Origin of the sequence: Flavobacterium sp. W22_SRS_FP1 (assembly GCF_052113685.1) — a bacterium.
GTDB lineage: Bacteria > Bacteroidota > Bacteroidia > Flavobacteriales > Flavobacteriaceae > Flavobacterium.
Genome location: NZ_JBGQOE010000002.1, coordinates 230,687 through 285,490, shown reverse-complemented (window position 1 = coordinate 285,490; position 54,804 = coordinate 230,687). Strand labels below are relative to the sequence as shown.

General features: G+C 36.1%; 40 protein-coding genes (1 of these 40 running past the window's edge). 19 read left to right on the top strand and 21 right to left on the bottom strand.

Annotated elements, in window-relative coordinates; all coding sequences use genetic code 11:
• Positions 1-12 precede the first annotated feature (12 nt).
• The 3 genes from ACEN2H_RS02595 to ACEN2H_RS02585 all read right to left on the bottom strand — a co-directional run bounded on the left by ACEN2H_RS02595 (position 13) and on the right by ACEN2H_RS02585 (position 2,932).
• Positions 13-1,035 carry an aldo/keto reductase gene (locus tag ACEN2H_RS02595; RefSeq protein WP_441730107.1) on the bottom strand — a complete coding sequence of 341 codons (1,023 nt, stop codon included), beginning with the start codon at positions 1,033-1,035 and terminating at the stop codon, positions 13-15.
• 152 nt (positions 1,036-1,187) lie between these two features.
• The gene (locus ACEN2H_RS02590; protein WP_441730105.1) at positions 1,188-2,129 is read right to left on the bottom strand and encodes an OmpA family protein; all 942 of its coding nucleotides are present in this window, start codon (positions 2,127-2,129) and stop codon (positions 1,188-1,190) included.
• 38 nt (positions 2,130-2,167) lie between these two features.
• Complete coding sequence (locus ACEN2H_RS02585) at positions 2,168-2,932, bottom strand: exodeoxyribonuclease III (RefSeq protein WP_441730103.1); 765 nt, start codon at positions 2,930-2,932, stop codon at positions 2,168-2,170.
• A gap of 136 nt (positions 2,933-3,068) precedes the next feature.
• Here ACEN2H_RS02585 and ACEN2H_RS02580 point away from each other — a divergent pair, with 136 nt between their 5' ends.
• Positions 3,069-4,871 carry a GNAT family N-acyltransferase gene (locus tag ACEN2H_RS02580; RefSeq protein WP_441730101.1) on the top strand — a complete coding sequence of 601 codons (1,803 nt, stop codon included), beginning with the start codon at positions 3,069-3,071 and terminating at the stop codon, positions 4,869-4,871.
• Positions 4,872-4,935: 64 nt separating this feature from the next.
• On the opposite strand, the gene ACEN2H_RS02575 is transcribed toward ACEN2H_RS02580, so the two are convergent.
• From ACEN2H_RS02575 to ACEN2H_RS02520, 12 genes are all read right to left on the bottom strand, one after another.
• A complete protein-coding gene (locus ACEN2H_RS02575) occupies positions 4,936-5,217 on the bottom strand; it encodes a TM2 domain-containing protein (protein ID WP_441730099.1) in 282 nt (93 codons plus the stop codon).
• Positions 5,218-5,512: 295 nt separating this feature from the next.
• Positions 5,513-6,493 carry a 2-hydroxyacid dehydrogenase gene (locus tag ACEN2H_RS02570; RefSeq protein ID WP_441730097.1) on the bottom strand — a complete coding sequence of 327 codons (981 nt, stop codon included), beginning with the start codon at positions 6,491-6,493 and terminating at the stop codon, positions 5,513-5,515.
• A 224-nt stretch (positions 6,494-6,717) separates the two neighbouring features.
• Positions 6,718-7,494 (bottom strand): pyrroline-5-carboxylate reductase, encoded by a 777-nt coding sequence (gene proC / locus ACEN2H_RS02565; protein ID WP_441730096.1) that lies wholly within the window; start codon positions 7,492-7,494, stop codon positions 6,718-6,720.
• Between the two features lie 98 nt (positions 7,495-7,592).
• A complete protein-coding gene (mgtE, locus tag ACEN2H_RS02560; protein WP_441730094.1) occupies positions 7,593-8,945 on the bottom strand; it encodes a magnesium transporter in 1,353 nt (450 codons plus the stop codon).
• Positions 8,935-9,714: a 16S rRNA (adenine(1518)-N(6)/adenine(1519)-N(6))-dimethyltransferase RsmA gene (gene rsmA, locus ACEN2H_RS02555; RefSeq protein ID WP_441730092.1), complete on the bottom strand. Its 780-nt coding sequence runs from the start codon at positions 9,712-9,714 to the stop codon at positions 8,935-8,937. The genes mgtE and rsmA overlap by 11 nt, the downstream gene beginning before the upstream one ends.
• Positions 9,715-9,873: 159 nt before the next feature.
• Complete coding sequence (locus tag ACEN2H_RS02550) at positions 9,874-10,185, bottom strand: DUF4286 family protein (RefSeq protein WP_441730090.1); 312 nt, start codon at positions 10,183-10,185, stop codon at positions 9,874-9,876.
• A gap of 64 nt (positions 10,186-10,249) precedes the next feature.
• Positions 10,250-12,028, bottom strand: coding sequence for a tetratricopeptide repeat protein (locus ACEN2H_RS02545; protein WP_441730088.1), 1,779 nt, complete (start codon positions 12,026-12,028; stop codon positions 10,250-10,252).
• A 117-nt stretch (positions 12,029-12,145) separates the two neighbouring features.
• Complete coding sequence (serS, locus tag ACEN2H_RS02540; protein WP_441730086.1) at positions 12,146-13,417, bottom strand: serine--tRNA ligase; 1,272 nt, start codon at positions 13,415-13,417, stop codon at positions 12,146-12,148.
• A 220-nt stretch (positions 13,418-13,637) separates the two neighbouring features.
• Positions 13,638-14,177 carry a DMP19 family protein gene (locus ACEN2H_RS02535; RefSeq protein WP_441730084.1) on the bottom strand — a complete coding sequence of 180 codons (540 nt, stop codon included), beginning with the start codon at positions 14,175-14,177 and terminating at the stop codon, positions 13,638-13,640.
• Positions 14,178-14,246: 69 nt separating this feature from the next.
• Positions 14,247-14,417, bottom strand: coding sequence for a hypothetical protein (locus ACEN2H_RS02530; protein ID WP_441730082.1), 171 nt, complete (start codon positions 14,415-14,417; stop codon positions 14,247-14,249).
• A 389-nt stretch (positions 14,418-14,806) separates the two neighbouring features.
• Positions 14,807-18,943 carry a hypothetical protein gene (locus ACEN2H_RS02525; protein ID WP_441730080.1) on the bottom strand — a complete coding sequence of 1,379 codons (4,137 nt, stop codon included), beginning with the start codon at positions 18,941-18,943 and terminating at the stop codon, positions 14,807-14,809.
• Positions 18,944-18,972: 29 nt separating this feature from the next.
• Complete coding sequence (locus tag ACEN2H_RS02520) at positions 18,973-19,596, bottom strand: T9SS type A sorting domain-containing protein (RefSeq protein WP_441730079.1); 624 nt, start codon at positions 19,594-19,596, stop codon at positions 18,973-18,975.
• 876 nt (positions 19,597-20,472) lie between these two features.
• On the opposite strand from ACEN2H_RS02520, the gene metG reads away from it, so the two are divergent.
• From metG to ACEN2H_RS02485, 7 genes are all read left to right on the top strand, one after another.
• Positions 20,473-22,530, top strand: coding sequence for a methionine--tRNA ligase (gene metG / locus ACEN2H_RS02515; protein ID WP_441730077.1), 2,058 nt, complete (start codon positions 20,473-20,475; stop codon positions 22,528-22,530).
• Between the two features lie 135 nt (positions 22,531-22,665).
• Positions 22,666-24,159 (top strand): hypothetical protein, encoded by a 1,494-nt coding sequence (locus ACEN2H_RS02510; RefSeq protein ID WP_441730076.1) that lies wholly within the window; start codon positions 22,666-22,668, stop codon positions 24,157-24,159.
• A gap of 3 nt (positions 24,160-24,162) precedes the next feature.
• Complete coding sequence (locus tag ACEN2H_RS02505) at positions 24,163-25,086, top strand: DMT family transporter (RefSeq protein WP_441730074.1); 924 nt, start codon at positions 24,163-24,165, stop codon at positions 25,084-25,086.
• Entirely contained in the window at positions 25,083-25,772 is a 690-nt protein-coding gene (locus ACEN2H_RS02500; RefSeq protein WP_441730072.1) for an HAD family hydrolase, read from the top strand. The genes ACEN2H_RS02505 and ACEN2H_RS02500 overlap by 4 nt, the downstream gene beginning before the upstream one ends.
• Before the next feature lie 289 nt (positions 25,773-26,061).
• On the top strand, positions 26,062-27,321 hold the full coding sequence (locus tag ACEN2H_RS02495; protein ID WP_441730070.1) for an OmpA family protein: 1,260 nt from the start codon (positions 26,062-26,064) through the stop codon (positions 27,319-27,321).
• Positions 27,322-27,497: 176 nt separating this feature from the next.
• Positions 27,498-28,127 carry a CatA-like O-acetyltransferase gene (locus tag ACEN2H_RS02490; protein ID WP_441730069.1) on the top strand — a complete coding sequence of 210 codons (630 nt, stop codon included), beginning with the start codon at positions 27,498-27,500 and terminating at the stop codon, positions 28,125-28,127.
• A gap of 95 nt (positions 28,128-28,222) precedes the next feature.
• On the top strand, positions 28,223-29,122 hold the full coding sequence (locus tag ACEN2H_RS02485) for a histone deacetylase family protein (protein ID WP_441730067.1): 900 nt from the start codon (positions 28,223-28,225) through the stop codon (positions 29,120-29,122).
• A 110-nt stretch (positions 29,123-29,232) separates the two neighbouring features.
• Here the strand turns inward: ACEN2H_RS02485 and ACEN2H_RS02480 are convergent, their stop codons facing one another.
• A complete protein-coding gene (locus ACEN2H_RS02480) occupies positions 29,233-29,565 on the bottom strand; it encodes a single-stranded DNA-binding protein (RefSeq protein ID WP_441730066.1) in 333 nt (110 codons plus the stop codon).
• 190 nt (positions 29,566-29,755) lie between these two features.
• On the opposite strand from ACEN2H_RS02480, the gene ACEN2H_RS02475 reads away from it, so the two are divergent.
• The 5 genes from ACEN2H_RS02475 (at position 29,756) to ACEN2H_RS02455 (ending at position 35,990) form a co-directional block, all read left to right on the top strand.
• Positions 29,756-31,279, top strand: a complete 1,524-nt coding sequence (locus ACEN2H_RS02475; protein ID WP_441730064.1) for a carbon-nitrogen hydrolase family protein — start codon at positions 29,756-29,758, stop codon at positions 31,277-31,279.
• A 2-nt stretch (positions 31,280-31,281) separates the two neighbouring features.
• On the top strand, positions 31,282-31,629 hold the full coding sequence (locus ACEN2H_RS02470) for a hypothetical protein (RefSeq protein ID WP_441730062.1): 348 nt from the start codon (positions 31,282-31,284) through the stop codon (positions 31,627-31,629).
• Positions 31,630-31,728: 99 nt separating this feature from the next.
• Complete coding sequence (locus ACEN2H_RS02465) at positions 31,729-34,050, top strand: M28 family peptidase (RefSeq protein ID WP_441730119.1); 2,322 nt, start codon at positions 31,729-31,731, stop codon at positions 34,048-34,050.
• A gap of 190 nt (positions 34,051-34,240) precedes the next feature.
• Positions 34,241-35,044, top strand: a complete 804-nt coding sequence (locus tag ACEN2H_RS02460) for an NAD-dependent epimerase/dehydratase family protein (protein WP_441730061.1) — start codon at positions 34,241-34,243, stop codon at positions 35,042-35,044.
• A 1-nt stretch (position 35,045) separates the two neighbouring features.
• Positions 35,046-35,990 (top strand): DMT family transporter, encoded by a 945-nt coding sequence (locus ACEN2H_RS02455; protein WP_441730059.1) that lies wholly within the window; start codon positions 35,046-35,048, stop codon positions 35,988-35,990.
• Between the two features lie 84 nt (positions 35,991-36,074).
• Here the strand turns inward: ACEN2H_RS02455 and ACEN2H_RS02450 are convergent, their stop codons facing one another.
• Complete coding sequence (locus tag ACEN2H_RS02450; RefSeq protein WP_441730057.1) at positions 36,075-38,138, bottom strand: M13 family metallopeptidase; 2,064 nt, start codon at positions 38,136-38,138, stop codon at positions 36,075-36,077.
• Between the two features lie 100 nt (positions 38,139-38,238).
• On the bottom strand, positions 38,239-40,302 hold the full coding sequence (locus tag ACEN2H_RS02445; protein WP_441730055.1) for a M13 family metallopeptidase: 2,064 nt from the start codon (positions 40,300-40,302) through the stop codon (positions 38,239-38,241).
• Between the two features lie 133 nt (positions 40,303-40,435).
• Between ACEN2H_RS02445 and ACEN2H_RS02440 the strand changes: the two genes are divergently transcribed.
• The 5 genes from ACEN2H_RS02440 to ACEN2H_RS02420 all read left to right on the top strand — a co-directional run bounded on the left by ACEN2H_RS02440 (position 40,436) and on the right by ACEN2H_RS02420 (position 49,388).
• A complete protein-coding gene (locus ACEN2H_RS02440) occupies positions 40,436-41,101 on the top strand; it encodes an SCO family protein (protein ID WP_441730053.1) in 666 nt (221 codons plus the stop codon).
• Between the two features lie 149 nt (positions 41,102-41,250).
• Entirely contained in the window at positions 41,251-41,490 is a 240-nt protein-coding gene (locus ACEN2H_RS02435; protein WP_441730051.1) for a FeoA family protein, read from the top strand.
• The gene (feoB, locus tag ACEN2H_RS02430) at positions 41,490-43,589 is read left to right on the top strand and encodes a ferrous iron transport protein B (RefSeq protein WP_441730049.1); all 2,100 of its coding nucleotides are present in this window, start codon (positions 41,490-41,492) and stop codon (positions 43,587-43,589) included. The genes ACEN2H_RS02435 and feoB overlap by 1 nt, the downstream gene beginning before the upstream one ends.
• Positions 43,590-43,712: 123 nt before the next feature.
• On the top strand, positions 43,713-45,941 hold the full coding sequence (locus tag ACEN2H_RS02425; RefSeq protein WP_441730047.1) for a TonB-dependent receptor family protein: 2,229 nt from the start codon (positions 43,713-43,715) through the stop codon (positions 45,939-45,941).
• 987 nt (positions 45,942-46,928) lie between these two features.
• Complete coding sequence (locus ACEN2H_RS02420) at positions 46,929-49,388, top strand: PAS domain S-box protein (protein WP_441730045.1); 2,460 nt, start codon at positions 46,929-46,931, stop codon at positions 49,386-49,388.
• 69 nt (positions 49,389-49,457) lie between these two features.
• On the opposite strand, the gene ACEN2H_RS02415 is transcribed toward ACEN2H_RS02420, so the two are convergent.
• The 3 genes from ACEN2H_RS02415 to ACEN2H_RS02405 all read right to left on the bottom strand — a co-directional run bounded on the left by ACEN2H_RS02415 (position 49,458) and on the right by ACEN2H_RS02405 (position 52,524).
• A complete protein-coding gene (locus ACEN2H_RS02415; protein ID WP_441730043.1) occupies positions 49,458-49,868 on the bottom strand; it encodes a hypothetical protein in 411 nt (136 codons plus the stop codon).
• 42 nt (positions 49,869-49,910) lie between these two features.
• Positions 49,911-50,564: a metal-dependent transcriptional regulator gene (locus ACEN2H_RS02410; RefSeq protein WP_441730041.1), complete on the bottom strand. Its 654-nt coding sequence runs from the start codon at positions 50,562-50,564 to the stop codon at positions 49,911-49,913.
• A gap of 88 nt (positions 50,565-50,652) precedes the next feature.
• Positions 50,653-52,524, bottom strand: coding sequence for an Nramp family divalent metal transporter (locus tag ACEN2H_RS02405; protein WP_441730040.1), 1,872 nt, complete (start codon positions 52,522-52,524; stop codon positions 50,653-50,655).
• 102 nt (positions 52,525-52,626) lie between these two features.
• Here ACEN2H_RS02405 and ACEN2H_RS02400 point away from each other — a divergent pair, with 102 nt between their 5' ends.
• Positions 52,627-54,804 carry the 5' portion of a TonB-dependent receptor gene (locus ACEN2H_RS02400; protein ID WP_441730038.1) on the top strand. The gene runs 75 nt beyond the window's last position, so the window shows 2,178 of its 2,253 coding nt (coding positions 1-2,178); its start codon is at positions 52,627-52,629; its stop codon lies off the right edge, out of view.

Genomic DNA, 54,804 nt, shown 5'->3' with positions numbered 1-54,804 from the left:
TTCTAAAATTGTTTAGCAAATGTTTAGCAAAAACCTTGTAAGCACCTTTAAACAGGTAATTAAAGTGACCACGATGGTATCTATATTTTCTTTTAATTGTTCCATGGTTGTGGCTCCAATTATCGTGCTAGTCAAGAATGCCTGTTGCTCGATAAATGCCAATGACAACTCCGTCAATGTTAATCCGTTTTTATGTGCAATTTCTTGATACAAGCGAGTTGCTTCCGCGCACTGCTCACTATTGTATCTGGCCATTTGCGGAAAAAGATTAAGGCGGGAATTGGGATGACTTTCACCCGATAAAAATTTACCCGACAAAATACCAAAAGCCATTGGAGAATAAGCCAATAGACCCACGTTTTCTCTCATACAAACCTCAGAAGAACCGTTTTCAAAAAGTCTGTTCAACAAAGAATATGGGTTTTGAACCGTCTTAATCCTAGGCAAATGGTTGTATTTACTTTCTTCCAGAAAACGCATCAGTCCCCAAGGCGTTTCATTAGAAAGTCCAATATGCTTGATCTTTCCCTCTCTTATAAAGCCTCCTAAAGTGTCTAAAACAGAATGAATGTTGTCTTCCCACGCGTCCTCTTGTATCTTAAATCCTCGTTGTCCAAAACAGTTAGTTTTACGCTCTGGCCAATGTAATTGATACAAATCGATATACTCCGTTTGTAAACGTTGCAAACTATTGTCTAAGGCATATTTAATACTAGCCGGTGAAAAATCATTTTTCTCCCGCATATAACTGAAGTTCGGGTTGGGTCCCGCAATTTTTGAAGCCAAAACCACTTCTTCCCTTTTTCCTGTTTTTTTAAACCAGGTTCCAATGATTTTTTCAGTGCTACCATAAGTCTCCTCCCGGGCAGGAACTGAATACATCTCGGCGGTATCAAAAAAATTAACGCCTTGTTCTAGCGCATAATCCATTTGTGCATGACCATCTGCTTCTGTGTTTTGTTGTCCAAAAGTCATTGTTCCAAGACAAATTTTGCTGACTTTTATATCGGTATTGGGTAAACTAGTATATTTCATTTATGTGTTTTTCTATAGATAAGTATACAAATGTAGATTTTATTAGTCGTGTCCGAGATCACATTAACAGATATTTTCGAAACGCTCCCGGTACTAAAAAAGGCTCAAAGTAAAAACTCTGAACCTTTCTCTCTTTCAGCCTAGACTTCTTTTTAATTTATCTCATTTAACATCTCAGCTATTTCGTCCAACCTTGGTGTAAGAATAATTTCGATTCTACGATTTTTAGCTTTCCCTTCTGGAGTAGCATTACTTGTCAAAGGAGAGAATTCTCCTCTACCTGCAGCGGTAAGATTTTGTTTGTTGATGGCAGCATTTTCACTCAAAATAGCAACAATTGCAGTGGCTCTTTTGGTTGATAAATCCCAGTTATTGGCAATTGGCCCTGAACTTGAAAAACCATCATCATCTGTATGTCCTTCAATCAAAACTGAAATGTCTGGATTATCACCTAAAACTTTTCCTAGTTCAACTACGGCTTTTTTTCCCTCATCACCTACTGAATAGCTACCAGAATTGAAAAGCAATTTGTTTTCCATAGACACGTATACTTTCCCGTTTTTTTGTTCTACTGTCAATCCTTTTCCTTCAAAACTATTTAAGGCTTTAGAAAGTGTTTCCTTTAACTTTTTCATTGTTGCTTCTTTGGCAGCAATCAAGGATTCCATTTCTTGCAATCTTTGAGCACTTTTGTTCAAGCGCTCTTGTTCAATCGCCAATGCTTTTCCTTTAGCATCTAATTGAGAAAGCAAATCACGGTTTTTGCTCATGTTAAGTTGCAAAGCCTCATTGCTGTTTTTCTCCAATGCTTTATAAGAATCATTAAGTACATCCATTTTGTTACTTAAAGCACCATAATCAGCAAGCCATTTGTCACGTTCCAGTTTCAAGTTAGCGAAATCATTTTTTAATACGTCCTGATCCAATTCTAATTGATTTTTGGCTTTCATAAGTTCCGAGTTTTCGTCGGCTAAACTTCTGTTTTCCTTTTTTAGATCAGTGTATTTGTTTTCTAAGTCAGTGTATATTTTCTTGGACACACAAGAAGTCGAAAGTACCATAATCAGTAATCCTAGAGCGATTTTCTTTATCATTTTTATAATTTAAGATTGGGTTATTATCTATTTTAACTTTATTCTACTTCTACTAAAACGGGACAATGGTCAGAATGTTTTGCTTCGGGCAATATAAGTGCTCTTTTTATCCGGTCTCTCAACGGTTCGCTGACTAAGCAATAGTCAATACGCCATCCTTTGTTGTTAGCTCTAGCGGTAGGGACGCGCATCGTCCACCAGCTGTAATTGTCTGGCTCCTTGTTCAAAAAACGAAAACTATCGATGAAGCCATTTTTTAGAAAATCATCAAGCCAAGCTCTTTCCTTAGGTAAAAACCCCGAGACATTTTTAGTCCGAATAGGATCATGTATATCAATCGCTTCGTGACAAATGTTATAATCTCCGCAGATTACTAAATTAGGAATCGTTGCTTTTAATTCCGTAATATAGTTCTGGAAATCATCCATAAACATGTATTTATGATCCAGTCTTTCGCTATTAGTACCCGAAGGTAAATAAAGACTCATAACCGACATCTCATCAAAATCCACACGGATATTCCGGCCTTCAAAATCCATATGAGGAATTCCTGTCCCAAAGACGACATCATTAGGTTTCCTTTTGGACAAAATGGCTACACCGCTGTATCCCTTTTTAGTTGCAGGAAACCAGTAGTGATATGGATATCCGGCCAATTCGAAATCTAATAATGGAAGTTGATCTGGAGAAGCTTTGATTTCTTGGAGGCAAATTACATCAGGGTCTGCTTGTTGCAACCAGTTGATGAATCCTTTTGAAATTGCAGAACGAATTCCGTTAACATTGTAAGAGATAATTCTCATTGTTGTACTTTTTTGGTCACCAAAAGTACTAAAAATTAAAAAGGATATACTGCAAAAGCAACAAAATCCGTAGGGCAATAGCCAGATAGTGGAGTTTTTTTCTATCTTTGATTTTCGTTCAATAAACAATAAGGAAATGGGTTTAGTTACCGCCAAAGAAGTTGCAAAAGCAATAAATGCTGAAAAATATGGGGTTTTCGGAACTTTCTCCGGTTGGCTTTTAATGAAGATTTTAAAAATATCTAAGCTCAATAAATTTTACGATAGCAATAAACATCTAGAAGACATTGAGTTCCTAAATGCAATATTAGACGATCTTGATATCAAATTTGAAATTCCGCAAGAAGATTTCAAACGCCTACCTAAAGATGGCGCCTATATCACCATCTCTAACCATCCGCTGGGAGGAATAGACGGTGTTTTATTGTTGAAGTTAATGCTGGAAAAAGAGCCTAACTTTAAAATAATCGCTAATTTTTTGTTGCATAGAATTAAACCTCTCCAGAAATACATTATGCCTGTAAATCCTTTTGAACATCTTAAGGAAGCTAAATCAAGCGTTATAGGAATCAAGGAAACCTTACGTCACTTGAGTGATGGAAAACCTCTTGGGATGTTTCCAGCAGGAGAAGTTTCCAGCTATAAAGACGGAAAACTGATGGTAGACAAACCCTGGGAAGAAGGCGCCATTAAAGTAATTAGAAAAGCACAGGTCCCTGTTATTCCCATTTATTTTCATGCTAAAAACAGTTGGCTGTTTTATTTTCTTTCTAAAATTAGCGGCACCTTCCGTACAGCAAAATTACCTTCGGAAGTTTTTAGCCAAAAACGTCGTGTAATAAAAGTACGTATCGGCAGACCCATTTCTGTAGCCGAACAAAATGAATATAAAACTATCGAAGCCTATTCGGAATTCCTGAGAAAAAAGACCTATATCCTGGCTAATCCATACAACAAAGAAAGTAAGTTACTGACGCCTCCAACTTTAAAAATCCCCAGAAGTCCAAAAGAAATAGCAAATCCGGCTAATGGCGAAAAAATGATTGCGGAAGTTGATAACTTAAGGAATACGGATTGCAGACTTTTGCAAAGCAAAAACTATGAGGTGTTTTTTGCTGAGGCTAATACAATTCCAAACATTCTCCATGAAATAGGTCGCTTGCGTGAAATTACATTTAGGGAAGTGGGAGAAGGAACTAATCAGTCTATTGATCTCGACAAATATGATCAATACTACCACCATCTTTTTTTATGGGATGAGAATGCAAAGCAAATCGCTGGAGCTTATCGAATGGGATTAGGTTCTGAAATTTTTCCTAAATATGGAATTGAAGGATTCTACTTGAATGAACTTTTTCGTTTTGAACCTGAATTAGACGACATGATGGACAAGTCCATTGAAATGGGTAGAGCATTTATCATCAAGGAGTACCAGCAAAAACCAATGCCACTTTTCTTACTTTGGAAAGGGATTATTCATACGACTTTACGTTTCCCAGAACACAAATTTCTTCTTGGCGGGGTAAGTATTAGCAATCAATTCTCAAATTTTTCGAAATCTTTGATGATTGAATTCATGAAATCAAATTATTACGATCCGTATATAGCACAGTACGTTCACCCCAAGAAAGCTTACAAAGTCAAGCTAAAGGATGCCGACAAAGATTTTATCTTTAATGAAACCGAGGCCGACTTAAATAAATTTGATAAAATTATAGACGAACTTGAACCTGGTGTTTTGCGTTTGCCGGTATTGATAAAAAAATACATCAAGCAAAATGCAAGGGTGGTTGCTTTTAATGTGGACCCCTTGTTCAATAATGCGGTGGACGGCTTGATGTACATTAGGATTGCAGATATTCCTGAAAGCACCATGAAACCGGTTATGGAAGAGTTTCAAGCAGAACTAGAGCGAAAATTAACAGAAAAAGAAGGTTAAATAAATAGCTGTTTTACAAAATATCACATAAAAAAGTCTCGACAATGTCGAGACTTTTTTATGTCTAAAACCATGCTTTTTTATTAGCCTGATAGGTTTGATAAAATTCCTCGTTCGATTTTGTAAGGTATATGATTCCTTCAATAAGTCCAAGTAAACCCGTGACAGTACCCCATGTGAAAAGACTGATCACTAACCATATTATGCCTTCTTTGGTATACCCCAAAAGGAATTTATGTACTCCAAAAGGCGCCAAAAGTATTGCCAACAGACCCGCTGCCCATTTTTTATTGTCTTCTTGAGGGGGTTGCGGGTTATTCCAGTGTTCGTATTTGGTGTTTTCCATCGTGTATTTATAATTTGAACGGTTTTCAATACTAAATTTACGAAAATTTATTTGAAAGCCGAATCTATAGCTACCAAAGTTCATTTTCATCACCTTCGAAATCTAAAGTTCAGAGCAGTCTCTTATGATTAAAATGGGGGGTTTTGAAGTTAGAGTTACTTCTTTACTTTTTAATCGATCCTGCAGCTTCTCTAAGTCATCAACCCTAATATTTCATTTGAAATGCCTTTCGCTGGGCAGGCAATTTTTGGGCTTCTTTAAATAAAAAAAACCCGCCCACATCAGCTATTCTGTCTTATAACTCCGCCTTAAGAGTTTGTCCAAAATACTTTAATTTTATCTTATCAACTATAACTTTCGCCAGTCGCTCATGACTCTCGAAAGTCCAACCGGCCACATGCGGAGTCAAAATTACATTTGGAGCTTCTAGTAAATACTGGAATGCTTCTGGGGTTTTATCTTCTTGAAAAAGGGTTTCAAAAGACAATTTCTCATATTCCAATACGTCTAGGCCAGCACCAAGAATTTTTCCAGACTGCATAGCGGCCACTAAATCTGTCGTTACTATGTTTTTCCCTCGAGAGGTATTGAAAATCCAAAAAGACTTGGCAAAACCATCTATAAATACCGCATCTACCATTTTATTGGTTTGGGGCGTCCACGGAATGTGCAAACTCAATACATCGGCTTTTAGTTGCAGTTCTTTTAGTGAAACCTGCTTTGCATTGGCATCCCCCACATTTTCCAGAATATCATAACACAAGACCTCAACATCAAAACCGCGCAGTTTCTTGGCAAAAGCTTTCCCCATATTTCCATATCCTATAATCCCAACCGTTTTACCTTCAAGTTCATGACCACGATTGCTTTCGCGATTCCAATGTCCCGAGCGAATTTCTTTATCTGCAGTATTCAGTTTATTAAAAAGCAACAAAATCATTCCTAGTGTATGCTCAGCAACTGCATTCCTGTTTCCTTCGGGCGCGGCTATCAATTCGACGTTTTTTGATATCGCATACTCACAGTCAATACTTTCCAGACCGGCTCCTACTCGTGCTATAAATTGCAAGTTAGTGGCTTTGTCCAAGAATGCCTTGTCGATTTTGAAGCGGCTACGGATTACGATTCCTTGATAGTCCTCGATTTTCGCCTCAATCTCTTCCTTGGAAGAAGTGAAATCTTCGTGGTTCGTAAAACCTAATGTTTGCAATCCTCCCCATAAAATAGGGTTATTACTATCGATATGAAGTATTTTAATGCTTTCTGGTTTCAACATTTTTTTCTTAATTTAATATTGCTCAAAGTTACAAATTTGATTTGGAAACAAGACTCCCCTTAATGATGAAAGCAATTCCTCAACCCATTGCGCGGTTGCAGCTGTTCGCGTAGTCGAAATCAATCTCCGCAATATAACAGAGAGCTCTCCGCCAATAAAAAAAGGGTCTTATCAACCTGATGCTGATAAGACCCTTTGTTAATGAAGGCAAGTCAAGATTTAGCTTACCCCTTAATTTGTTTCAATGAAGTTTTAATTCCGCGTATCAAAGACGAACTGAATCCGTGCATTTCCATTTCGTTCAATCCCGCAATCGTACAACCTTGTGGTGTGGTAACACGATCAATCAATTGTTCTGGATGTACCTGTTCTTCCATGATCATTTCGGCAGCTCCTTTTACAGTTTGTGCAGAAATTGCCAATGCTGTTTTCCAGTCAAAGCCTATTTCGATTCCTGCTTGCATCGAAGCGCGAATATAACGCAAGGCAAAAGCGGTTCCTGAGGCAGCAAGAACAGTAGCTGCATCCATCAATTTCTCGTCTATAATCGGCGCTGTTCCCAAATCTTCGAAAAGTGCGACTACATATTGCGCTTTCTCTTTGTCCTTTTCATGGAAAGCGATGCAGGTTGCCGATGCGCCAAATTGTGATGCGATATTAGGCATGATTCGAATGGCACTATTCGAAGCCCCTATCTTGTTTTGCAAATTCTCTATTGACAATCCACTCACGGCTGACGCTAAAACCTTGTTATTAATTTGTGGTAAAATTTCCGCCAAAACAATATCTACCTGATAAGGCTTTATGGTAAGGATAATGATATCTGCCTCCTGAATTCCGTCTGTATTATCAGAAGAAACAGTGACACCCAATTCCTCCAAATAAAGAATACTTGCCGTATTTCTTCTAGTAATTGTAATTTGATTTCCTTGCGAAAATTTTAATATCCCTTTTGCGATTGCAACGCCTAAGTTTCCCCCTCCGATTATATGTATTTTCATTATGGTTGTGGTTTTCCTTTCCTTGACCGGTTACAAATACGAAGTAAACGCTACGGAAAGTGTTAAGTGGTTATAGTTTTTTGGTTGTTTAGTTAGTCTTAAAATCCTAGAATCATTTTTGCTATAGAAAAATAAATTAAAATTCCGCAAATATCATTGCTTGTAGTTATAAACGGGCCGGTCGCCAATGCGGGATCAATGCCAAATTTATCAAGTAATAATGGTATAAATGTACCTATAAGAGAAGCGATAATAATTACTGAAACTAATGCGCTAGTGATAACAACCCCAATTATCGGTGGTTCATCCAAAAGGAAATAACTTCCCAAAAACAGAATGATTGCCAGAATACCACCGTTTAACAAACTCAAAGACACCTCTTTTACGAGGCGGTTAAACAAGGAGCCGCTCAATGTATTATTAGCTATACCCTGAACTATTATTGCCGATGACTGCACTCCTACATTTCCCGCCATAGCAGCGATTAAAGGAGTGAAAAAGAATAAATTTCCGTGTTCAGCCATAGCCCCTTCAAATAAACCCAATACGCGAACGGTAATAAAACCACCCAAAAGTGCTAAAACTAACCATGGTAAGCGTGCTTTGGACAATTCTAAAATACTATCATCTGCTTCTACATCATTTGAGATACCCGCAGCCAACTGATAATCTTTGTCCGCTTCATCCCTAATAACATCTATAATATCATCAATGGTGATACGACCTACTAATCGTCCCATAGCATCGACCACTGGAATAGCCTCTAGGTCATATTTTTGCATAATCCTAGCAACCTCAACATCTTCAGCATCAACATTAACCGAGGTCACTTTTTTAATATAAATTTCGGCAATCGGTGTTTTGGTCGACGTAGTCAGCAAGTCTTTAAGTGATAACCTCCCTTTTAACCTGTTTTCATCATCAACAACGTAAATGGAATGTACACGTGATACGTTTTCCGCCTGAGCACGCATTTCCTTTACACAAGTAAGCACACTCCAATTTTCATTAACTTTCACGAGTTCCTTTCCCATCAAACCACCGGCAGTATCCTCGTCATAACGCAAAAGATCAATAATATCCTTTGCATGCTCTAAATCGTCCAGCTCAGAGATTACCTCTTCTTTTTTGGACTGCGAAAGCTCCGCGATGATATCAGCGGCATCATCCGTGTTTAACTCATCCAGTTCTTCGGCAATCTCTTTGGCAGAAAGTCTTTTTAAGATATTCTCCCGTAAATCATCCTCCAGTTCCAGAAGGATTTCCGAAGTTTTTTCGGAATCTAATACTTTAAAAATATAGGTTGCCTCATCAAAATCAAGCTCGTCCAAAATCTCGGCGATATCAGCATGGTGCAAATCGCTAAGAAGGCGAGATAATTCCTGGTCTTTCTTATTAACAATGTGTTGCTCTAACTCGAGTATCAGGTCTTTGCTGATTTTAAATTCCATCGGCTTCTATTTTTTGAGTAAGTTCTATAAACTGTGCTACATCCAGCTGCTCTGGACGAAGGTCAAAGATAGGATCTTCTCTTAAACTATCTGACAGGTTTAATGTCTTTAAACTGTTACGCATAGTTTTTCTTCGTTGTTGAAATGCTGTTTTTACCACTGTGAAAAATAACTTTTCGCCGCAAGGCAAACTATAATCCGCTTTCCTGCGCAAACGTAAAACACCCGATTTTACCTTTGGTGGCGGAATAAAAACAGTTTCATCAACAGTGAACAAATATTCTGCATCATAAAATGCCTGCACTAAAACGGATAATATTCCGTAAGCTTTTGTTCCTTTTTTTTCACAGATTCGTTGCGCCACTTCTTTCTGAAACATCCCCGCAAATTCGGGAATCTGGTTGCGATATTCCAATGCTCTAAAAACGATCTGGGTCGAAATATTATAAGGAAAGTTCCCGATGATCGCAAATTGCTTTCCTTCGAAAGTTTCATTAATATCATACCTAAGGAAATCCTTAGATATAATTCTATCTTTTAACTTGGCATAATTCTCTTCCAGATACGTCACTGATTCTGTATCAATTTCAATAACATAAGTATTGACAGGTTTATCTAACAAATATTTTGTCAAAACACCCATTCCCGGACCTATCTCTAATAAATCTTCATATCCTTCCAGGTTCAGAGTATCCGCGATGTCCTTAGCGATACTTTCGTCCTTCAAGAAATGCTGCCCAAGATGTTTTTTGGCTTTTACTTTTTCCATTTTTTATGTTTAAAGTTTAAAGTTCCAAGTTTAAAGTTTACCAACTCAAAACTTATTCTCTCTAGACTATTTTTAAGTTAGATGAGGCCACTCACTTCTTCTATCTGTATCTTATAATTACCTATTTGATGTACTAAACTGAATACTGTTTACTTTCCGCTAATGGTCTGAAATCAATTCCAACTCAGTACTGAAAGCGAGCATTTTATCTCCAAACAAGCTTGCTCCTTCTTCTCTAAATCTGGGTGCGTCTTCCAGATAGTATTTTTCTAGAGTTTCTTTGCTGTCAGTCGTGTACTGTGCCGAGTAGGTTACGCCGCCCATTTCTTCCTCGATCAAAACCCGAACCAATCGAGCAGAAGAAAACTTTCCAGTCGCTAAAATTTCTGGAATGTGCTTGTGTTGCATCCAAATCATCCATTGATCATGAACGCTTTCATGTATGTTTGTGGTAACGTTGTATATTATCATTTTTTCAATTGGGTTAAATCGGTTAATTGTTTAAACAGTTATTCGATTAGTATATTAAGGTGTTTTATAAATTTGTATCTCCTCTTAATTTTCTAAAACTCTTTCTAGCTTCTACGAAATAAATACTATCCTGATGATCAAAAATTATCTTTTCGTATAGTGGTTTGGCTTTTTCAGCTGCTGCCAGTTTTTTATTAAAAATTTCTGCCGAAAAAAACAAAGCTTCATCAATATAAATTCCGGCACTGTGATGCTGTATTATTTCTTGATATTGGCTTAAAGCCAAATTATAATCTCCCGTTTTTTCATAAATTTTCCCAAGTCGCAATAATGTTACCGACTCTATCTCCTGTCCTTTATACTTCTCTAAAACAGATTGAAACTGCGTGATGGCTTCCTTGTTTCTATTTTGGTACAATAGGTAGTCTCCCTTGGCGAATTCCTTCAATGCCGTTTGTGTCGAATCGGCGACAGTATTGTCATTTATCAAAAGAAAGTACTCCAAAGCGTCGTTAGCAATCAATTGCGTATTGGCAGATTTCAATTCCTTGAACTGCTTCAGTGCCCAAACGAAATCGGTTTTAAAATAACTAGTTTTAGCCGCTTTCAAACTCGCTTCATGAGCGACCTCATCATTTTTCAAATTCGTCTCTATTTGAGAATAATAAAGCAATGCCTGATTAAATTTTTCTTCGAAAAGTAAAATATCCGCCAATTCCATTTTTGCCTGCGCTACTTGATAATCGTTCAGTTGTAGGTCGAGCGTTTTCTTTATAATTGCTTTTCCTTTTTCTGGATCCTTCAAATTAAACGCCACAAAATGTGCTTGAATTAATTGCAAAGGTAAGCTAAAAGGACTTATTTCATATTCCGTAAGTAAACTGGACAGTTCCGCATTTATAGCAACAAAATCTTTGTCTTGCGCCTTGTCTATTTTCATTTTGATCAAATAAGTCTGCGCTTGAATAAGCAGCCCTATATCCTTAGTGTTCTCTATCACAAATCCCAAAATTTCTTTGGCAATATCCTCATCTCCTTCCTCTATGGATAAGTTTGCTAGGTTCACAATATTAGAAAGTGATTCCGGGTTGCGCTTGTAAATGGCTTTTTCCTGAATAAAGGCCTTAGAAAACTCTTTTTGTTGAACGTAGAACCAACTTAAGTAATGGTTCCAGAAAAGATCTTGATTTTTTTGAACTCGGATAATTAATGCTTTTCGCATCGCCTCATTAAAATTAGCATCGCTATCTTCTGACATGAAACGGGACAATTGATTCTGGATCAGTATTGAGTTTTGGGGATTTGCGAAAGCTTCGTCAAGAAAAGTAGAAATCATCATATCCGGATTTCCTAATTGCCCGTAAAGCAGACCTTTTTGGAAATTAAAATTAAGATTAGGCTGTACATCTGTTGCAGTTTGATATGATCTCAATGCCCTTTCTAGCAATACTTTTTTCTCAAATGAAGCGGCTATTCCATAAACTTCATTCGGATTTTTTTTGATTCTTTCTATAGCCTTGTCGTAATAAATTAAGGCCTCATCCTCTTTTTTTTGCAATTGGAAGTTATACCCCAACTCGACCAAAACGTTCCCTTGATTGTATTTGTCTAAGCGAGACTGTATTGCTTTTTCGGCAACATCGTATTGTTCTAATTGCTGGTAACAATCTATCGTTCTCAGAAAATATTGCATGTTTTGAGGAACGCTTACTAGTAATTCCTCAAAACCAATTTTCGCTTTTTCAAAATCGCCTTTGTCATAATAATATTCCGCCAATTGCTCGTTTTGAGAAAAACAAACTAATGAAAAAAACAGAGTGATATTTAGAAAGAGTTTTTTCATTATTAATTGCCGTTTGTGTCTTCAAATATCTATTTATTGACCATATAAGTCATGTAAGCTTTAGCACAGCTTAATTTTAGGAACCTGCAAACTTACATGGCTTATATGTTTAATTTTTTAATCTATAATATCAAATCCGCAATATGGACGCAAAACTTCAGGTATTACGATTCCATCCGCAGTTTGGTAATTCTCAAGAATTCCTGCTAAAACCCTTGGCAAAGCCAAAGAACTTCCGTTCAAGGTGTGTGCCAATTGGTTTTTACCATCCTTGTCTTTGAAACGCAATTTCAACCGATTTGCTTGAAAGGTTTCGAAGTTTGAAACTGAAGATATCTCTAACCAACGGTCTTGTGCCGTAGAAAAAACTTCAAAATCATAGGTCAATGCCGATGTAAAGCCCATATCGCCTCCACAAAGACGCAATATTCTATAGGGCAACTTCAACTCGTTTAGAATTTCTTTTATATGTTCTACCATTGCGTCCAAAGCTTTATAAGAGTTGTCTGGGTGCTCCACACGCACAATTTCCACTTTGTCAAATTGGTGTAAACGGTTCAGTCCACGTACATGTGCACCGTAAGAACCTGCTTCACGTCGGAAACAGGGTGTGTAAGCAGTAGTTAAAACCGGCAATTCATTTTCGGAAAGGATTACGTCCCTGAACATATTGGTTACAGGAACCTCAGCCGTAGGGATTAAGTATAAATCATCCGCAGCATCATGATACATTTGGCCTTCTTTGTCCGGCAATTGTCCTGTTCCATAAGCAGACGCTTCATTTACTACATGGGGAACCTGAACTTCATTGTAACCAGCAGCTGTATTTTTATCTAAAAAATAGTTAATCAAAGCGCGTTGTAAACGTGCTCCTTTTCCTTTATAAACTGGAAATCCTGCACCCGCGATTTTTACTCCCAATTCGAAATCAATGATATCGTATTTTTTTACTAATTCCCAATGCGGTTGTGCACCTTCATGCAAAACGGGAATAGCACCTTCTTCAAACACATTTATGTTTTCCTCTGGAGTTTTTCCTTCTGGAACAATATCAGCTGGAAGATTGGGTAATGTATATAGTTTTTCTAAAAGTTCTTGAGCAATAACGTCCGCTATTTCAGCTAAACCTTTACTTTTCTCTTTTAATGAAACTGTTTTTTCTTTAAGTATCGCGGCTTTTGATTTCTCTCCGGCTTTCATCATTTCGCCAATATCTTTGGATAACTTATTAGATTCAGATAAAATACCGTCTAACTCGACTTGAGTAGCACGACGTCTTTCGTCCAGTTTTACAACCTCTTCAACAACACTGGTGGCATCCATATTCCTTTTTGCCAAAGCGTGGATTACTTTTTCCTGATTCTCTCTAATAAATGCGATTTGTAACATAGCTTGATTTTTATAACTCTACTTATATATTAATGGAAGCAAATTTAATGAAATGTTTGGTAGAAAAGGGACAAAAGTTCACCCAAAAGTCTAAAGTCAAAACTCATAAAGTCAAAGGCTCAGTGACAACTTAATTTTACCAGCACTTTAGTCAGGTTTAATGGATGCTGAAAAAACAATTGAATTCAGTGTGAAACAATTTTAAGACTTTTGACTTGGCCTATGCCCTTTTGATCTCGTGTCCAACAAACTCTTCCAAAACGGCAAACATATCGTCTACTGTAAGCACTTCAAAATCGGGATGTGATTTTAAAAAATTAGCATTCAAGACCACTAAATTTTCTTCGATTGAGGCAAAGGATTGTGCATTAAGGACATCTCTTGTTGGATTTACGCCTTCTAGCTTTCCTTTCAGGAATTTATTCAATTTTACGCTGCTCATCAAGCTGACTTTTTTGCATTGTTGTTGGAATAATTCCAAATGCTTTTCGGCACTAACCAAAGCCAAAGCTTCTTCCACTAATTCATTTAGTTCTTTATCCCAACGTGAATTGTATACAAATTGAGCGAAATTTCCCTCGGTACATTGCGCTGTATAATAATCCAAATAATAGCTCATTATTGCGTCTTCGTGAATTAAATCGTCATCAACTCCCTCCTCGCGCATCAAGTTAATTACCGAAATGTTAGAATGGATTACGTCCTGCGGATTGTCGCTATTCATTGCTGTTTCTGAAATGATTATTTTACCGAATTCCATTTGATTTTGTTTTAAAGAGTTTGCTGCAAATTTCAGTTAAATTAAAACAGAAACGAAACACAATATAATTTATCTATCACCAGATTCACTACTATTTCTTTTCGCATTCATTTTTGTAACTAGTACTTTCAAACGCAATGCTTTTTCTTTTTTTTCTTCTTGAAGCTTAGTCTTTTTCTGATTTAGCAATTTGATATGTAAAGCCTTATTTTTAGTGTTTTTTTCCGGTCCCTTTGCCATGATTTACGGTCTTAATTAAATCCGTTACAAATGTAAAAAAAGCCTCCCTAAAAAAGTAATGCTACGCTCAACATTTTAGCAATTACATCAAACTAACCTCAATGATAATTTGTGTTTTGTTTAAATAATCATACTGTTTAGCACGATTCTCTTGCACCGATTACTTCACTTAATTTCTATTTTTAGCGGAGTTCAGTGATTATAAATATATACGGCTTGATACGCCAATTCCTTCGATATCAGTCCCAAAAGAATTTACCTTGCGCAAAGGAAAATATTGGGAACCATACTGGAAAATTCAGATACAAAGTTGTAATAGCAATAATTTACTAAATTTAATACTGTTCTTTAAACGGAACTTATTAAAAAACAAGACAATAACATGTTTGTTACCAGGTTATTGTCTTTAAAACAGTATAAGGTATACTGCTACCCACATAACCAGTTTTACTTTGAACAGCACTATTCAATGCTGCAGCTGCACTTGTTCCAAATCCAATGGTAATAGCAGTTATATTACAATTCCAGCCAGACATAGGATAGACATATCGAATGACAGCAGCGTATCGAAGAAAGCTAGTTTTATAAGTGAAAGTTGCAGTTGATCCGTATTGGGTTTTTAGGGAATTTACGGCAAGTATTTGTTCGGCTGCCAGGTTTTTCGAGTAGATAACTTTTGTATAATACCCTTTTGACATACTTGTACAATCATTGGCTCCTTTAGCGTGAGCAACATAAGTAAGCAACATATCGCCTCCTCCCGCGTTCACGCTCTGCGTGATAAATGTAATTTGATTTCCGTAAGTTGTGCCGGAAGCAGATATGGCATAGGCACGGACGTAATACCTGGTGCCGGAAATTAAACCGGTAATATTTCCACTAAAATTACCCAATCCGGAGCCCAAAGTAACTTTGGAGTTATTCGTAGTAGGATTTTGGCTGGTAGAAATACAGACTCCTCGCACACTTACTGTTGATGAGCCAGATACAGTTCCTCCTAGGGAAGCCGTATTAGTGGTAATAGCGGTAGCGATATTGGTGGTAACGCTTAATGCTGGGTTTGGATTTGGATTCGAATCTTCAATGATAACCGGATTGGTTGGGTTAGTTACTGTGGGAGCATCATGTCCCCAGGAGCGTTCATTTCCGTAATAGGTAATTCCACTGCTACCAGTAACATAAGCCCGGAAATAATAATGAATCCCATATTCTATAGGTCTTGCAATACTCTCGATTGTCCCAGTTGCTGTTCCATCCATCGTGTGGCAATCAGTAATTGTTGGACTATGAGTCGTTTTCCAGCAAACACCCCGCGCTACGATGGTTTCTGAACCGAGTTTGGTTACAATGCAGCTTAGACCATATATGTTATTTCCGCTGACTCCCGAATTTCCTGTATTGATCCAAAAAGGTGGCGCTGCAGGAGTGGTAAACGTAATCTGGTTGCTATAGATAATTTCACCCGTTTTTATCGTAATAAATGACCTTAAATAATAGACCGATGAATACGCTAAACTTTGCGGAGTATCGATTGATGAAACCGGGATCCTAATAGGAAAAGATCTAAAAATATTTACATTTGACCAAGACGAAACAGGTATACTTACATTACTGTTGTTCGCAATTGTAGGATTGGGTGTTTTACTCCAACAATAACCATAAGTACTTAAACCGTCTACAAGTGGTGTAGCTGAGCCGTCTATCATCCCTCCAGAAACAACATCATAATTATTTGCTCCATAGAGAGTTGTAAAAGTAGGCTCAAGTGTTTTTATTGAATACTCGGTAATTTCGTTCGGCAAGGTAGTGAACGACATTTCATTACCATAAATCGGGTCCCCATAATCATATTCGCTTCCAGGTATAGCATAGGCTCGGACATAATACTTAGTACCAGGCTTTAATCCCTTAAAAGTTATCATATAGTCAAAATCACCTTTGCTATTTATGATATCTGCTACAATCCCACTAATATCTGGGTTTTGTGTCGTATTTATACAAACGCCGAGTTTTGCAAAAGATAGATTGGTAGCTTTTGCACCCACAAAGACTGATGTACTATTTATTTTATCCACAAATGTTGTTATTACGACAGGAGTTTCGGGAATCACTTTTTTTACTGTAGTAAAATAAACCTGGTTGCCATAATTGGTTGATCCAGTTGTAGCAGTGGCATAGGCCCGAACATAATAGGTAGTAAAAGCATCCAAACCTGTTAAGTCACCCTGTATATTCGGTAGCCCCCCAGCATAGGAAACTGTTTTACTGTCGGCAATGGTTGGATTTGGTGCTTTACTCCAGCAAAGACCACTTTTGCTGATAGGAGTCGTGCCAGTTACAGTAGCTCTACAAAAGCCTAAATAATCTGTAATCAAGGAAACCTTTTCTGTGATAAGTATAAGGTCTGACGGGGGGGGCTGAGAAGTAGTAAAAGAAACCTCGTTACCATAAATAGTAATACCTGTATTGGTTATACAATATGCACGCACATAATAAATTGTACTGCCATTTAAACTTGTTAGGGAACTAATAAATGAACCTACACCCGTTCCATCCGTAGTTTTATTGTTAGCAATAGTTGGGTTCGGTAAATTACTCCAACAAACTCCCCTTGAAGTAACCGAAGTCCCAACGGTTAAAATTGCAATATTACCACCCGTACTTGCTGAAACTGCCGTAGGTGCAGACATAGCGGTAGTAGTAATCGTTAAAGGACTGGGTGGGATGAATGATATCTGGTTTCCGTAAACGGTGGCAGCTGAATCTGTGATGGCATAGACACGCATATAATAGGTGCTCCCAGGGTTTAATCCCGTTATCGTGCTAGTAAATAAGCCAATCCCACTACCATCCATTGTTTTGTAATCGGAAACGGTTGGATTTTGACTCGTACTCCAGCACAAGCCGCGTTCAGTAATAGAACCAAAGCCCGTTGTAGTAATATTGCCGCTGGCACTTGTACTGGTAGCAGTAAGATTTGCCACATTATTTGTAGTAATAACTACATTTAAAGGCTGAGCAGTGGTGAAATTATTTTCATTACCGTAAATGGTTTTTCCTGAAGCAATCGTAGCATAAGCACGTACATAATATTTTGTAACCGCATTCAAACCGGTTAAAGCGGTGGTAAAAATACCCATCCCGTTGCCATCGGTGGATTTACTATTGGCTATTGTAGGATTTGGATTGATACTCCAGCAGACTCCCCGTGAATTAACCACCATCGTTCCACCAGTCAGGTCAGCGATCGTTCCACCTGAAATAGCAGAAGAGGTGGTAATTGCAGAAATCGCAGTGGATGTAACTGTTACACCTTCTAATGAAGTAAAACTAAGTACATTTCCATATGAAGTTTTACCAGTACCTGAAGTGGCATAAGCCCTTACAAAATAAGTAGTCCCAGCAATTAGACCCGATAAAGAACTGACGAAATTTCCGATACCCGTACCATTCGAGGTTTTACTATCTGTGATCGTTGGTAAGGGAGCAGTACTCCAGCAAATTCCGCGCGCTGCAACTGTTCCGGTTCCGGTTATATGTATGTTTCCGCCCGAATTTGCAGTAGTAACTGAAACCGCTGAAACTGTAGTAGTTTGAATACTGAATGTATAACTAGGAGAAGTTTCAAAAGTAGTTTGTTCGCCATAATAGGTGATACCATTGCTAGCTGTAACATATGCTTTCAGGTAATATATTTTTTCTGATATTAAATTGGCTAAAGAACTCGAATAAGTTCCAGCCCCGATACCATCTGTAGTTTTACTATCGGCTATGGTTGGATTCTGGCTGGTATTCCAGCAAACTCCTTTAGCAAGAACTGTTTCTGTTCCATTCAGTGTAATATTACCACCTGCTGTAGCTGTAAAAGCCGTAATATTAGATGCATTAACTGTTGATATTGTTACTGATGGTAGAGTTGTTACTGTTATTTCATTGCTATATATTACTATTCCACCATCGGTAATGGTATAGGAACGTATATAATAAGTTGTGTTTTCTGTAAGCCCTGAAATGATGCTATTAAACGTGCTTATACCAATACCATCTGATGTTTTGCTATCATTAATTTTCGGATTATTTGATTTACTCCAGCACATACCTCTTGCAGCAACTTTTGCATCCCCTCCTAATCTACTTATTTGCCCATCCAAATTAACAACGGAAGCATTAAATGAACTAACAACAGGTGTATTAACTACAAGTCCTGTATCCGTACTTATGGTAATCGCTTTAATAATAGAATAAATTGGGTCGCAAGCTTCTTCCGTTACTATAGCTCTAAATTGAGTGTTAACAAGAGGTTTTACCCACATATTATTTATTGTTCCGCCAGCTATATCTACCCAAGTAGTTCCATTAACAGATTCCTGCCATTTTATAGCTCCCCTATAGGAATTCGTAACAGAGAGTTGAACAGAATCACCTTTATAAATAGTTTGACCAGTTACAATATTGGAAGAGTAGATTGTTTGTAAAACCAATAAAATTAGAATCCAATTGTTTTTCTTTAAGTATGTTTTTTTCATAATACAGTTAAAAAAGAAAATTAGTATGATTATTGTATCATTATCGATTTAAAAATGTTTAGCTCGTCGCCAGACAACCTTAAGAAATACAGTCCCGTGGATTTAGAAGGCAGGTTGATGGACTTATTCCATTTATTCCAGTACTCAGAAACGCTTTCCGAATAAATTAACATACCGATAGCATTAAATACTTCAATCAGAACAGCACCTTCACCTAAACTTTTTTCAGATGTTATTATGAAGCTGCCATTATTGGGATTGGGGAAAATCTGAAGATTTTTTTCATCTTCCACATCCTCTATTCCAAGCGAATTAATTGAAATGACTATCGAGGAGGTTTTATTGCATTTTTTACCATCACTCAAGGTAAGCGTATAAGTTGTTGTTTGTGAGGGACTTGCTATAGGATTTGCAATAGTTGTTTGACTTAAGCCTTCAGCTGGAGCCCATAAATAAGTATAAATACCTGAACCACCAGAGGCTGTAGGAGTACCTCCTAATATGGTTTGGCTACCTTGTGAAATAGTTTTATCTGATCCCGCATTAGCAACTAAAGGAGGAGACTGATTAATTGTGAATTGTAATGTGATTTGTGCTTTTAACGGACAAAATCCTAAGCAAATAACCACTATAAACAAATAAAAATCTCTCATAAGTTAAAATAATATTAATAAAAAGATTTGCAAGACTCTGTACCTGAAAAAAAAATAATTTCGAAATATATTATATTTTTCTTTCTTTTCCTATTTTTAACCTTATTTTTTGAAATTGACTGAGTTCCGTTTATTAGTTTTAGATTGAAACTATATACTACCAACGTTGCTACTATATGTTAAATAATTCTTAAACAGGTGGATGTAAATAAACATTTTGATTTATGATATTATTTATTGGTCCTCCAGAGATGAATTTTTTGCTAAATTGAGCAGGATTAAAGCATCGATACTTGAAAAGATCTTGTTTTAAACCTCTCAAAAGTGTCCATAATTTCCTTAGATTAAGAACTAATCATATAGTTTAGAAAAAAGTATTTCTCTTGTTTTTCTTCAATTTCCATTCTATCATTTTTATTTTATACAGTTCTTTTAACATTACTTTATTCTCAAGAGTTTAAAAAAAACTACCCAAGTAATTTCAGTTTTGTTACTAGTATTACTATTCTGATGCGTTTTTTACCACTATTTCACACCGGTTTTGTTCCGGTTTTGTTTAAAAAAATACTTTTTCAGTTTCGAACTCTATGTTATCGAGCATCACATTATTAAATTCTTTTATCTCTCGTTCATTTATAATTTCAAACTTAAATACTCTATCAATTTATAAACTTAGCAAAGATGTGAGTCTAGATAAAAGTGGAAATCTTTTTACTTTTTCTTTAAAAAGTAAAAGATTAGTTCACCACGCTCTTATTCACAGCGGAGTTCAGTGAATATATTTACACCGGATAGCAGGACATAGAAGATTCAGCGAAGCTAAATAGCCCCAAATAAAATTCTATTGCTTATTTTTGCATCCAATAAAATTGAATCATGATACAGAATCCAAAAAGATATACGATTACAGCAGCATTACCTTATACGAACGGACCAATTCACATTGGCCATTTGGCTGGTGTTTATGTGCCTTCAGATATTTATTCTCGTTACCTGAGATTGCAGGGAAAAGACGTTTTGTTTGTTTGCGGAAGCGACGAGCACGGTGTTGCTATTTCCATGAAAGCCAAAAAAGAAGGCATAACGCCTCAGGAAGTAATTGATAAATATGATGGCATTATTCGTAAATCATTTTCTGATTTTGGAATTTCATTTGATAATTATTCAAGAACTTCGGCTAAAATACATCACGATACAGCTTCGGAATTCTTTACGACATTATACGAGAAAGGTGATTTTATAGAACAAATTACCGAACAATTGTATGATGCCAAAGCGGATCAGTTCTTGGCAGATCGTTTTGTTATAGGAACTTGCCCAAAATGTGGTAATGAAGAAGCCTATGGTGATCAATGTGAACAATGTGGCTCTACACTTAACGCTACAGATTTAATCAATCCAAAATCGACCATTACGGGAGAAACTCCTATTATGAAATCGACTAAGCACTGGTTTTTGCCATTGGACCGTTATGAAGAATTTTTGAAAGCATGGATTCTCGTGGGGCATAAAAACGACTGGAAACCCAATGTTTACGGACAGGTTAAATCGTGGATTGACGGAGGACTAGAGCCTCGCGCGGTGACTCGCGACCTAGATTGGGGAATTGATGTTCCGGTTGAAGGTGCCGAAGGAAAAAAATTATATGTATGGTTTGACGCACCAATAGGCTATATCTCATCTTCCAAAGAATGGGCTTTACGCGAAGGAAAAGACTGGGAACCCTATTGGAAAAAGAAGGATACAAAACTGGTTCACTTTATCGGGAAAGACAATATAGTTTTCCATTGCATCATATTTCCTGCGATGTTGAAAGCTGAAGGAAGTTATATTTTGCCAGACAACGTTCCTGCAAATGAGTTCCTAAACTTAGAAGGAAATAAATTGTCGACTTCAAAAAACTGGGCGGTTTGGTTGCACGAATATTTGGAAGAATTTCCAAACCAACAAGATGTTTTGCGTTATGCCTTGACTTCTAACGCACCAGAAACTAAAGATAATGATTTTACTTGGAAAGATTTTCAGGCTAGAAACAACAATGAATTGGTTGCGATTTACGGGAATTTCATTAACCGCGTAGTGGTTTTAACCAATAAATACTACAATGGAATCGTCCCTCAACCAAATGAACTTTCAGAAGTGGACGAAGCTACTTTAACGGAATTGAAAGCATATCCTGCCGTAATTTCTAGCTCTATTGAAAGATATAGGTTCAGGGAAGCTTTGGGTGAGATGATGAACGTAGCTCGTTTGGGAAATAAATATTTGGCCGACGAAGAGCCTTGGAAAATGATAAAAACCGCCGAAAGTCGTGTGCAAACACAGATGTATGTTGCCTTGCAAATCGCTGCTGCTTTGAGTTCACTTTGTGAACCTTTCTTACCATTTACATCGACTAAACTATCTCGTATTCTAAAAATTGAAGACAAAATTGATTGGAACACTGTTTCAACTAATTCTGATTTGATTTCTGCAGGACACCAAATAGGCGAAGCAGAATTGCTTTTTGCCAAAATCGAAGACGAAGAAATTCAGAAACAAATAGACAAATTAGAAGCTACAAAAACAGCGAATAAAGCGGAAAATAAAATAGTAGAACCACAAAAAGAAGCCATTCAGTTTGATGATTTCTCTAAAATGGATTTACGTGTAGGAACGATAATAGAAGCATCGAAAATGCCGAAAGCAAACAAACTGTTGATTTTAAAAGTGGATACTGGAATCGACGTCCGCACCATCGTTTCAGGAATTGCCGAGAGTTTTAAACCGGAAGATATTGTAGGTAAAAAAGTTACGGTATTGGTAAACTTAGCTCCAAGAAATCTTCGTGGCGTCGAAAGTCAAGGAATGATTTTGATGACCACCAGTGCCGAAGGGAAATTGGTTTTTGTGAACCCAGACGCAGAAGTTACGAATGGTGAGACTATAAATTAATTATATTCCTGAAGTGAATTAAATGTCAAAAAATCTATTTAGAAAATAAATATTTTTTTTGACATTTTTATTTTAATTAAAATAATACATTTACCAGAATGCATTAATTATCTTATTAAAAAAACCAACCATATTATGAGAAAAATTATATTAGCAATTTTATTGTTCTATTATGGAAGTTGTTTTTCTCAGAAACTCTTAAATTCATTTCCTCTTCCCCTAAAAAAGGACAAAGACGTTTTTCAAATAGTTGACAAAGAGACCCATATCACAACTTTTTTTGTTAGCGACAATAAGAAAGTCAAGGCTCTTTTGTTAGATCAAAATATGCAGATAAAAGACTCCATTACAACTGTAAGTCCAAAAAGCAGTAATTATAGCAATATGATTGGTTATAATAAAAGTAACGGAAACATAAGGTTATTTTGGGCTTCTGAAGATTTTAAAAACATATATGCTCAGAGCTTCAATTTTAAATCTAAAAGTATAGGAGGAGTAACTCAACAATTGCCTTTACTAAATGAAAAAGTTTTAGGCAACTTCTCAGAGAATAACAAATTATATCTTTTGACTATAGTAGAGAAAACCTCTATGCTGAGGTTATATGTTTTTGACGAAAATTTCATTATTAAAGCGTATGCTATTGATTTAAAAGAACGAAAATTCTACGATGAAAATTTTAAGCTTTCCCCACTTTATGACAACGTTCTTTCGCCTGAATTTGGCAATACTCAAATTGTAAATCTTGATGTCCCTTCCAGATTGAGCGGAGCTGCAAATAGGAGAAAAATTTATTCAAATAAAAAAGAAATCACAATAGCTTTAGACCATAATATCAATTTCACTCAGTTAATTGTAATTGATTTAGAAACTCTTAAAACAGAAGTCAATCTTATCACTATGCCCTTTATTGAAGATTCCGATCCTCAAAATACTAAAACAAATTCTTTTCTTTTTGAGGATAAGATTTATCAAATAAAACTTACCCGAAAGAAAATGAAAATCGATTTGAAAGATTTGAACGGTACTTTAATAAAGGAATACATGATAAATGACAGCATCGATTTGGGGTTAAAAAACGCAAAAATACTAAAAACAGGAGATGACTTTGGACGAGATAAAATCATTGAGAAACCTTTACAATTCCTTTCAGAGGTTTACAATAAAAACTTAAGCATTAATTGTGTTAAGTATGGAATTGATTCCTTTGTAACTTTTGGCGCTGTCCCCGTTATAAATAGATCTCAATCCTATCATAATTTTAATCTGATGTCGACGATGCGACAGAATATGACGCCACACAATTCTATGAATATGCAAATGCAAATAAAGAACTTTGGCGGGCGTCCAGGGCCAAGTCCACAATTTACTGAACAGTTTATTTATCTACAAAAACCTTTTAATCCTTTTTCAACACCCGAAGAAGTATATTGCAGTGTTATCTTAGATAGAGAAGGAAATTTTTTAGATAGAAACACCGATGATTTCATAGTGAATAAGCTAGGAGCATTTTATAATAGTCTACAAGATATTTCTACTGAAACACTTTTTAAAGTGGATAATAATTATTATTTAGGATATTATGATAATAAAAACAAGAAATATATAATTAGAAACTTCGCTGATTAAAAAATGACGAATACAAAACCAAGATTAGCACTTGCTTTCGGAATACTTTGTATTTCGATTTTCCCAATATTGGTTAAAATCAGGCTGACTCCTGGGTTAATTTCAGCATTTTACAGGATGGCAATTGCTGTTTCCTTGCTATTACCCTATGTGTTGATCACTAAAAAATTTAAACTCCCAGAAAAAAAATATTTAATACTAGCGGTTCTTTGCGGAATACTATTCGCTTCGGATGTAGCAGTCTGGAATATAGCCATTCAGGAATCCAGTGCTACACAGGCATCATTACTGACCAATTTATCCCCGCTTTGGGTGGGTATCATTTCTTACGTGTTTTTAAAAACTAAACCGGCGACTAATTTTTGGATAGGAACAACAGTAGCTTTATTTGGAATGGCGATGTTAGTAGGTTTCCAGTTTTTTCTGAAGTTAGATTTTGACAGTGCCTTCATACTCGCAGTTCTATCAGGGATATTTTACTCTATTTATTTATTGGTCAGTAAAAAAGCACTTACCCATATTGACGTTCTTTCCTTTATGGTTATTAGTTTGCTAGCATCCACAATATATCTAGCTATAATATGCATTGTTATCAAAGAACCCTTTTCAGGCTTTTCTGATCTGGGATGGATGGTTTTATTTATTCAAGCCGTGGTATGTCAGTTGATGGCATGGCTATCGATTAGTTACGCAACTCAACACATGCGCCCCACCCGCATTTCCCTAAGTTTACTGGGGCAAGCGGTACTAACTTCTATTCTGGCTTGGCTGTTTTTAGATGAAAAAATAACTTTTAACATGATTATTGGCGGTATAATTTTACTTCTAGGAATCCGAACTACATTTTACACAAAGACACTTTCAATAAAAAATATTTTTAACAAAACAACGGCCGATTCTTCTTTGGCAACACAAAAAAAAGCATGAAAAATTTAAAAGTAATAGCTTTCGATGCAGATGACACGCTATTTATCAATGAAACTTATTTTGATGAAACAGAGAAAAAGTTCTGCGCATTAATGGAAGATTATTTATCGCACCAAGGGATTTCACAACAACTTTTCAAAGTAGAGATTGACAACCTTAAACTATACGGTTATGGTATAAAAGGCTATATCCTCTCGATGATTGAAGCTGCGATGAATATCTCTAACAATACCATTCCAATCGAAATTATAGAAAAAATCGTTCAGTACGGAAAAGAGTTACTCGAAAAACCAATTGTTTTATTGGACGGAGTTGAAGAAACCTTGGCGGCTCTTCACGGAAAGTACAAACTTGTTGTGGCTACAAAAGGAGATTTATTAGACCAGCGCAGAAAACTTCATGATTCCGGTCTAGGTCATTACTTTCATCATATTGAAGTGATGTCAGACAAACAAGAAGTTGATTACTCGGATTTGATAAGACGATTGGAGATTCAGCCTGATGAGTTTTTCATGATTGGAAATTCTCTTAAATCGGATGTTTTACCGGTTTTAGCCATCGGAGGACATGCGGTACATATTCCTTTTCACACTACATGGGCACATGAAAAAGTTGATCATAAAATTGTGCATGAAAAGTTTTGGGCTTATGAAAAAATAACCGACGTACTAAAAAGCTTAGAATAACCGCCATACCTCTACTAGTAAAAACCCTGAATTACAGTTTTCTTTTGATTTTCACAATAAAATTAGCTTCAATATCGCTTATTCAACGAAGGATTAATCATGAATCGCTTCCAGAAATTTAAGTATGTTGAAGCTATCTACTGAAAAAACGATAATAGACCATTAAAAATACAAATAAAATATTGTATTTGTATTATAAATACTAATTGTCAAATAATTAACTGTTAGAAATTTCTTAATAATTTGTATGTCGTAAATTTGTATAACTAAAATTATAACAAATAAAATTATGAAAAAAATCATACTATCGTTAGTTTTTGCTGCGGCATTTACAACATTAAGTGCTCAAACAGAAAATGAAAAGACAGTTGCCAATGGCGAATTTAACAAATGGTCCATTGAGTTGGCTGGCGGATTCAATAAACCACAACGACCAATGACTTCCGGTTTTGCCACATCAACTCCAAGTCCTTACGTTATTGATTTAGGGGCAAGATACATGTTTAACAACAAGTTTGGTTTAAAAGCTGACTTTGGATATAACAGCTTTGAAGGAAATGACGACTCACAATCTTTTGACACTAAATACTACAGAGCTGACATCCAAGCAGTAGCTAACTTAGGTAGAATTATGAACTTTGAATCATGGACTAATACCCTTGGTCTATTAGGACACGCTGGTTTTGGTTTAGCTCAATTAGAAGATCAAAACTCTGCATTAAAAGACAGAATGGGTAATTTTATGGCAGGTGTAACCGGTCAGATCAAACTGAGTGATAGAGTTGCTTTAACAGGAGATTTTACAACTATTCTTAATGCAGCGCAAGATGCAGGATTTGATGGCGCAAGTACTCGCGCAAGTAGAGGTTTCACCGGGATACTTTTTAATGGTACAGTAGGTGTAACGGTTTACCTAGGTAAAAACGCACAACACGCTGACTGGGTTAAAATTGTAGATAAAGACGTCCTAGCTTTGACAGACAGAGTTAGTAACATTGAAGACAAAATGTTAGACACAGATAATGATGGTGTAGCTGATTATCTAGATCAGGAGGCTAACACTACTTCTGGAGCTTTAGTTAACACAAAAGGAATGTCAGTTGACACAAACAATAACGATGTTCCAGATGATGTAGAAAACTACATTATGAAAAATTATACAAGTAAAACTGACAAATCTCCTCTATTAAGCAATAATGAATTAATTACTGCTTTAATTAACGGTGGTTATGTTGCTACATATTTTGACTTTGATAGTTCTACACCCACAGAAGTTTCAAACGGAGGAATTGACTTCATTTTAACTTATTTGAGAAAAAATGCTACTGCTTCAGTTGACATCATAGGAAATGCAGACGAATTAGGAAAAACAGCTTACAACGATAAATTATCTAATGAAAGAGCGAACAACGTGAAAAGCATTTTGATAGAAGCAAATATTAACCCTTCAAGATTGAACGTAATTGCTGCTGGCGAAGACGATTCAGTAAACAAAGATTCGGAACTTGCTAGGAACCTAGTTAGAAAAGTAACTTTTGAAGTGAAATAATTTACTGTTAGATTATCCAAAAAGCCCTAAAGGACAACTCCTTTAGGGCTTTTTTATTTAGTCCTTTTAAGGTTCATCTCTTATATATTGACAATTAAAAAACAGTAGTTTTACAGTGTGAACCTCAATATTAAAGGAATAATAGTACTTTTAATCCCGCAAAAAATAACAAACTAATGAAAACCCTTTTAGATTTAGAAAATTGGCCTAGAAAAGAACATTTTCATTTCTTTAGACAGTTTGACGAACCCTTCTTTGGTGCAACTGTAGAAATCGACTGTACCGCCGCTTACGCAAATTCAAAAAAACTGGACTGCTCTTTTTTTATATATTATTTGCACAAAACTCTGGTTGCCGTCAATACTATTGAGCCATTTCGCTATAGAATTTCAGATGACAAAATCTATATAAACGATAGAATCGATGCCTCAGCAACTATAGGAAGACCGGATGGTACATTTGGGTTTTCATTGATAGAATATAACCATAGCTTTGATATTTTTAAAGCAAACGCTTTGGCTGAAATAGAACGAATCCAAACTACGACAGGGCTTTTTACCCGAAGTTTTGAATCTGACAATGTAATTCATTTTTCGGCTATTCCTTGGCTAAATTTCACTTCCCTTTCACACGCTAGAAGTTTCTCAGCCCCGGACAGTTGCCCGAAAATTTCGTTTGGGAAAATGATGGTTGCAGAAAACGGCAAGAGAACGATGTCTATGTCTATTCATGTACACCACGGATTGATTGATGGCCTGCAGCTTGGAAGCTTTGTAGATTACTTTCAAGAGATTATGAATCAATAAAAATATGATTACATATAAGTTAAATCCCGAAAAATGAATTTTACTACTTTTAGTACTAGTATAAAAGATTCAATTCTCATCAAATAATTCCCTCCATGTTCCCAATAGCATTTCATCCCATATATCAGCATCCGTTACCAGAAGGACATCGTTTTCCCATGTTGAAATACGAATTGCTTCCTCAACAATTATTATATGAAGGAACCGCTTCAGAATCTAATTTTTTTCAGCCTGAAGTTTGTGATTTAAATCATGTTTTAGCAATCCACAAAAAAGAATATGTAAATGATTTAGTTAATCTAACTTTAGACCCAAAAGCAGCACGGAAAATTGGATTTCCGCTTTCGAAAGAACTTGTAGAACGAGAATTAAGGATCGCACAAGGAACCATTTTATGTGCTCAAAAATCATTCGAAACAAAAGTATCTTTTAATATTGCAGGCGGCACGCATCATGCTTATTCTACTCATGGTGAAGCTTTTTGTTTGTTAAATGATCAAGCTATTGCTTCTCAGTTTCTATTAGACAATAAACTTGCTAAAAAGATTCTAATCGTAGATTTGGATGTACATCAAGGAAATGGAACGGCTGAAATTTTTCAAAATAATCCAAATGTGTTTACTTTCTCAACGCATGGAAAAACCAATTATCCATTTAAAAAAGAAACATCTGATTTAGATATCGCTTTTGATAATGATACAACTGATGATGAATTCCTCCAAACAATTGCAAGCGTCATTCCGAGATTAATTGAAACTCAAAAACCTGACTTTATCTTTTATTTAGCTGGAGTTGACATTTTAGCTTCTGATAAGCTCGGCAAGTTAGCTTGCTCAGTTCAAGGCTGTAAAAAAAGAGACGAACTGGTTTTTGAACTTTGTTCAAAACACCAAATTCCAGTGCAAGTCTCTATGGGTGGTGGGTATTCTCCAGAAATTAAAACTATTATTGAAGCACATGCCAATACTTATAGAGCTGCCAAAAACATTTTTTAAATAATCGATAACGGCTAAATGACGCTCTTTAAATAGTTGATGATGCTAGTGGATATTAAAAAAATGCACGGACTTCTTTAGCAGAAATCCGTGCATTTAAAAACTTACTACTATTTTCCTAATAGCAGCACTTCATTTGCTACTACCTCGGTAACATAGCGTTTCTCACCATTTTTATCCTCATAGCTTCTGTGCGTCAATTTCCCATCGATAGCAATTTCTTTGCCTTTGGTTACGAATTTTTCTATGATTTCGGCAGTTTTACCCCAGGCAACTACTTTGTGCCATTCCGTTTGCTCTACTTTCTCCCCTTTGTCATTTTTGTAGCTGTCGTTTGTTGCGATTGTTAAGTTCGCTAAGACCTTACCACCTTCAAAGGTTTTGATTTCTGGATCATTCCCTACGTGTCCAATTAACTGTACTCTGTTTTTCATTGCATTCATGGCGTGTAAAATTTAAATGTTTATGTTAGATTAAAACTCCTGTCGATTATACTTCGATTTCGACATTGCAAAGATTAGACAGCTTCACAAACTTATTCGGTTAGTATTCAATTACTTTCGGTTGTAAATATTTGTAAACGTTTGTAAACGGATAATAATTATATTATATTTACTAAAAATTGAATACAATATGCCAAATACAATACAATCTATTGAATTAAGAAATTTAAAAATAGAGGATTACAAACAGTTAAAAAAATCCATGGTTGAATCTTACCCAGAAATGGCTGATTCATTTTGGCAAGAAGAACAGTTAGAGATTTTATTAAAAAAGTTCCCAGAAGGACAACTTGTTATCGTAGTTGATGGTATTGTTGTTGGTTCCGCTCTATCTATTTTAGTAACAGAAGATTTTGCTTTCAAAACTAGGACGTACAAAAATATTACTGGTAATTATACTTTTTCAACTCACGACTCAAATGGAGAAGTTATTTATGGAATTGATGTTTTTATTAATCCAAAATACCGTGGACTCCGACTAGGAAGACGTTTATATGATGTGCGAAAAGAGCTGTGCGAACAATTAAACCTGAAATCAATCATTTTTGCAGGTAGAATTCCATCTTATGGAAAATACAAAGACGAAATCACACCAAAAGTCTACATTGAAAAGGTAAAGAAAAAAGAAATCTACGATCCTGTTCTATCCTTTCAATTGAGTAATGATTTCCATGAAGTTCGGGTCCTTAAGAATTATCTAGAAGGAGATACTGAATCCCTAGAATATGCTGTTTTATTGGAGTGGAACAACATATATTACGAAGATAGTCCAACCTTATTTAGTACTAAAAAAAGTGTGGTTAGACTTGGTTTAATTCAATGGCAAATGCGTTCATTATCTAATTTACACGCACTTTTTGAACAAGCCGAATTTTTTATTGATGCTGTTTCTGGCTATGAATGTGATTTTGCATTATTTCCCGAGTTTTTCACAGCGCCATTAATGGCCGATTATAATCATTTATCAGAGGCAGAAGCCATTAGAGAACTGGCAAAACATACCGAAGCGGTAAAACTAAAATTTCAAGAGTTTGCTATTTCCTATAACATCAATATTATTACTGGAAGTATGCCGTTTATAGAAAATGGACATGTGTACAATGTAGGCTTTCTATGCAAACGAGACGGGACAAACGAAATGTACCGTAAAATTCATATTACGCCTAATGAGATTTTTCATTGGGGAATCACTGGTGGAGACGCTATTCAAACCTTTGACACTGATTGTGGAAAAATAGGAATTGTGATTTGCTATGATGTTGAGTTCCCAGAACTCTCTAGATTAATGGCAGATGAAGGAATGAATATCTTATTTGTTCCTTTCCTGACAGACACCCAAAATGGATATACGCGCGTAAAACACTGTGCACAGGCAAGAGCCATTGAAAACGAATGTTATGTTGCTATTGCAGGTTGTGTGGGTAATTTGCCCAAGGTGAATAATATGGACATTCAATATGCCCAAGCAGCCGTATTTACGCCTTCTGATTTTGCATTCCCAAGTAACGGGATTAAGGCCGAAGCCACCCCAAACACAGAAATGACTTTGATTGTTGATGTTGACATCAATCTTTTAAAAGAACTGCACGAACACGGAAGTGTAAGGGTAATGAAGGACAGAAGACATGATTTATATAGTTTGAAAAAAGTATAAAAATGAAAAATTGTTTAGAATGTGCTGAGAAAATTGTGGGTAGAGAAGATAAAAAATTCTGTAGTGACGGATGTCGCAACGCCTTCAATAACAAAATAAATAAAGACAACAATAATTTTATGCGCAACATCAATAACAAGTTGCGCAAAAATTATCGTATCCTGTTAGAACTAAATACCGATGGAAAATCAAAAACAACAAGAACAAAGCTTTTAAGTAAAGGCTTCGATTTTGATTTTTTTACCAACATATTGAAAACAAAAACAGGAAACACCTACTATTTCTTATATGACCAAGGTTATCTGCACTTGGATAACGATTTCTATATGTTAGTCAAAAAAGATATTTAATGCCATAATCCCAAATTTATTACCTACATGAAAAAAAGACCTTCATCCATTTTTGCTGCTCTATTCATTCTGGCCGTTCTAAGTTTCCTCTACTTTACAATGATGCCAAAATGGACGTCAAATGACAATGTGCCTCTTTCAGAATTTTCAACTAAAAGGGCCTTCGCTACAGTAGAGGCTATTTCAAAAAAACCCCATTTTGTGGGTTCAGAGAATCACGAACTTGTTGGCAATTATCTAATAAAAGAACTGAAAAAATTAGGATTAGAAACCTCTGTACAAGAAGGGTATACGCTAACCGATTGGGGGAATCTGGTAAAATCAAAAAATATTCTGGCTCGGATAAAGGGTACTCAAAATACAAAAGCATTATTGTTGCTTACACATTACGACAGCGCTCCTCATTCTTCTTCTCGTGGCGCAAGTGACGCGGGCTCTGGGGTTGCCACAATTTTAGAAAGTCTGCGTGCTTTTTTATATTCTAAAACAGCTCACAAAAATGACATAATTATTCTTTTCTCGGATGCCGAAGAATTAGGGTTAAACGGGGCAGCACTTTTTGTAACAGAACATCAATGGGCAAAAGAGATTGGATTAGTTTTAAATTTTGAAGCTAGAGGAACTTCCGGTCCAAGCTATATGTTAATGGAAACCAATAATGGTAATGCAGGTCTGGTAAAAGAGTTCTCAGCAGCAAAAACTGATTTCCCAGTAACCAATTCTTTGATGTATAGTATTTATAAAATGCTTCCCAACGATACCGATTTGACCGTTTTTAGAGAAAAAGGCAATATTCAAGGCTATAATTTTGCATTTATTGACGACCATTATAATTATCATACTGCTCAGGATGATAGCAAGCATTTAAATAAAAACACATTGGCTCATCAAGGCAGCTACTTAATGCCTTTGCTAAGTTATTTTTCTGATGCTAATCTAAATAGCAGTAAAGTTGAAAATGACGACATCTATTTTACGATTCCTTATGCATTTATACATTATCCTTTTAGTTGGACTTTTCCACTGCTGTTAGTTGCACTACTCCTTTTTGTGTTATTAGTTTTTATAGGAATCGCAAAACGACTGCTGTCTTTTTCAATAATTATAAAAGGTTTCGTTCCTCTTTTAGGCTCTGTAATTACCGCTGGATTAGTTACTTTTCTTGGCTGGAAAGGACTATTCATGGTTTACCCACAGTACAAGGATCTACTAAATGGTTTTACCTATAATGGGTATACCTACATTACTGCTTTTGTTTTATTGAGTTTGGCAATTTCTTTTGGCTTTTATCAAAAACTATCCGTCCGAAAAAGAACAATGAACCATTTTGTGGCGCCATTATTTCTATGGATACTCTTCAATGGGTTTATTGCATTTTATTTAAAGGGTGCCGGGTTTTTAATTATTCCAGTATATTTTGGGCTTTTTACTTTTGGGCTTTTTATTATCAGACAAAAATCAAATGTGCTTTTAAACCTTATTCTTTGCATTCCTACTTTACTGCTTATTGCCCCTTTTATTCAAATGTTCCCTGTAGGTTTAGGATTAAAAGTTCTTTTTTTAAGTGCTATTCTAACAGCATTAACTTTTGCATTGCTCTTACCTGTTTTTGGCGATTTCGCCAAAAAAGGCAGATGGGCAATTTTCTTTTTAGTAGTTTCCATAGGTTTCTTTGCTAAGGCACATTTCGAATCCGGTTACGAAAAGGGTAAAGCCAAGTCGAACAGTTTAATTTACATTTATAATGCCGATACACATAAAGCAAATTGGGTTAGCTATGATAAAAACCTAGATGTTTGGACTAAAGCCTATTTGGGTGAAAATCCAAAACAAGCGAATTCTTGGGAAGAAACACCCCTGTTTAGTAAGTATGGTTCCAAATTCAACTATGCTACTACAGCACCTTTAAAGAAATTAGCAGAACCTACAATTGAATTCCTGCAAGATAGTATAGCTGGTAATCAACGCTATATTAAAATTAGAATTACTCCCAATCGTGCTGTCAATCGGTATGATATTTTTGCCAACGAAAAAATAAGCTTTTACGATTTTAAAGCAAATGGAGTGAAACAACTCGAACAAAAAAACTCCAAAATGAACCGCAACGGAAAGAAAATCCTCAGCTATTATGTGGTTAATAATGAACCACTAGAAATGCAGTTTGAAATAAAAAACGCTGTTCTTTTTGACATGCAACTTTTAGAAAGCTCTTTTGATTTGATGTCAAATCCATTATTTCGCATGAATCCTAGAGCTTCTTGGATGATGCCCACTCCTTTTGTTTTAAATGATGCTGTAGTTATCCAAAAAAGAATAAAACCTACTCCAAAAATAATCGAAGTTCCTGTGTTTATTGAGGCTCGCACTGCAACCCAAAGAAAGCTACTCTTAAAAGCAACTGACAGCTTGAGATCAGAATAACAATAATTATTCGGAACTGTATTATGGTTTCTGTTTATGCCATAAAGCTTGAAATTCACCGCCACTTCGTAAATTACGATCTACGAATTTGCGGTGTTTTATTTTGGAATAAGTAAAAAAATGACTTTGAAAATTTTAATCAAAATCCTGTTGTTTTATACTACTTTTGTCATCTCTATATTAATTTACAATGAAACAAATAAGCATTCTAGGTTGTGGTTGGTTGGGATTGCCTTTGGCGAAAGCCCTAGTCCAGAACGGATTTTCAATTCATGGCTCCACCACGTCGACGGAAAAGCTTACGACATTAAAAAAATTAAAAATTCAGCCCTTCCTAATTGCACTTGAAAGCAATAAAGTTGTCGGGGCCATTGAAGATTTTTTGCAAGAAAGCAAGATTCTTATTATCGACATTCCTCCAAAATTAAGGGGTAATCATAAAGAAGATTTTATTGGGAAAATACAGCTACTTGTTCCTTATATAGAAAAATCAAACATAAAAAATGTTCTTTTTATCAGCTCCACTTCCGTTTATGGGGATCGAAATGACAAGGTAACCGAAGAAACAGACTTAAACCCAGATTCGGAAAGCGGCAAACAATTGGCAATAGTCGAGAAGCTGTTGCAAACCAACACCAGTTTTAAGACTACGGTGCTTCGTTTTGGCGGATTAATTGGCGAAGACCGACATCCCGTATGTTTTTTGGCCGGTCGTAAAAACCTTGAAAACCCTGAGGCGCCCATCAACCTGATACACCAAGACGACTGTATCTCTATTATCTTAAAAATTTTAGAAACTAAGACTTGGGGCGATACTTTTAACGCGGCTACTCCTTTTCATCCGTCGCGATCTGTCTATTATACCCAAAAAGCGATAGAATTAAATTTAGCTCCGCCAACGTTTAATTATGACAATCCATCTGTAGGAAAAACTATTTTGAGTGATAAATTAAAGAGAGTGCTTAGTTACACTTTTACAAAAAAAGATTTATAAAGTGAAGACTACAATTAGGACCGCATTTTCAACTAAGATAAATTCAGTTGGATTGCCCATATTGGCCTTGTCTTTTGTGTGCTTTTTTTGGGGAACGACCTGGATTGCCTCAAAAGAAGGGGTTAAACACATGCCCGCACTACAACTAGCAGCAATCAGACAATTTATAGGAGGAATCCTTTATGTTTCCTTTTTCCTTTATAAAAAAGCGCCTTGGCCAAAAGGAAAGCAATGGAAAACAATAATCATCTTGAGTATTCTTAATTTTGCATTAAGCAATGGATTAAGTACTTGGGGAGTAAAATATATCAGCAGCGGGTTAGGCGCAATCTTAAACGCCGTATTTCCATTGTGGATTGTGATCATTACCTTTTTTAGAGGTGAAAAGCTAGCTAAATTAGCTATTATGGGGCTGATAACAAGTTTTGGGGGCGTTTGCGTTATTTTCTATGATCATCTGAGTGATTTCTTGCAGCCTGATTTTAGATTTGGTATTTTCCTATCATTCATCGCCACTATAAGTTGGGCATTCGGTAGTTTGTATACCAAGAAAAAAGCGGCCACCTTCAATCCTTATTTTAGCCTAGGATTACAAATGGTAATTTCTAGCAGCTTCCTTTTTGCGATTACAGGAGCAACGGGAGCTAGCGTGAATATCACTTCCATTCCCGCAATTTCATGGTGGGCGATTGCTTATTTAGTGATAATAGGTTCCGTTTTAAGCTTTATTGCATTCATCTACATGATCCAAAAACTACCGCCAGAAATCAACAGTATTTACGCCTATATCAACCCAATAATAGCCGTACTGCTTGGTGCCATTATCTTTGGGGAAGTCCTTACTGTGACTATTGCAATAGGCGGTGCCATAACCCTGTTTGGGTTATTTATGGTCAATAAATCAATAAGGAGAGCTCGAAGGCTGTTACTGGAAAATAAATCTTAAATAAGATACCCCGCACTACAAATTATTAAACATAAAAAATCTCGAGATTACTCCCGAGATTTTTTATGTTAGCATACTTGAATGTTACCAGATTCTAACTCTTTTACCTGGTTCAATATACATTCCGTCCCCTTTTTTGAGTCCGAATGCCTCGTAAAAAGCATCAATGTTTTGCAAAGGAACATAGGATCGGTACATCCCTGGAGAATGCGGATCAGTTTTTACTTGGTTTTTTATAGCTTCGTCACGAGATTTACTTCTCCAAACGGTTGCCCAAGAAATAAAGAAACGTTGCTCAGGAGTTAACCCATCTATTAGGCCTGGGTTTTTATTTTCTTTTAAATACAATTGCAATCCATCATAGGCTGCATTTACACCTCCTAAATCCCCTATGTTTTCCCCCAACGTAAACTTACCGTCTACGAATGTTCCTGGAATAGGCTGCAAAGCACTGTATTGATCTGCTAACGCACCCGTTAAGGCCGAAAATTGCTTTAAATCATCAGCTGTCCACCAGTCCACCAAGTTACCATCAGCATTATATCGAGATCCTGAGTCATCAAATCCGTGAGAAATTTCATGTCCAATTACTCCACCAATACCTCCGTAGTTAACTGCTTCATCTGCTTGATAATTATAAAACGGTGGCTGTAGTATTGCTGCTGGGAAAACAATTTCGTTATAAGACGGATTGTAATACGCGTTTACGGTCTGTGGTGACATGTTCCATTTCGTTTTATCGACTGGCTTTTTCAAGTCAGCTAAATCTTCTTCAAAACGCCATTTTGCAATGTTTTTTGTGTTTTCAAAATAAGTTCCTCCTTCTTCTGGACTCTCAATAACTAATGCAGAGTAGTCTTTCCATTTGTCAGGATAACCAATTTTTATTTTTGACTTATGTAGTTTTTCAACAGCACTTACTTTGGTTTCTGGAGACATCCACGCCAAATTATTTATTCTATTTTCAAAGGCGATAAATATATTTTTTATCATTATCTCGGCTTTGGCTTTGGCTTCAGCCGGAAACTTTTTCTCAACATATAATTTCCCTAATGCCTCACCAATTCTTCCGTTAATCACTTGCAACGCTCTCTCATCACTAGGTCTCTGTTTCACGGCGCCAGTTAAGGTTTTACCATAAAAATCAAAGTTTGCCGCTTCAATAGTTGTTGACAACTGACTTGAAGCTCTATTTAATAATGACCATCGCATGTACGCCTTCCATTGATCTACTTTATTCTCTTTCAATACTGACTCTAAAGCCTTCATGTATTTAGGTTGTGAAACGATTAAAGAGTCTACATTTTTAAATCCAATTTTCGTGAAGTACTTATTCCAGTTTATGGATGGACTCAATTTTCCCAGATCAGCAACCGTCATCGGATTGTAAGACTTTCTCCTATCTCTTCTTTCAACACGGTCAAATCTAGGTTCAGACATTTGGATTTCGAGTGCTAAAATTTGCTCTGCATGTAATTTAGCCTCTGCAGCTGTTTCCCCAAGAAACCCTAACATTCTTGCGACATGGAGAACGTATTTTACTCTTTTTTCTTTAGAGTCCGCATCTTCAGAAACATAGTAATCTCTGTCAGGCAAGCCTAAACCTCCTGGTCCAACACTAATCACGTTTCTATTGCTGTTTTTGGCATCGGCACCAACATTAGCGCCAAAAAAACCAATTCCTCCTAAGGGTTCCATTTCTATTGCTAGAGCCTCTAAGTCTTTTACGTTTTTAACAGCGTCAATCTGTTTCAAGTAGGGTTTTAAAGGTGCGATCCCTAATTTATTTCGCCCCACAGTATCTAAAATAGATTTGTACAAGTTGATCGCCTTACCCTGATCAGTATCTGATTTATACTTAGGGTTATTTGCGGATTCTTTTAGGATTGCCAAAGCATCTGCATCTGTACTTTGCCTTAGTTCGTCAAAACTGCCCCAACGGGTTCTATCGCTTGGAATTTCCGTGTTGTCAAGCCACGCACCATTTACATATCGAAAGAAATCATTGCTTGCCTTCACATCTTTATCCATGTAATTAACATTGATACCAGGCGTTACCGGCACTGGGACGTTTTGTGCTTGAGCAGCTGCAAATCCTATAATCGCAGGTATTGCAAAAAGCAATTTTTTGTTTATTTTATTTCTCATTTTTATTTTGTTAAATTATTTTCACCCATTTACTTAAAGGTTATTGTAACATTAAAAATACGGATTTTATTGTGATTTATGTATTTATAGATCCGCCCTACTACCAGATTTTGACTCTCTTTTCTGGTTCAATATACATCCCATCTCCTTTTTTAACTCCAAATGCATCATAGAAAGCATCCACATTTTGAATAGGAACATAAGCTCTATACATTCCCGGAGAGTGCGGATCCGTTTTTACTTGATTCTTAATCGCTTCGTCACGTGATTTAGTTCTCCAAACCGTTGTCCAGGCAATAAAAAAACGTTGCTCAGGTGTAAACCCGTCAATAAGCCCTGGATTTTTATTGTCTTTTAAATACAACTGCAACCCGTCATAAGCCGCATTTACTCCTCCTAAATCACCAATGTTTTCTCCTAGAGTAAACTTACCATCAACATGAACGCCAGGCAATGGCTCCAAAGCACTATATTGATCTGCGAGGGAAGTTCCTAGTACTGTGAATTGTTCTAAATCCCCACTAGTCCACCAGTCTACCAAGTTTCCATCAGCGTTATATCGCGCTCCAGAATCATCAAACCCGTGAGAAATTTCATGTCCAATAACAGCACCGATTCCTCCATAATTCACCGCTTCATCTGCTTGATAATTATAGAAAGGCGGTTGTAAAATAGCTGCAGGAAAAACAATCTCATTATAAGAAGGGTTGTAATATGCATTTACTGTTTGCGGTGACATATACCATTCTGTCTTGTCCACTGGCTTATTGAGCTTATCAACATCCTTTTGAAAACTCCATCTTGCTATATTTTTTACATTTTCATAATAACTCCCACCCTCAGCTATTCCTTTAATTTCTAATTTTGAATAGTCTTTCCAGTTGTCTGGATAACCTATTTTAATTGTGATTTTATTTAGCTTTTCTATGGCCTTTGTTTTAGTCTCAGCAGACATCCAACTTAAATTATTTATTCGGTTTTGATACGCAAGAATAATATTCTGAATCATCTTCTCTGCTTTCAATTTCGCTTCAGCCGGAAACATTTTCTCAACATATAATTTACCTAAAGCTTCCCCTACGGTACCGTTTACCGTTTGCAGTGCTTTTTCCTCACGTGGTCTCTGTTTGATAGCTCCAGTTAGCGTTTTTCCGTAAAAATCAAAGTTTGCCTCTTCTATTTTTGTAGATAATAAAGGAGTAGAGCCGTTGATCAAATTCCATTTCATATATTCTTTCCAAGCCGAAACATTATTTTCAGTAAGAATTGTTTGTAACGCTCTCATGTATTTAGGTTGCGCAACAATAACGGTATCCAATTTAGTAAAACCAATTTCTGTAAAGTAGTTATTCCAATTAATTGCTGGAGTCATTTTCTGCAAATCGGCTATAGTCATTGGATTGTACTGCAACCTTCCATCTCTGCGCTCTACTCTGTTTAAACGCGGTTTAGACATTTCGCTTTCCAAAGCTAAAATGGCACTGGCGTTCACTTTAGACTCTTCTGGAGTTTCTCCTATAAATTGCAACATTCGTGCAATATGCAGCTCATATTTTTGACGTTTTTCCTTGGTGTCTTTTTCTTCAGAGGAGTAATAATCCTGATCAAGTAATCCTAATCTTCCCACATCAATACTCAGCGAGTTCTTAGCACTGTTTTTATTATCAGCTCCAACTCCGACACCAAAAAAGCCAATCCCACCGATAGGTTCCATTTCGGCTAATAGCTGCTGTAAATCAGTAGTGTTTTTTACTTTATCAATTTTAGCCAAATAAGGTAGTAAAGGACTAATATCTTGTTTATCTCTTGCGACGGTATCCAGAATAGTATTGTAAAGATTAATTGCTTTTCCTTGATCCGTATTTGATTTATATTTTGGGTTTTTAGAAGCTTCTTTTAAAATTGCCAAAGCATCTTTATCTGTCTTTTTAAGCAACTCATTAAAGCTCCCCCAAGAAGTTCTGTCATTAGGAATTTCAGTTTCATCAAGCCAAGTACCATTTACAAATCTAAAGAAATCATCAGCAGGTTTTACTTTATTATCAAAGTATGAAATGTTAATTCCAGGTTCCTTAACCTGTGCTTTCTTCTGAGCTTGAGCCTCTGTAAATCCTATTATTGCAGGAATCACAAAAAGCAACTGTTTATTCCATTTTATTTTCATTTTTTGTATTGTTTAGTTACTGTTCAAAGCTATCGATAAAAGTTTTAATATTTATTGATTTTGGCTGAATTAACAATTGTTAAAGTCAGTTTAAACCAGCTAGCTTTTTTGTATTTTTGCAAAAAATAATTTTATGAAGTCTATTTTCATTAAATACCGAATATTTTTTGGTGTTTTTTTTGTGTTATCCACCATTATCCTGTACTTATTCTATACAGCCCTAAAGCCCAGTAAAACACTTCCGATCTATAACCCAGCAGACGTGAACCCTGAACTGGTTGATAGCACTGTGCAATACATCAGCAAATACCATACTATAGCAGATTTTTCTTTCGTGAATCAAAATGGAAAAACAATAACCCAAAAAGATTATGAAGGCAAGATCTACGTTGCTGACTTCTTCTTTACGACCTGTGGCTCCATTTGTCCTAAAATGACGGGTAATTTAATTGAAGTTCAAAAAGCAATTATCAACAACCCGAAGGTAATGTTGCTTTCCCACACTGTCTTTCCTGAAAACGATAACGTTGCGGTTTTGAAAGCCTATGCTATCAAAAATGGGGTTGATGACAGCAAATGGAACCTTGTTACAGGTGACAAAAAAGAAATTTATACGATGGCTAGAAAATCCTATCTAGCAGTTAAATTGGGAAAACCGAGTGAATTATATGATATGGTTCATACCGAAAACTTTGTTCTAGTAGATGGCAAAAGGAGAGTTCGCGGTTTTTACGACGGCACAAAAGAAGAAGATATCCAAAAGCTAATAACCGATATTAATTTTTTAAGCAACGAATAGCCATACTTAAAAATATTTCTATTCCTCCCCAACCCTAACTGAAAATCTTTGTTTTTAGTGCACTTAAATAAGTCATAAAAGTGATAATTATCATCTGTTTTAGTATTATAATATGTACTTTTGCAATATTAATTGAATCTAAATAAGACTTGAGAACAACGATAAATTCACTAAAAAAAGGCGAGAAAGCCATTATCAAAGATTTTGATATTGACATTGTTCCATTAAAGCTTCTCGAAATGGGTTGCTTACCCGGAAACACAGTCGAATTGCTACAAATCGCGCCTTTCGGCGACCCTTTATATTTGGACATTAATGGTTCCCATTTAGCAATTCGTACTGAGACTGCTAAAGAGATTGAAGTTGAACTAATAAAAATTAATCTTTAATGATCAACCAAAATATCAATGTCGCTTTAATAGGCAATCCAAATACGGGCAAAACTTCTGTTTTTAATCAGTTGACTGGACTGAACCAACAGGTAGGAAATTATCCCGGAATCACCGTTGAAAAAAAAATAGGTTTTTGTAAATTATCCCATAATATAAAGGCAAATATTTTAGACCTACCGGGTACATATAGTCTTAATGCGAGTTCGATTGACGAAAATGTTGTAATCGAATTAATGCTTAACAAAAACGACAAGTTATATCCAGACGTAGCTCTGGTAGTTTCCGATGTGGAAAATCTCAAACGTAATCTACTGCTTTTTACACAAATAAAAGACTTAGAAATCCCTACCATTTTAGTCATCAATATGGCTGACAGAATGGAACACAAGGGAATTACATTAAACATACCGTATCTAGAGGAACAATTAAAAACTAAAATTGCCCTTATAAGCTCCAGAAAAGGTTTTGGAATCGATGAGTTAAAAAAATTGATTGTCACTTACAAATCCATTTCAAGCGAACCATGTTTGAACGCTTCGGTTATTGACTCAGAGTATTTCAATAGCCTTCGTAAAGCATTTCCTAACCAGTTGTTATACAAACTGTGGTTAGTAATCACCCAAGATGTAAATTTCCTAAATTTAGAGCGTAAGGAGATTCAAGGCTCCTTTACTAAATCGCACTCGGATTTAAAACGTTTACAACAAAAAGAAACTATCAAGCGATATCAGTTTATTAACGATGTCCTCAAAGAAGGACTAAAGGTAGACGCTAGCATAGCGAAGGATTTTCGAAGTAAACTGGATCGAGTATTGACGCACAAAGTTTGGGGATACGTTATTTTCTTTGCTATATTATTCATTATTTTTCAATCGATTTTCGACTGGTCAAAAGCTCCTATGGATTTCATTGACAGCTCTTTTGCCTCTTTAAGCAGCTTAGCCAACGATTCATTACCAGCTGGTGTTCTAACAAGTCTAATTTCCCAAGGTATCATCCCAGGTATTGGAGGAATCTTAATTTTTATTCCGCAAATTGCTTTTTTGTTTTTATTCATTTCCATATTAGAGGAAAGTGGTTATATGAGTCGAGTCGTTTTCTTAATGGATAAAATAATGCGTAAATTCGGTTTATCTGGAAAAAGCGTTGTTCCCTTAATCTCTGGAACGGCCTGTGCAATCCCAGCTATTATGGCGACCCGCAATATTGAAAACTGGAAAGAACGACTCATTACCATTCTAGTTACGCCATTTACGACTTGTTCTGCCAGACTACCTGTATATGCTATCATAATTGCGTTAGTTATTCCTGATACCCGCGTGCTCGGTATATTCAACCTTCAAGGCTTAACCTTAATGCTATTGTACCTTTTAGGTTTTGGAATGGCTATATTCTCCGCCTATGCTTTGAATAAAATATTAAAAATAAAAGGGAAAACATTTTTCGTTGTTGAAATGCCGAACTACAAATTGCCGATGTTTAAAAACGTAGCAATTAATGTAATTGAAAAAACAAAAGCTTTTGTTTTTGGTGCGGGGAAAATAATTTTAGCCATCTCGATTGTTTTATGGTTTATGGCTTCTTATGGACCTGGTCAAAAATTTGATAACGCTGATAAAATAATACGCACTAAAGCAGGCAATACAAATCTGACACAACAGCAGCTCCAAAACAAAGTGGCCTCCTATAAACTTGAAAATTCGTATATTGGGATTATGGGGAAAACAATTGAGCCTGCCATTTCTCCTTTGGGATATGACTGGAAAATTGGGATTGCAGTTTTAACTTCCTTTGCCGCTAGGGAAGTTTTTGTAGGCACATTAGCAACAATATACAGTGTTGGTGACAGTGATAATGAAGACACGATAAAAAATAAAATGGCCGCCGAAATTAACCCAGTAACGGGAAAGAAAATATTCAACTTCGCATCAGGAATATCTTTACTGTTGTTTTATGCGTTTGCATTACAATGCGCCAGTACCTTAGCGATTACTCGTAAGGAAACCAATTCGTGGAAATGGCCAGTAGGACAGCTTATTTTTATGAGTGGGTTTGCTTATATTGTAGCGCTAATTTCGTATCAAATTCTCAAGTAATCCAATGACTTTTATACCGTTATAATTCAACTGAATTTAAATTACAAATTATTCTATTTTTAATTTGTCTAAATAAGATTAAGGTTCTACATTTGCCTCCGTAGAATTAATCTAAATAAAAAAATGAGAAATATTATAATTGCAGCTTCACTGTTAATTTCGCCCGTTTTATTTTCACAAGAAAAGGACCTTACGAATACTCAAAAAGACAGTATTGAAAATTTAAGTGAAGTTGTTATCAACACCGATGTTATTGTCGGGAGTAAATTCAAAGCAAAAAACAAGGCAGGTTCTACTTCTTTTATCTCAGCAAAAGAGTTAAAAACTTTTAATTACGATGACGTTTCTCGAATACTAAGGACCGTTCCCGGTGTAAGTATTCAGGAAGAAGAAGGTTTTGGTCTCAGACCCAACATTGGGATGAGAGGAACCAGTCCAGATCGCTCTAGTAAAATAACACTTATGGAAGATGGTGTTCTGATCGCACCAGCGCCTTATGCAGCGCCAGCAGCTTATTATTTCCCGACAGTAAACCGCATGCAAGCTTTTGAAATCCTCAAAGGCGGGAGTCAAATTCAATACGGACCCTATACCACAGGTGGAGCTATAAATATGGTTTCTACCCAAATACCAAATCGTTTTAAAGCCAGAGTTGTGGCAAGCATAGGAAGTTTCAATACTAAAAAAACCTATATCAATATTGGGGATGAGAGAAAGAACTTTGGGTACGTTTTAGAGTACAACAACAGAAATTCCGATGGATTTAAAAAAATTGACAACAGTACGAAAAACGCTGGCTTCGAAGGAAACGATTATGTAGCTAAGTTTAGAGTTAATACGGATGCCGATGCTAAAGTGTATCAGTCGTTGACCGCCAAAGTTCAATACAGCGAGGATTTAGCTAATGAAACCTACCTTGGCCTAACCGAAGAAGATTATGGTGATAACCCTTATAGAAGATATGCAGCTTCGAATGAAGATTATATTGATTCAGAGCACAAACAAGTTATGCTGACCCATTTTATAAAACCTTCCCAAAATTTTAATATAACAACAAAGGCCTATCAAAATGACTTCGCTAGGAACTGGTATAAGCTTGATGCCTTACAACTAGGATCCACAAAAGTGGGAATAAACTCTATCTTAACTGATCCAACGACTTACAATGCAGAATACCTGGCTTTAACTGGCGCAAACAACACTGCAGATAATGCATTATTAGTTAAGGCTAACAACCGAAAGTATGGGGCAAAAGGAATCCAATCAGTAGCGAACTATAATTTTGGAAAAGGATCACTTAAACATGATCTTGATTTTGGCTTTCGTTACCACGAAGATTATGAGGATCGCTTTCAATGGGTCGACGGATACGCTATACAAAATGGTGTAATGAATAGAACATCTAACGGAACACCAGGCACAGATGCAAATAGAATTACAAAAGCCGAAGCAATAGCTGCTCATATTCTTTACACGATTAGCTATGACAAATTTACTTTCTCTCCAGGAATACGATATGAAAACATCAATTTGCAATCCATCAATTATGGTAGCAATGATGTTTCAAGAACCGGATCAACTGTAGCAAAAGTAGATAACCATATAGATGTTTGGATTCCTGGAATGGGCATACTTTACAAAATAAACGAGGACTACAACGTATTTACAAGCATTCACAAAGGGTTCTCTCCTCCAGGAGCAAAAGTTGGCGAAGATGCAGAAAGTAGTATCAACTCAGAACTTGGCTTTCGCTTTCGCAAAAACGCATTTTACGGTGAGTTGATAGGGTATTATAATGATTTTTCTAACTTACAAGGAACTGATAATATGTCTGGTGGCGGAACCGGAACCGGCGACTTGTTCAACGCAGGTGCTGCAACTGTAAAAGGAATTGAATTTTCGGCGACCTATGAAGTTCTTAATAGTACAGACAGGGGATACAAACTACCGATTAGTTTTACTTATACACTAACAGACACCAAATTAAATAGTGCCTTTAACAGCCCAATCTGGGGAAATGTAGAGCAAGGAGATGAGATTCCGTATATAGCAAAGAATCAATTTGCTTTAACAGCAGCTTTCGAAACAGAAAAATTTAATCTTGCCGTCAGTGGTAAATATGTAGACGCATTCAGAACATTAGCTGGAGCTGGAGCAATTCCCTCACAAAACAAAGTAAACAGTAATTTTATTATTGATTTATCAGCAAAATATCACCTCAGTCAAAAAGTGAGCCTGATGTCGAACATAGTTAATTTAATGGATAAAGAGTATGCCGTATCAAGAGTTCCTGCGGGATTGAGACCAGGAATGCCTTTCAGTATCAATTTTGGAATTATGGCGCAATTGTAAAAAATTTGTAATTAGTTTAACTCTAAAAAGCAACCCATTCGGTTGCTTTTTCTTATTTTTACAGTATGGACATTCAAGAAATTATAGCCTTTATGGCACTAGGAATTGCACTTGCATTCCTAATTAAAAAATTCTTTTTGAAAAAGAAAAAATCCGCTAAAAATTGCGGTGATGACGACTGTGGTTGTCACTAAAAAATAAACTACGCCTCTTTTTATATCTTAAGTAAAAATGCTAAAATTACTTACTCTTTTTTTTGTTCCTATAAATTCAAAAACCTGATTAACTTAAAAAAATAAACACCCCGAATCTTAGTTAAGAACCCCAAAATTAATAAGCTACTAATGAAGTTTATTAATTTTTTTTTACTAGCTTTACTAGGCCCTAATCTACAAATATGTTCTGATTTTCAGTTAATTAAATTGTTAACTGTTTGTTTTATAGATTCCTTATTTAAATCAAGGCTGTCTTTTAAATATATTTTCAGGCCTATCAAGGGTATACCTTTAGTCAGCATGGAACGCTATTTAATTTAGTACTGATCTACATAAAAATCAATCGAAGACAGGGTAAAACATGACTAAAATTGAAAGATATGACACTCAAACACCACCTGGTCTATTTGATAATTATCATCACAGAAACGGGGCGCAAATCAAGTGTTAACTAAAGGCGATTGTAGCGGGAAGGAGTCTGCGTTAAAATCTAGATTACCATATCCTTTTGTCTATTATGTCTCTTGATATTTATCTAAAGAACAAGCCTTTAAGATTTGAAGTTATTATGAAAGCAATAAACAAAGTACGAATCGGAATTAGTTGCTGCTTACTGCAACATGCGATAATAATAAAGTAATATACAGTCAAGGCATAAATCTTCATTATTAGTGGAGCATGATTTTGATGGATAACAATAAAAAATAGAAAAAAAGCTGTTAAACCTATACTCAAGGCATTTTCATTTTTTATAATTGAAAAACAGAAATAAATGATAAATCTCCACAACATATCCATCAAAAATAAACTAGTGTTGATGCAGGTTTTTACCTCTGCACTTGTTCTAGGAATATGCATTACAGCCTTCGTGACAATTGACATTAAGGAATTTAAAGACCGCAAAATAATCAGTTCTACAGCTATTGCGAAAGTAATCAGCCTTAATAGCGCATCTGCCCTAACTATTTCAGACAATGCTGCAGCTAAACAGATGCTATCGGAGTTAAAAGTGCAAAATGACATTTTAAATGCCGCTATCCTCGACAGCAAGGGTAATGCTTTTGCATCCTATACCAAACCGGGATCAGATCCAAGCTATCAGTTCTCTGTTCCGAAAATGGATGAAAGCCAGTCCTACTTTACCCGCCAAAATCTTTTTATTTATAACAAACTAAAAAAAGATAATAAGACAATAGGCTTCGTTTGCCTCCGTTTCGAATTAACGGAATTAAAAAGAATAAAAATGGATATCTTGAGCCTAGGGATAGTGCTACTACTAGTCGGTCTCGGCCTTGCTCTTTTAATTGCCATAACCATTAAAAAACACATCTCAACACCATTACTAAACCTCGTGGCGGTTATAGCAAAAATCAAAGAATCTGCAGACTACAAAATCCGAGTGCTTGTGGAGGGAAAAGATGAAATTGGCGTTCTTGCCACTGGATTTAATGATATGTTAGAGAACATTGAGAAAAGAGACCGCGATGCGGTTATATCAAAAGAACAATTAAGTAGGCAAAATATTCTTTTACAATCAGTTATAAGCCATATGGGAGATGGGCTTGTCGTTGCTGATGAAAACGGCAAATTCCTTCTTTGGAACCCTGCATCCGAAAAAATAATTGGAATTGGATTATTAGATATCCCAGAAGAAAAATGGGCCGACACTTATGGCATTTATTGGCCCGATACTAGAAAAATAATGGAAACAAAAGACCTCCCTTTAGTAAAGGCACTGCGTGGCGAAAACGTGGATAGAATGGAAATGTTTGTTAAAAATTATCAAAAGACAGAAGGCAATTTTGTCATAATATCTGCCAAACCGCTAATAGATTTCTCTGGTAAAATAACCGGAGCAGTCGCTGTATTTCACGACATTACAGAAAGAAAAAAATCAGAAAATCTTATAAAAAAGCTAAACGAAGACTTAGAACATAAAGTGGCAGAGCGCACAGGCCAATTGGCCGAAGCCATAGAAACACTTCAAAAAAGTGAAGAAAAATATCGTGACATAGTAGAAAACACCAGTGATGTTGTTCACACCACTGATTACAAAGGAAACTTTACTTACATTAATCCAGCTTGTCAAAAACTAACGGGTTACACTCAAAAGGAATTGACAAACACGAATATTTCGGAACTCATTTCACCTGAATGGCGAAAACGCGTAAATGAGTTTTATTTAAATCAATTTAAAAACAAGATAAATGAGACGCTTTATTCATTTCCAATAATTACCAAATCCAGAGAGCAAAAATGGGTTGAGCAGACCGTTATGCAATTAAGGGAAGGAAATAGGGTAATAGGACATAAGTCTATTATGAGAAACATTACTGAGCGACATGCTGCTGAACAAAAACTAAGAGAAAGTGAGGATCAGTTGCAAACCATATTTAACGAAGCACCAAATGCATTAGTTGTAATAAACGAGCAGCAGAATATAGTTAGGTGGAACCCTAAAGCCGAAGAAATATTTGGGTGGTCTCTCGACGAGGTTTTAGGGAAACCTATGAGTGCTTTAATTATTCCTGAACAACATCGAGAGAGAATTAACAAAGGTTTTCAAGATTTTATTTTAACGGGCCAAAGCTCAATGATGCATAGAATAATAGAAATCACCGCTCTTAATAAAAATGGAGTAGAGTTTGAAATTGAATTTACAGTTTCACCAGCCAAAATGCTAGAAAAGTATCTCTTCATCACATTTATAAGAGATGTTTCAATCAGCAAAAAACTGGAAAATGAAAAAAATGAAGCAGAACGGCTAGTACGTCAAAGCGAACAAAAGTTGAAATTAATTTTAGAAAATATTGGTGAAGGAATTGTTGTTACCGATACCCAAAAACGAATTGTCCTTTCTAATCATATGGCGGAAGAAATTATTGGAATAAAACAAAACTCTGAAATGCCTACCACCCTAGACTGGTCTGCTGAGTATTATTTATATTACCCAGACGAAAAAACTATTTTTCCTGCTCAAAACCTTCCTTTAGATAAAGCCCTAAAAGGCGAGTCAACTGCTGATGTTGAATTAATAATTGAAAATTATGAAACAAAAGGCAAAAAACGAGTTCTAATAAGCGGTAGACCCATCGTTGATGAAGACAACATGGTTATTGCGGCAGTAACAAATATAAAAGATATTACCACTTACAAAAAGCTTGAAGTTGCATTGGAAGAAATCGAAGAAAAATACAGAAAATTAATTGGTTTCAAACCCGACCAAAAATAGTTTTAGCAACTGTTTAAAATTAATACTGCCATTCGCTATGGCAGAAAAATCAACCGCACTACAGCCTAGCTATTTAATATACCCAATGCTTATATAATAGTCTTTCGCTTTAATTTTCACTCCTTCTTTTGGATAAGGAAGAACGTTTATGCTTTTTAAGTTTCTTTTATCTACTGGCAAATATTGCGCGAACCAAGCTATGTTTTCTTTGGTTGTATTACCCGAAATGGTCAACGTTTCCTCTGTGATGAATTTCTTATCTAGATATAAGGCAACTAGGACTTTGATCTCGCCAGCCCAGATGCAGCTGACGCCTACTGGACAGCGCGAATCTAAAAGAGTCTCCTTCAATACCAACGAGTTCCCTTTTTTCTTTATGCAGCTATTTTGCTTGACTTTCAGGTAAATAATATCCTGAATCCCTTGGGCAAATAAAGAAAAGCTGAAAAGTAGTATACCTGCAAAAAAAATATTTTTCATTGGGTTTTCATTTAATAAGTCCAAATATAATGTCTTTATATTTTAAATCGTTTCCACAAAAAGATTGCTGGCAATTTTATTCGAAATCGTCAAAATCGTGCCGTCAACATTAATTTTGAATGACAAGTCAAAACTTTCCTTGCTAAGTATTTCTATTTTTGAACCCAAGGCGATCATTTGTTTGTCCAGGTATTTCAAAAATTCAGATGAAGTGTCTTTCACCCCTACACAAATTCCCTTTTGACTCGCAGACAACTCTGACAGCAACTGCTTCTCAATTTTAAGAATTTGCCCTTCTGCATTTGGAATTGGATCACCATGTGGGTCAGACGTCGGGTTTCCCAGAAAATTATCTAATTTATTGATGAGTTTTTCTGATTTTATATGTTCCAATTGCTCGGCAATATCATGCACCTCATCCCAAGGGAAATCTAATTTTTCTACTAAGAAAACCTCCCAAAGACGGTGTTTTCTAACGATCATTTTAGCAGCCAATTTACCCTTATCCGTTAAGGAAACCCCTTGGTACTTTTTATAATTAACCAAGTCCTTTTCGGCCAGTTTCTTAATCATATCCGTTACTGAGGAAGCTTTAGTTTCCATCATTTCGGCAATGGCATTAGTGCTCACTTCAGAATTTGAAACAACTGTAATATGGTAAATGGTTTTGAGGTAGTTCTCTTCTGATAATGTCATTTTTATATTTTTTAGCCGATAATAGCAAAATCCTTTATCCTTTTCTCTAAACAGATATAGCGCTTATCGCGAATAGCTTCTGATTATTTTAATTTTTTACTATAAATAACGGGATTGAAATTTTGTGACGCAGCTTGTCAACTGTAGTGCCAAAAATTAAATCCTTGAAACCCGTATGACCGTGTGTTCCCATGACCAAAACATCGAAACCTCCCCTATTAATAATCTCTGGAATGACCTTATTTGGTTTTCCAAAGCCCAACTGTATTTCTACCGTAAATCCTTTTTCGGAAAGCATGTCTTTATATTGCTCTAATAATTTTTCATCGATTGAGGTTTCGTGGTCATCTACGTTATCACCAAAAATCATAGCACCAACGGTTTCCACAACATGAATTAGAGTATATTTTGCTTCTATTCCACCCAATGCAAAAGCACTGTTTAAAGCCAATTCATCAGCATCAGAAAAATCTACAGTCACAGCAATATTCTTTTTTAGCTTACTTCCAGACTCAGAAAACTTAAGTTTTAAGCTATGCGGCGAATGATTGTGAATATCGATTTTCGATTTGGATATAAACGGTTTAAAAACAATATACAGCAATAAAAACAAGAAACTAAATGCTAAGGGAACCACTGTCAACCAGAGTACGACAGGGTTTTCTGAAGCTTCCAGCCATCCGCTAATTTCATCATAAACTAACTTACCGTTTAAGATAACAATTATTGTAGCAACCGTCCAAGAGGCAACCTGCGTTACTTTACTGATATGGAATCCATGCATTTTTGATTTATCACTTACAAAGTGAATTAGCGGAATTATCGCAAAACCAAGTTGCAAACTCAAAATCACCTGACTCAAAATTAGTAATTTTCCAGTCACGCCCTCACCAAAAATGGTAATCACAATAACTGCTGGTACAATGGCAATCAATCGCGTTATAATTCTACGAACCCAGGGTTGGATTCTTAAATTTAAGTACCCCTCCATGATAATTTGTCCAGCCAGTGTCCCAGTTATAGTTGAACTTTGCCCCGCAGCGATCAAGGCTACAGCAAATAAAATAGGAGCCCACTTGGTTCCCAATAGCGGAGCCAAAAATTTATGTGCATCTTGAATTTCAGCAACATGATACATTCCGACTTTATAAAATGTAGCCGCCGCCAAAATTAAAATCGCTGCATTCACTAAAAAGGCCAAGTTAAGGGCAATAGTAGAATCTATGAAATTGTATTTTAAGGCCTGTTTTATTCCTGCCTTGGTTCTGTCGTATTTTCTAGTTTGCACCAATGAAGAGTGCAAGTACAAATTGTGAGGCATAACCGTAGCTCCAATGATTCCGATGGCGATATATAAAGCAGTTTCATTTGGCATCGACGGAATTAAACCTAAAATCACTTTGTCCATTTCAGGTTGCGCAAAAATCATTTCGAAAATAAAAGAAGCCCCAATTACCATCACCAATGTAATTATAAAAGCTTCCATTTTTCGGATTCCTTTATTGATCAAAAACAACAATAAGAAGGTATCCAAAACGGTAATCATCACTCCTTCGATAAGTGGTATGTCAAATAATAAGTTAATACCAATAGCCATTCCTAAAACCTCAGCCAAGTCGCAGGCTGCGATGGCAACTTCAGCCAAAAAGTAAAGAATGTAATTGATAAATGGCGAATAGGTCTCACGAGAGGCTTGTGCCAAATCCCGTTGAGTTACAATTCCCAGTCGAGCACTCAAACTTTGCAACAACAAAGCCATAATGTTACTCATCAATAAAACCCAAAGTAAGGAATAACCAAATTGGCTTCCGCCGGCAATGTCAGTAGCCCAGTTTCCCGGATCCATATAACCAACACTGATAAGGTAAGCAGGGCCAAAAAAGGCTAGTATTTTTCGGAATACTGATTTCTTATTTAGCGTGGAAACTGACTCGTTTACCTCCTCTAATGATTTTCCCATTGTATAACTATTTAATGCAAATATAATTATGTTTTTTTGTTTTATGAAATAATATTTTTAGCTTTGTCTAAATATTATATTAACACACCCTAAAATTTATTTGTGAAAAATCTAATTATCTTTTTTTGTACTTTATTTCCGAGCTTTTTCTTTGCTCAGTCCACCATAAAAGGAACTGTCACTGCGGATGGAATGCCACTGCAGCATGTCAATGTAAGCCTGAAAAAAACTAATAAAACAACAATCACGAACGCAGATGGACTTTATTCATTTAAGAACTTGGCTCCTGGTAGTCACGAAATTGCAGTGTCCTACACCGGATTTACATCTGAGAGTAGAAATATTAGCATTGCAGATAGTACTGAAGTAATAGTTGATTTTAATTTAAAAGAAAATAACTCCCTAGATGAAGTCGTAATAACCGGAACCATGAAGCCCGTTAGCCGTTTGGAAAGCCCAGTTCCCGTAGAAGTGTACAAGCCTGTTTTTTTTAAGAAAAACCCAACCGCTAATATTTTTGAAGCTTTACAGAACGTAAATGGGGTACGTCCGCAATTAAATTGTAATGTTTGCAACACGGGAGACATTCATATCAATGGTCTGGAAGGGCCTTACACTTTGGTTCTAATTGACGGCATGCCTATCGTCAGCGGACTCTCCACCGTTTATGGACTATCTGGAATACCAAGTTCGCTCTTGGAAAGAATAGAGATCGTTAAGGGCCCCGCTTCCTCTTTATATGGAAGTGAAGCGGTAGGCGGTTTAATTAATATTATCACTAAAAACCCTAAAAACGCTTCCCTTTTTTCGGCAGATACCTTTACTACGGATTATGGCGAATTAAATGTAGATGTAGGTATCAAAGCGAATATTGGCAAAACAGCATCTGTGTTAACAGGCATAAACTACTTTAATTACGACAACCCCATTGACAACAATAACGACAACTTTACAGACCTTACGCTGCAAGACCGAATTTCTATTTTTCAGAAATGGAATATCAACCGCAAGAGAAACAAACTGTTTTCGGTGGCAGGACGTTTATTTTACGAAGACCGTTGGGGTGGTGAAATGCAATGGGAGAAAAAATACAGAGGTGGAACTGAGGTATACGGTGAAAGTATCTATACCAAACGTTGGGAGTTACTGGGAGCTTATGAATTACCGTTCGCCGAAAAAATGCTGTTCTCGTTTTCTTATACCGATCACGACCAAAATTCGGTTTATGGCGAAATGCCTTATATGGCAAAACAACGCATTGGTTTTGGTCAATTGACTTGGGACAAAAAAATAAATAAACACGATTTGCTTTTCGGAACAGCATTGCGTTACAATTATTATAATGACAATACCCCTGCCACTGTAAAGGAGGACATTAACTGGATCCCCAGCCTGTTTGTTCAAGACGAATTTAAATTTAATAAGAAACATAAAATTCTTTTGGGCGCTCGCTATGACTACAATAATAATAACGGCTCCATTTTCACTCCAAGATTAGCCTATAAATGGCAAATTAATGAAACAAATATCTTGCGTTTCAATACTGGAACAGGCTTTAGAATAGTTAATCTTTTTACAGAAGAACATGCGGCATTAACTGGCTCAAGAGAGTTAATTGTAATGGAAGAACTTAAACCAGAACGTTCTTTTAATGCCAACCTGAATTACCTGAAGAAAATATACACCAATAATGGCAACTTCATCGGGCTAGAAACTACCGCCTGGTATACCCGTTTCAGTAATTCTATAATTCCAGATTATGAAACTAATCCTAATCAGATTATTTATAAAAACCTAAATGGATATGCCATTACAAAAGGGATAAGCACTAATATGGACATGGTTTTTAACAATGGAGTAAAAATGATTCTTGGCGCTACCTACATGGATGTTTCAAAAACGGAAAACAATACCACCACACAACAAATTCTTACCGAAAAAATATCGGCCACTTGGGCAGTTTCATATCGCATCAACAAGCTATTCCTTGATATTGACTATACAGGCAATTTATATGGACCGATGCGTTTGCCACTTTTGGGAGATTTAGATCCCAGAAAGGGGTATTCTGCAACATGGAGTATTCAAAATATCCAGTTCACTTTCAATAAATTTAAAAATTTAGAGCTCTACGCCGGTGTAAAAAATATTTTGAACTGGACGCCTAACGAAGGAAATCCGTTTATAATAGCAAGAGCAAATGACCCTTTTGACAAAAATGTACAATATGACACTAATGGCAATGTACAAGCAACTCCAAATAACCCATATGCATTAACT

What these genes read in the sequence shown, in the direction of transcription:
- ACEN2H_RS02595 (WP_441730107.1), bottom strand. Translation starts at nt 1,035, where the DNA reads ATGAAATATACTAGTTTACCCAATACCGATATAAAAGTCAGCAAAATT.
- ACEN2H_RS02590 (WP_441730105.1), bottom strand. Translation starts at nt 2,129, where the DNA reads ATGATAAAGAAAATCGCTCTAGGATTACTGATTATGGTACTTTCGACT.
- ACEN2H_RS02585 (WP_441730103.1), bottom strand. Translation starts at nt 2,932, where the DNA reads ATGAGAATTATCTCTTACAATGTTAACGGAATTCGTTCTGCAATTTCA.
- ACEN2H_RS02580 (WP_441730101.1), top strand. Translation starts at nt 3,069, where the DNA reads ATGGGTTTAGTTACCGCCAAAGAAGTTGCAAAAGCAATAAATGCTGAA.
- ACEN2H_RS02575 (WP_441730099.1), bottom strand. Translation starts at nt 5,217, where the DNA reads ATGGAAAACACCAAATACGAACACTGGAATAACCCGCAACCCCCTCAA.
- ACEN2H_RS02570 (WP_441730097.1), bottom strand. Translation starts at nt 6,493, where the DNA reads ATGTTGAAACCAGAAAGCATTAAAATACTTCATATCGATAGTAATAAC.
- proC (WP_441730096.1), bottom strand. Translation starts at nt 7,494, where the DNA reads ATGAAAATACATATAATCGGAGGGGGAAACTTAGGCGTTGCAATCGCA.
- mgtE (WP_441730094.1), bottom strand. Translation starts at nt 8,945, where the DNA reads ATGGAATTTAAAATCAGCAAAGACCTGATACTCGAGTTAGAGCAACAC.
- rsmA (WP_441730092.1), bottom strand. Translation starts at nt 9,714, where the DNA reads ATGGAAAAAGTAAAAGCCAAAAAACATCTTGGGCAGCATTTCTTGAAG.
- ACEN2H_RS02550 (WP_441730090.1), bottom strand. Translation starts at nt 10,185, where the DNA reads ATGATAATATACAACGTTACCACAAACATACATGAAAGCGTTCATGAT.
- ACEN2H_RS02545 (WP_441730088.1), bottom strand. Translation starts at nt 12,028, where the DNA reads ATGAAAAAACTCTTTCTAAATATCACTCTGTTTTTTTCATTAGTTTGT.
- serS (WP_441730086.1), bottom strand. Translation starts at nt 13,417, where the DNA reads ATGTTACAAATCGCATTTATTAGAGAGAATCAGGAAAAAGTAATCCAC.
- ACEN2H_RS02535 (WP_441730084.1), bottom strand. Translation starts at nt 14,177, where the DNA reads ATGGAATTCGGTAAAATAATCATTTCAGAAACAGCAATGAATAGCGAC.
- ACEN2H_RS02530 (WP_441730082.1), bottom strand. Translation starts at nt 14,417, where the DNA reads ATGGCAAAGGGACCGGAAAAAAACACTAAAAATAAGGCTTTACATATC.
- ACEN2H_RS02525 (WP_441730080.1), bottom strand. Translation starts at nt 18,943, where the DNA reads ATGAAAAAAACATACTTAAAGAAAAACAATTGGATTCTAATTTTATTG.
- ACEN2H_RS02520 (WP_441730079.1), bottom strand. Translation starts at nt 19,596, where the DNA reads ATGAGAGATTTTTATTTGTTTATAGTGGTTATTTGCTTAGGATTTTGT.
- metG (WP_441730077.1), top strand. Translation starts at nt 20,473, where the DNA reads ATGATACAGAATCCAAAAAGATATACGATTACAGCAGCATTACCTTAT.
- ACEN2H_RS02510 (WP_441730076.1), top strand. Translation starts at nt 22,666, where the DNA reads ATGAGAAAAATTATATTAGCAATTTTATTGTTCTATTATGGAAGTTGT.
- ACEN2H_RS02505 (WP_441730074.1), top strand. Translation starts at nt 24,163, where the DNA reads ATGACGAATACAAAACCAAGATTAGCACTTGCTTTCGGAATACTTTGT.
- ACEN2H_RS02500 (WP_441730072.1), top strand. Translation starts at nt 25,083, where the DNA reads ATGAAAAATTTAAAAGTAATAGCTTTCGATGCAGATGACACGCTATTT.
- ACEN2H_RS02495 (WP_441730070.1), top strand. Translation starts at nt 26,062, where the DNA reads ATGAAAAAAATCATACTATCGTTAGTTTTTGCTGCGGCATTTACAACA.
- ACEN2H_RS02490 (WP_441730069.1), top strand. Translation starts at nt 27,498, where the DNA reads ATGAAAACCCTTTTAGATTTAGAAAATTGGCCTAGAAAAGAACATTTT.
- ACEN2H_RS02485 (WP_441730067.1), top strand. Translation starts at nt 28,223, where the DNA reads ATGTTCCCAATAGCATTTCATCCCATATATCAGCATCCGTTACCAGAA.
- ACEN2H_RS02480 (WP_441730066.1), bottom strand. Translation starts at nt 29,565, where the DNA reads ATGAATGCAATGAAAAACAGAGTACAGTTAATTGGACACGTAGGGAAT.
- ACEN2H_RS02475 (WP_441730064.1), top strand. Translation starts at nt 29,756, where the DNA reads ATGCCAAATACAATACAATCTATTGAATTAAGAAATTTAAAAATAGAG.
- ACEN2H_RS02470 (WP_441730062.1), top strand. Translation starts at nt 31,282, where the DNA reads ATGAAAAATTGTTTAGAATGTGCTGAGAAAATTGTGGGTAGAGAAGAT.
- ACEN2H_RS02465 (WP_441730119.1), top strand. Translation starts at nt 31,729, where the DNA reads ATGATGCCAAAATGGACGTCAAATGACAATGTGCCTCTTTCAGAATTT.
- ACEN2H_RS02460 (WP_441730061.1), top strand. Translation starts at nt 34,241, where the DNA reads ATGAAACAAATAAGCATTCTAGGTTGTGGTTGGTTGGGATTGCCTTTG.
- ACEN2H_RS02450 (WP_441730057.1), bottom strand. Translation starts at nt 38,138, where the DNA reads ATGAGAAATAAAATAAACAAAAAATTGCTTTTTGCAATACCTGCGATT.
- ACEN2H_RS02445 (WP_441730055.1), bottom strand. Translation starts at nt 40,302, where the DNA reads ATGAAAATAAAATGGAATAAACAGTTGCTTTTTGTGATTCCTGCAATA.
- ACEN2H_RS02440 (WP_441730053.1), top strand. Translation starts at nt 40,436, where the DNA reads ATGAAGTCTATTTTCATTAAATACCGAATATTTTTTGGTGTTTTTTTT.
- feoB (WP_441730049.1), top strand. Translation starts at nt 41,490, where the DNA reads ATGATCAACCAAAATATCAATGTCGCTTTAATAGGCAATCCAAATACG.
- ACEN2H_RS02425 (WP_441730047.1), top strand. Translation starts at nt 43,713, where the DNA reads ATGAGAAATATTATAATTGCAGCTTCACTGTTAATTTCGCCCGTTTTA.
- ACEN2H_RS02420 (WP_441730045.1), top strand. Translation starts at nt 46,929, where the DNA reads ATGATAAATCTCCACAACATATCCATCAAAAATAAACTAGTGTTGATG.
- ACEN2H_RS02415 (WP_441730043.1), bottom strand. Translation starts at nt 49,868, where the DNA reads ATGAAAAATATTTTTTTTGCAGGTATACTACTTTTCAGCTTTTCTTTA.
- ACEN2H_RS02410 (WP_441730041.1), bottom strand. Translation starts at nt 50,564, where the DNA reads ATGACATTATCAGAAGAGAACTACCTCAAAACCATTTACCATATTACA.
- ACEN2H_RS02405 (WP_441730040.1), bottom strand. Translation starts at nt 52,524, where the DNA reads ATGGGAAAATCATTAGAGGAGGTAAACGAGTCAGTTTCCACGCTAAAT.